A 55,804-nucleotide genomic window follows, 5' to 3' on the forward strand; every position below is an offset into this window, starting at 1 on the left:
ACAGGTTCACGGCCCGCCCGTCGCCGTTCCAGACCATCGCGGAAACCGGCTGCGGCGGCAGCGTCAGCTTCGCCTTCAGCGCCTTTTCGCGTGCCTCAAAGGCGTTTATCCGTGCGGCCGCATCCACCTCATGCCCCGTCGCCTTGCCCAGCAGCGTCACCAGCTGCTGCCAGCTTTTATCGTCATAATTGACCACCAGCACCGGCGCAATCGCCGCAAGCTGATCGACCAGTCTGATGGCTGAATCGTTGCCGGTGGCGCTGACCACAATCAGATCCGGCGCTTCGGCAGCAATCGCTTCTGCACGGGGTTCGCCAATGTAGAGACGCTTCACGCCGCGCTGTTTCGCCACCGCGCCCCACTGCCGGAAATAGCCCTGCTCATCCGCCAGGCGACTGCCGGGGGCGGTGGCCCCGCTGGCGACCACTGGCGCATTAATGGCCAGCAGCGATCCGGTCAGGGTCACGCTGGTTGAGACGATTCGGGTCGGTGCCTGCGTCAGGGTAAGATCGCCACTGGCTCCGGTAACGGTGCGCGGCCAGCCCGTCCCGGCCACCGCGCTGACACTGAGCAGGCTGCTCAGAAAAAACAGCACGATCGCCCTGCTAACCCTCTGTTTATTCATACGTTATTTTCCACACTCGTTCAGATAAGGTCGGCGGCTGTTTATGCTGATCTGACCCGGAGCAGCAGCCGAAGCGCCGCATATGGATTGACAGATCCGGCCAATCCACGTAGCTTAACGCCTAATAATACAAATGATAATCATTATTAGTTATCTTATCATTTCCGGGTGAAAAGTATGGCCGAATCACGCGCATTTGAACATCCCCTGTTACACGATTTTGCGGCACTCTGCCAGGGTTTCCTGTTTACCTCGCCCTGGCAAAGCCTCACCACACAGGGCTGCTTTACGACGCTGACCACGCCAGTCAGACAGGGTGAACAGCTGACAGGGGATTTTCAGCAGCAGCTTCAGCACCACTTTACCTCGGCCAGAAAGCAGGGCATTGCGCACCCCATCGTGGCAGGTGCCATCCCCTTTGACGTGGCGCAGCCCGCCGCGCTGTTTATCCCGGAGTCCTGGCAGCGCTTTAACCGTGACGATCTGATCGCCCGGGCCTCACTGGCAGACGCCGATCTGCCCGTGATTCGTCGCCGCACGGCGTTGCCGGATCAGGCGCGCTTTACCGACATGGTGGCGCAGGCAGTTGCCGCCACGCGTCGGGGCGACCTGAAGAAAGTGGTGCTGTCGCGGCTGATGGAGATCGTGGCTGAACAGCCGGTTGATACGGCTGCTCTGATGCAGCGCATCGTGGTGCAGAACCCCGGCAGCTATCACTTTCATCTGCCCCTGCCCGGCGGCGGCGCGCTGGTGGGAGCCAGCCCGGAACTACTGATTCGAAAACAGGGTCGCCTGTTCAGCTCCTGTCCCCTGGCCGGCTCGGCCGCACGCAGCCGCGATCCGCAACGCGATCGGGCCTCCGGCGACAGCCTGATGCAGTCGGCGAAGGATCGTCATGAACATCAGCTGGTGACAGATGCGATGCGCGCCACCCTGCAGCCGCGCAGCCGTTTGCTGTCGGTGCCTGAAACACCCTCTCTGCTGACCACGGCCACCCTCTGGCATCTCGCCACGCAGATCCGAGGCGAAGTGCTGGACGAGCGCGAAAATGCACTCTCCCTCGCCTGCCTGCTGCATCCGACGCCGGCGCTCAGCGGCTTTCCGCATCAGCGTGCGCAGGCCCTGATCCAGCGCCTTGAGCCGTTTGAGCGTCAGCTGTTTGGCGGCATCGTCGGCTGGTGTGACGACCGGGGCAATGGCGAATGGGTCGTCACCATTCGCTGCGGCACGGTGAAGGGGTCGCGGGTACGGCTGTTTGCCGGTGCGGGCATCGTGACGGACTCACAACCTGAAGCAGAGTGGCGTGAAACCGGCGTCAAACTCGACACCCTGCTTCGCGCTTTTGGATTGCAATAAAGGAACCTGCATGACGATCTCCTACAGCCGCTGGCCCGACGACCTGGCCGCCCGTTACCGTGAAAAAGGCTACTGGCTCGACCTGCCGATGACCGACATACTGAATCGCCACCGCGACAACGATAGTGTGGCGGTGATTGAGGATGACAGGCGGTTGACCTACCGCCAGCTGGCGGCACTGAGTGACAACCTGGCGGCAGCGTTACAGCGGCGTGGCCTGAAACGGGGTGATACGGCGCTGGTGCAACTGGGCAACGTGGCAGAATTTTACCTGACGCTGTTTGCCCTGTTTAAACTCGGTGTTGCGCCGGTGAATGCCCTGTTCAGCCATCAGCGCACCGAACTGACCGCCTACGCCAGCCAGATTTCGCCCCGCCTGGTGATTGCTGACCGCACGCATCCGCTGTTTGCCGATGACGCTTTTACTGCGCAGCTCCGCCGCGATCACCCTTCACTGCAGCAGGTGATCCTGCGCCATGCCTCACTGCCGGAACAGAGCCTTGAAGCGCTGCTGGCCGAACCGGCCGGTGCGTTTATGGCCACGCCGACCGCAGGCGACGAGGTAGCCTTTTTCCAGCTCTCTGGCGGCAGTACCGGCACGCCAAAACTGATTCCGCGCACCCACAACGATTACTACTACAGCATCCGTGAAAGTGACGCGATCTGTGGCGTCACCGCCGACACCCGCTATCTCATCGCCCTGCCCGCCGCCCACAACTTCCCGCTGAGTTCGCCGGGCGCGCTGGGCGTCTTTTACGCAGGGGGACAGGTTATTTTAGCCGCCGATCCCAGCGCGACAGCCTGCTTTCCCCTGATTGAGAAACATCAGGTGACCGATACCGGCCTGGTTCCGCCTGCCGCCAGCCTCTGGCTGCTGGCACTTCAGGAATCGAACAGCAAGGCGGCACTGGCCTCCCTGCAGCGCATGCAGGTGGGGGGCGCTAAGCTGGGCGAAACGCTGGCTGCACGCATACAGCATGAGATCGGCTGCACCCTGCAGCAGGTCTTTGGCATGGCCGAAGGACTGGTGAACTACACCCGGCTGGATGATGATCCGCAGACCATCCTCACCACACAGGGACGTCCGATTTCCCCAGATGATGAGGTCTGGGTTGCCGACGAGCAGGGTCATCCTCTGCCCGTGGGTGCCACCGGTCGTCTGATGACGCGCGGCCCCTACACCTTTCGCGGCTACTACAACAGTCCGGAACACAACGCCGCCAGTTTCGACGAACGAGGCTTTTACTGTTCCGGTGACCTGGTTGAGATCACCCCTGACGGCAACCTTATCGTGCAGGGTCGGGAGAAAGATCAGATCAATCGGGGTGGCGAGAAGATCGCCGCGGAAGAGATCGAAAACCTGCTGCAGCAACACGCCGATGTGATCCACGCGGCACTGGTCTCCATGAGCGATCCGCTGCTGGGTGAAAAAAGTTGCGCGTTTATCGTCACCCGTCAGCCGGTAAAACCGGCGGCGCTGCGGCGCCACCTGCGTGAACTGGGCGTCGCAGAATTTAAGCTTCCCGACCGCATTACCTGCGTAGATGCCCTGCCACTGACCCCGGTCGGCAAGGTCGATAAAAAACGTCTGCGCCAGCATCTTGCCGATCAACACGCGTAAGCCCGATCTGTCCGGAGAATTTTTATGACTATTCCACAACTGACCTCCTATCCACTGCCCGCCGCCACCGAGTTGCCGAATAACCGGGTTAAATGGGCGCTGGAGCCGGGCCGGGCCGCCCTGCTCATCCACGATATGCAGCGCTATTTTCTCAGCTTCTGGGGAGAGAACAGCCCGCTGATTGAGCAGGTCGTCGGCAATATTGCCCGCCTGCGTCGCTACTGCAAAGCGCAGGGTATTCCGGTGTTTTACACCGCCCAGCCGACGGCGCAGAGCGATGCGGATCGCGCCCTGCTCAACGATATGTGGGGACCGGGCCTGAATAAGCATCCCGACCAGCAGAGGATCGTGGCGGCGCTGGCCCCCGACGAGGACGACCAGGTGCTGACTAAGTGGCGCTACAGCGCCTTTCATCGCTCCCCGCTGGAGGCGATCCTGAAGGAGATGGGCCGCGATCAGCTGATTATCACGGGCGTCTATGCCCATATCGGCTGCCTGACCACCGCCACGGATGCCTTTATGCGTAATATCCAGCCGTTTATGGTGGCCGATGCGCTGGCTGATTTCAGCCGCGAGGAGCATATGATGGCGCTGACTTACACCGCCGGCCGCAGCGGAAAAGTGGTGATGACGGCTGATATGATGCCGTTCCCTCTCAGCAAAGCGGATCTACGCGCGCTCGTCCTGCCGCTGCTGGAGGATGATGAGGTGCCGGAGGATGATGAAAACCTGATCGATTATGGTCTGGATTCGGTGCGCGTCATGGCGCTGGCGGCACGCTGGCGTCAGGTTCACCGGGATATCGACTTTGTTACGCTGGCGAAAAATCCGAGCATCGATGGCTGGTGGGCGTTGCTGTCGCGGGAGCTCACTCAATGAGCCACACCTTCGACTTCAGCGGTCGCGTTGTCTGGGTAACCGGAGCCGGTCAGGGCATTGGTTATCAGAGTGCGCTGGCCTTTCATCGGGCAGGCGCGCAGGTGGAAGCCTTTGACCTGCAGTTTGCGCGGCAGGATTATCCGTTTCGCTGTCATCGCCTGGATGTGGCCGATCCGGATCAGGTAGAAACGATCTGTCAGCACGTGCTGGCAACGCAACCGCGCGTTGATGTGCTGGTCAACGCGGCGGGCATTTTGCGCGTCGGTGCCACCGATGCGCTCTCCTTCGCTGACTGGCAGGCGTGCCTGAACGTCAACGCGGGCGGCGCCTTTAACCTGTTTCAGCAGACGCTGCCGCGCTTTCGCCAGCAGCGCGCCGGGGCCATCGTCACCGTGGCGTCTAACGCGGCGCACGCGCCGCGAATCGGCATGTCGGCCTACGGCGCATCGAAAGCGGCACTGCGCAGCCTCTGTCTGACCGTGGGGCTGGAAATGGCCCCTTTTGGCGTTCGCTGTAACATCGTTTCACCCGGCTCCACCGACACCGCGATGCAGCGCAGCCTGTGGCAGACCCCCGGCGGCGAGCAGGAAATGATCGCCGGTTTTCCGGATCAGTTTAAACTGGGGATCCCGCTGGGCAAGATCGCGCAGCCGCAGGAAATTGCGGCCACCGTGCTGTTTCTCGCATCAGACCTGGCCAGCCATGTGACCCTGCAGGATATCGTGGTCGACGGCGGCGCAACCCTGGGAGCCTGAAAATGGCTGCGATCTGGAAACGATCCTTCGATCTTCCCACCCTGAATGCACTGGGCGAGCAGTCGCTGGTCGCCCATCTCGGGATCGTCTTTACCGTGATAGGCGAGGATTACCTGGAAGCGACGATGCCGGTGGATGCGCGCACGCACCAGCCATTTGGCCTGCTGCATGGCGGGGCCTCCGTGGTACTGGCGGAGTCGATGGGCTCTATGGCCGGGTATATGGCGGTGGAAGAAGGTAGCAGCGTGGTGGGTGTCGAAGTCAATGCCAGCCATCTGCGTGCGGTGTCAGCCGGGACAGTGCGGGGGATCTGTCGCCCCCTGCATCTGGGCAGACGCAGTCAGAGCTGGCAGATCGAGATCCGTAACGGCCGGGATCAGTTGTGCTGCAGTGCGCGACTCAGCGTGGCGGTGATGAGCAGCTGAAAAAAAAGCCCCCCTTTCGGTTGGAAAGAGGGGCTTTGCCGGTCAGCCTGTGGCCGCGTCGTGGTTAGCGCTGATAGATAATTTCGACGCCTTCGTCGTCTTCATCATCCCAGTCGTCATCCCACTCTTCATCTTCCACTTCTGTCGCATTTTCAAGGGTTTCTTTGTGGTAATCGTCCCACATGAACTCCACTTTCTCCGGCTGCTTCTCTTCGAGCTCGGCTTCTTTCGGGTTGGCGTTGATGAAGCTCATCACATCCCAGCAGAGTTCGTTGACGCCGGTACGGCTGGCGGCAGAGATCAGGTAATACTTATCTTCCCAGCCCAGCGCCTCAGCGACCGCTTTGGCACGTGCCTGCGCTTCTTCTTCACCAATCAGGTCCACTTTGTTGAAGACCAGCCAGCGCGGTTTGTTGAACAGCTTCTCGCTGTACTTTTCCAGTTCGCCAAGAATGATGCGGGCGTTTTCAACCGGATCGCTTTCATCGATCGGATCGATGTCGATCAGGTGCAGCAACACGCGGCAGCGCTCCAGGTGCTTCAGGAAGCGGATCCCGAGACCGGCACCCTCAGCGGCGCCTTCAATCAGGCCCGGAATATCGGCCACGACAAAGCTCTGCTCGCTGTCCATACGTACCACGCCCAGGCTTGGCACCAGGGTGGTAAACGGATAGTCCGCCACTTTTGGCTTGGCGGCCGACACGGCGCGAATAAAGGTGGATTTACCGGCATTCGGTAAGCCCAGCATGCCGACGTCCGCCAGCAGCATCAGCTCAAGCTGCAGGTCGCGCTTCTCACCCGGGGTTCCCATGGTTTTCTGGCGCGGGCTGCGGTTCACTGACGATTTAAAACGGGTGTTGCCCAGGCCATGCCAGCCGCCTTTACCGACCATCAGTTTCTGGCCGTGACGCGTCATGTCGCCTAAGGTCTCGCCGGTTCCCTGGTCGATAACCCGGGTGCCGACCGGAACTTTGATTTCGATATCTTTACCGCGTTTACCGGTACAGTCGCGGCTCTGGCCATTCTGCCCGCGTTCAGCGCGGAACGATTTCTCGAAACGATAATCGATAAGGGTATTGAGGTTTTCATCGGCGATCAGATAAACGTCGCCGCCGTCACCGCCATCACCCCCGTCAGGGCCGCCCTTCGGGATATATTTTTCGCGGCGGAAGCTGACGCATCCATTACCGCCATCACCCGCGACGACCAGAATTGTCGCTTCATCAACAAACTTCATTTTCAATCTCCGTCACACAATCGCCTGCAGCACTCTGCAGACGGGTCCGCCAGGGTCTTCTGCGCTGACCAGCGGCGGATAAATCAGGACTGGCTGTCGCCAGTGTGTACATAAAGTGTACAGCAAACTTCAGTGAGGCGTCGCTTTTACCGCGACAGAGCGCAGAATGTAAAAAGCCCCGCAGGAGCTGCGGGGCCTTTAATTCGTGCGTTCAGACGTTAAACGTCTGCGTCACGACAACCTTACTCAGCAACGATGCTGATGTATTTACGGTTGTTCGGACCTTTAACTTCGAATTTTACTTTGCCGTCTGCGGTAGCGAACAGGGTGTGGTCACGACCACAACCTACGTTGCTGCCTGCGTGGAATTTGGTGCCACGCTGACGAACGATGATGCTACCTGCCAGAACAGATTCACCACCAAAACGCTTAACACCCAGACGTTTTGCATTGGAGTCACGACCATTTCGAGTCGAACCACCAGCCTTTTTATGTGCCATTTGTCAGATCTCCTCTTACGCCGTGATACCAGTGATTTTCACATCAGTGAACCACTGGCGATGGCCAGCCTGCTTACGGTAGTGCTTACGACGACGAAACTTAACGATCTTAATTTTCTCGCCACGACCGTGAGCAACAACTTCTGCCTTGATCATACCGCCTGAAACCAGTGGCGCGCCGATTTTCACGTCTTCGCCATTAGCAATCATCAGAACCTGGTCAAACTCGATGGTTTCACCGGTTGCGATGTCCAGCTTTTCCAGGCGAACGGTCTGACCTTCGCTTACTCGGTGTTGTTTACCACCACTTTGGAAAACCGCGTACATATAAAACTCCGCTTCTGCGCTTGCCTTTTAGTTCATCAGGCGGCGCGCTAAATATTCACAATAGGGCGCGAATTCTACGCAAAACTCCAGAAGAAGACAAGAGCACTTTGCACACTCTTGCAGAAAAAAAACACAGGCTGAATGCAACCGTTTCTCAGGCTGAAAATTCAAGTACAATCAGTAACAGATTACCTGAACGCTGGCTGGGTAAAAGCACTTACCATGGCAGAGATAACGAGTCATAGCTGAAAAGACGAATGAACTTAGAACAGATCAACGAATTAACCGCACAGGATATGGCTGCCGTTAACCAGACCATCCTCGACCAGCTGAATTCAGATGTCTCGCTCATCAACCAGTTGGGCTACTACATCATCAGTGGTGGGGGTAAGCGTATCCGTCCCATGATTGCCGTGCTCTCCGCACGCGCCATGGGCTACAAGGGCGACCTGCACGTGACCAATGCGGCGCTGATCGAATTTATCCACACCGCCACGCTGCTGCATGACGATGTCGTGGATGAATCCGATATGCGTCGTGGCAAAGCGACCGCGAACGCGGCGTTTGGCAATGCGGCAAGCGTGCTGGTCGGGGATTTTATTTACACCCGCGCCTTCCAGATGATGACCAGCATGGGGTCGCTGCGTATCCTGGCGCTGATGTCAGAAGCGGTCAACGTGATCGCTGAGGGCGAAGTCCTGCAGCTGATGAACGTGAACGATCCTGACATCACCGAAGAGAGCTACATGCGCGTGATTTACAGCAAGACTGCGCGCCTGTTTGAAGCCGCGTCGCAGGCTTCTGCGATCCTGGCTGACGCCACGCCGGAAGAGGAGAAAGCGCTGCAGGATTATGGACGCTATCTGGGCACGGCTTTCCAGTTAATCGACGATTTGCTGGATTACAGTGCGGACGGAGAGACGCTGGGTAAAAACACCGGCGACGACCTGAGCGAAGGGAAACCGACGCTGCCGCTGCTGCATGCAATGCAGAACGGCTCACCTGAGCAGGCGAAGATGATCCGCGAAGCCATTGAGCAGGGTAATGGCCGCCATCTGCTGGAACCGGTACTGGAAGCGATGCACCAGTGTGGTTCGCTGGAGTGGACCCGCACCCGCGCCGAACAGGAAGCGGACAAGGCGATTGCCGCTCTGCGCATTCTGCCTGAATCACCCTGGCGCAGTGCGCTGGAGTCGCTGGCGCATATGTCAGTTCAGCGCGATTTCTGATTCCCTACGGAGCCTCCCTGGCTCCGTTTCTCCTCCCCGCTCTCACTTCTTTATGTTCGCTCATTGCTGTTGCATGCCTTTTGCGGGCTGTCACACAGACCCGACGCTGACGCCAAATATTACTGGAAATTAATGGAAACTATTTGCTATAAAAAACGCTTACTTTCCAGATAACAGTAAAAAGGTAAGCCAACGTCCCGGTGGACGACACAAAGACAAGGAGAACGGGTTATGCAAAAAAGGATGGAAGACTGGCACCCGGCTGACATTATCGCAGCCCTGCACAAACGCGGTACCACGCTGGCCGCACTGTCACGCTCGGCCGGCCTCAGCTCATCAACACTCGCGAATGCGCTGACGCGCCCGTGGCCAAAAGGCGAATGGCTGATCGCTGAGGCGATCGAGGTGCATCCCAGCGAGATCTGGCCCAGCCGCTACTACGATCCTGACACGCACCGCCTGCTGGATCGCAAAAAACGTATCCGGATCCCCGTCGATCTTTCCGGCACGCCCTGAGATCGACAGGCGAAAAAAAACCAGCCCCGCAAAGGGCTGGTTCTTTCAGCGCATACCTGAGATTACTCTTCGCTGACGCGCTCGATATTCGCACCCATCGCTTTCAGCTTATCTTCGATATGCTCATAGCCACGATCGATGTGATAAATGCGATCGACGAATGTCGTGCCTTCCGCGATACAGCCAGCCAGAACCAGGCTGGCAGAAGCGCGCAAATCGGTCGCCATCACCTGCGCACCGGACAGGGTTTCCACCCCGTGACAGATCGCGGTGTTGCTCTCGATCTCCGCATGGCCGCCCATACGAATCAGCTCCGGGATGTGCATGAAACGGTTTTCGAAAATGGTTTCGGTAATCACGCCGGTGCCTTCCGCCACCATATTCAGCAGGGTGAACTGCGCCTGCATATCGGTCGGGAAACCCGGATGTGGCGCGGTGCGCACATTGACCGCTTTAGGGCGTTTGCCGTGCATATCGAGGCTGATCCAGTCTTCGCCGGTTTCGATATCGGCACCGGCGTCACGCAGCTTAGAGAGAACCGCATCCATCGTATCGGGCTGAGCCTTGTGGCACATTACTTTGCCGCCTGAAATGGCGGCTGCCACCAGGAAGGTGCCGGCTTCGATACGGTCCGGCAGAACGCGGTAAACACCGCCGCCCAGACGCTCGACGCCTTCGATGGTGATCTTATCGGTGCCTGCGCCGCTGATGCGGGCACCCAGCGTGTTAAGGAAGTTGGCGGTATCGACAATTTCCGGCTCCCGCGCCGCATTCTCAATCACGGTGGTGCCGGTCGCCAGGGTTGCCGCACTCATGATAGTGACGGTTGCGCCGACGCTGATCTTGTCCATGACAATCAGCGCGCCCTTCAGGCGGCCGTGGACGGACGCCTTGACGTAGCCCTCTTCCAGCTTAATCTCGGCACCCAGCTGTTCCAGGCCGGTGATATGCAGGTCAACCGGACGCGCACCAATCGCGCAGCCGCCCGGCAGCGAAACCTGACCCTGACCAAAACGCGCCACCAGTGGGCCCAGCGCCCAGATGGAGGCGCGCATGGTTTTCACCAGATCGTAAGGCGCACAAAATACATCGACCGCGCTGGCATCGACATGCACAGAACCGTTGCGCTCCACCTTCGCACCCAGCTGGCTCAGCAGCTTCATGGTGGTATCAATGTCGCGCAGCTTTGGCACATTCTGGATCTCTACCGGCTCTTCAGCCAGCAGGGCAGCAAACAGAATAGGTAGCGCGGCGTTCTTCGCCCCGGAAATGGTTACTTCACCACTTAAGCGGGTGGGGCCTTGCACACGAAATTTGTCCATTAACACGGCTCTCAATTAACTAGCTAAAGATGGGACTCGCTTACCACGAGTGCACCACGCTGAGGGATCAGAAACCGTTGAGTTTACGGTCGCGCGCCCATTCAGCGGGAGTATAGGTTTTGATAGAGACAGCATGAATGCGGTTGTCCGCGATGTATTCCATCAGCGGCGCGTAGACAGCCTGCTGTTTTTTCACGCGGCTCAGCTCGCCAAACAGTTCGCCTACGGCGATCACCTGAAAATGGCTGCCATCGTTGCTCATCACATGCACTTCGTCTAAAGGCAGCGCTGCCATCAGCACGGCCTGAATTTCACTGTTTTCCATTGTGCTTAACTTCACTTAATAATAATAAGGCTGACATAGTAGAGGAAAGCGGCTGACTCTTAAATACGCAAAAGCCCCTGTTGAAAACAGGGGCTTAGCATAACAAGCGGAAATCAGGCGCTTTTATCCGCAGAAACAATAATCTGTTGCAGATTGTAAAGCGTAATCAGCGACTGCAGTTTGTCGCTGATACCGGCAAAGCGCGGGGTGCTCCCCTGCGCCCGTGCGATTTCCCGCAGGTGCACCAGCAGAGCGAGGCCGGAAGAGTCAACCCGGTTCAGCGCCGCGACGTCGATCGTCTCGACGCCGCGAATCAGCGTTTCACGCTGCTGCCAGAGGCCCATCAGGGTGTCGCGATCCAGCTCGCCTTTCAGTAATAGCGTGCTGGCTTCGCGCTCCCAGCGTAACGATTCGTGCATTATTGTTGTTTATCCAGCGTGATTGGCTGTGACGCAGACGATTTGAGCTGCGCCGTCAGACCATCGATACCTTTGGTCCGTAACAGATCGCTCCACTCATTCTGTTTGGTGGTGATCATGCTGACGCCTTCGGCAATCATGTCATAAGCCTGCCAGTTGCCAGTCTGGCTGTTTTTACGCCACTGAAAGTCGAGGCGAACCGGCGGACGGCCATTAGGATCGATGATAGTGACGCGAATCGCCACAATTTTGGCGTCGCCCAGCGGCTGCTCAGGCTGGATCTGGTAGCTCTGGCCGTTGTAGAGGGCCAGTGCCTGACCATAAGCCTGGGCCAGATAGTCGCCAAAAGCGCTGAAGTAAGCTTCGCGCTGGGCCGGTGTTGAGTCACGATAGTAGCGACCCAGCACTAATGCGCCCGCATATTTGATCTGCACGTAAGGCAGCAGTTCCTGACGCACAATCTGACGCAGGTAGTTGGGGTCCTGCTTGATTTTTGGCTGCTCATTTTTCAGACGGCTGAAGGTCTTTTGCGCCGCTTCGTTCATCAGCTTGTAGGGATTGCTCTGGTCGGCTGCCGTTGCCGTCAGCGGGACCGCAACCACCAGCATGGCAATCATCAGTAAACGTTTAAACATGGTATGCCCTCTTCTTTAAGGTTGAGCCGGTTCCGCAGGCGCGGCACTGCTGCCATCCTGCGCCTCCTTGCCCTCATTTTTTTGTTTGTTGTCGCCGCTCTTGTAAAGGAACTGACCGATCAGATCTTCAAGCACCATCGCCGATTTGGTGTCGCGCAGCGTATCGCCGTCTTTCAGCATCGCCGAACCGAGCTCAGGGTCGTCAAAGCCTAAATTAAGCGCCAGGAACTGCTCACCCAGCAGACCCTGGGTGCGAATCGCCAGCGAACTGGTGTCTGAAATTTTATTCGCGTACTGATCGCTGATCTCCATCGTGACGCGCGGCAGCAGGGTCTTCGGTTCAAGCTCGATATCCGTCACCCGGCCAATCACTACGCCGCCGATTTTGACCGGCGAACTGGCTTTGAGGCCGCCAATATTGTCAAAGGTCGCGTAGAGTTTCCACGTCGGCTCCGTGCCCATTGACTTCAGGTCGGCGACGCGCAGACAGAGGAACAGCGCGGCAATCAGCGCCATAATCATAAAAATGCCAACCCAGATTTCGCTTTTTTTGCTTTGCATTGCATCAATTCCCAAACATCAGTGCTGTCAGCACAAAATCCAACCCGAGTACCGCCAGAGAGGCGTGTACGACGGTACGCGTTGTCGCGCGACTGATCCCTTCGGAAGTGGGAATCGCGTCATAGCCATTAAAAAGAGCAATCCAGGTCACCGTCACGGCAAAGACGGCACTTTTGATCAGGCAGTTCACCACGTCGGTGCGGAAATCGACGGCATTCTGCATCGCCGACCAGAAGAAGCCGGGATCGATCCCCTTCCAGCTCACCCCCACCAGCGCACCGCCCGCGATCCCGACCGCCGTAAAGATGAGTGCCAGCAGCGGCATGCTGATGAAGCCCGCCCAGAAACGGGGCGACACCACCCGGCGTAACGGATCGACCGCCATCATCTCCATACTGGAGAGCTGCTCGGTGGCTTTCATCAGGCCGATTTCCGCCGTCAGCGCCGAGCCCGCCCGGCCGGCAAACAGCAGTGCGGTCACCACCGGTCCCAGCTCTCGCAGCAGCGACAGGGCCACCAGCATACCCAGACTGGTTTCGGCGCCATAGGTGGTCAGCACCAGATAGCCCTGCAGCCCGAGAACCATGCCAATGAAGAGACCCGATACCACAATAATCAGGAGCGACAGCACGCCAACGCTGTAGAGCTGTTTGATCAGTAGTGGCGTGTGTCTGCGAAACGCCGGTTTTCCTACCAGCGCGTGAAACAGCATTAATCCTGCGCGTCCAAAACTGGCGCACGTTTCAATTCCCTGACGACCAAACGACGCCAGCGCCTTCAAGACCATCTGTTTAGTTACTCCGTGAGCCGGTTAAATCAGCGAGATAATCGCCGGCAGGAAAACGGAATGGAACCGGACCATCCGCATCGCCATCAATAAACTGGCGCACGCGCGGGTCGTTATTCTCTCGCAGTTCCGGCGTGGTGCCGTGTGCGATAATTTTTTGTCCGGCCACAATATAGGCATAGTCCGCAATGCTCAGTACTTCCGGTACGTCATGCGAGACCACGATGCAGGTCAGGCCCAGCGCATGGTTCAGTTCATCAATGAGTTTGACCAGCACGCCCATGGTAATCGGATCCTGACCGACGAAGGGCTCATCAAACATGATGAGTTCCGGCTCCAGCGCAATAGCGCGCGCCAGGGCCACACGTCGCGCCATCCCGCCTGACAGCTCTGCGGGCTTCAGCTGGGCCGCGCCCCGCAGGCCCACCGCCTCCAGCTTCATCAGCACCGTGCTGTGCAGCAGCGGCTCAGGCAGTCGCGTATGTTCACGCAGCGGCCACGCAACGTTTTCATAAACTGTTAAGTCTGTAAACAACGCACCCGACTGGAACAGCATGCTCATCTTTTTACGCGCTTCATACAGTCTGGCGCGTGATAATGACGGAATGTTTTCGCCACGGAAAAAAATCTCGCCGCGGGTCGGCTGAAGTTGCCCCCCAATCAAGCGTAGCAGAGTGGTTTTTCCGATCCCCGATGGCCCCATAATCGCGGTCACTTTGCCTTTCGGCACGGTCAGCGAGATGTCATCAAAGATGGTGCGATCTCCGCGCGAAAAACTCACGCCACGAACCTCAACCAGATTCGTTTGCTGCTGGGTCATTATTACCTCTTGTAAGGATCGGGCGTAAACATGGGGTACGATGGTAGCCTGTTCAGTCCTGATTCACGATAGCTTTACAGAAACTTACCGCTAAGATTTGGCGAAAATGGTCATTAAATTTACTTTTGCCCCTGAGGCGGTCAAAATCAGCGCCTGTCTCGCCAAACAGAATTTTAAACCGGCCGGGAACGCATTGCCGGCCTGAGTTTTTACGCAAGGATTTTTCATGTTCGTAGCTTCTGCACTGTTGATTATCGGTTTGCTTTTACTGGCTTATGGTGCCGATCGTCTGGTGTTTAGCGCCTCAATATTATGCCGCTCTCTGGGCATTCCGCCGCTGATTATCGGCATGACCGTGGTCAGCATCGGCACCTCGCTGCCGGAGATGATCCTCTCCTTTTCGGCAGCGCAGCATGGCCAGATGGATCTCGCTGTGGGCACTGCCCTCGGCTCGAATATTACGAACATTTTACTGATTCTGGGTGCCGCTGCGCTTATGCACCCACTGAGTGTGCATTCTAATCTGATTCGCCGCGAACTGCCGCTGATGTTGCTGGTCACCCTGCTCAGCGGTTTTATGCTGTTTGACAATCAGCTTAGTCGACTGGATGGAATTGGCCTGATCGCGATTGCCGCGATTTATCTTCTGGTGGTGATTCGCATCGCGCGCAAGGCCGAACGGGACAATAACGATACCCTGACCCGCGAGCAACTGGCCGAGCTGCCCCGTGAAGAGAGCGGCAACACGGTGGCCTTTCTCTGGCTCGCCGTTGCGCTGATTATCCTGCCGATGTCGACCCGTATGGTGATCGACAACGCCACGGCCTTTGCCGACTACTTTGGCGTCAGTGAGCTGGTGATGGGCCTGACGCTGATCGCCGTGGGCACCAGCCTGCCTGAGCTGGCAACGGTCATCGCCGGTGCACTGAAAGGCGAAGATGATATCGCGATCGGTAATCTGGTCGGCGCCAACATTTATAATATTGCCATCGTGCTTGGCCTGCCGGCGCTGATCCACCCCGGCAGCATTGACTATCACGCTTTCGCCCGTGACTACTGGGTGATGCTCGGCGTGAGTGCGCTCTTTGCCCTGCTCTGCCTGCTACGGCGTCGCCGTGTTGGCCGGACGGCAGGCCTGATTTTACTCTGTGGTTTCTTCGTCTGGGTGACGCTGCTGTGGATGCAGCCGGCGTTCATGGACGGCTAACAAGGACAGACTCACTATGTCACATCAGCAACCAACAGCATTCGACTTCCAGCAGGTGGGAAAAACCGTCCTGCGCATTGAGCGTGAAGGGCTGGAACAGCTCGATCAATATATCAATGAGGATTTTGCCCGGGCCTGCGCCCTGATCTATGCCTGCCAGGGTAAGGTGGTGGTGATGGGCATGGGGAAGTCAGGTCACGTCGGCAAGAAAATGGCGGCGACCTTTGCCAGCACCGGCACGCCTGCCTTTTTTGTGCATCCGGGCGAAGCCAGCCACGGCGATCTGGGCATGGTGAGCAAAAATGATGTCGTCATCGCCATCTCTAACAGCGGGGAGTCGAACGAGATTCTCGCCCTGATTCCGGTGCTGAAGCGCCAGCACATTACGCTGATCTGCATGACCGGACGGCCTGACAGCGCGATGGGACGGGCTGCCGACGTGCATCTCTGCGTCCACGTTCCTCAGGAAGCCTGCCCGCTGGGTCTGGCCCCGACCAGCAGTACCACCGCCACGCTGGTGATGGGTGATGCTCTGGCGGTTTCGCTGCTGGAAGCGCGGGGATTTACAGCGGAGGATTTCGCCCTCTCCCACCCCGGCGGTGCGCTGGGCCGGAAACTGCTGCTGCATGTGGCCGATATCATGCACAGTGGTGATGCGCTGCCGCATGTCACCCGTGACGCCTCACTGCGCGATGCGCTGCTGGAGATTACCCGCAAAAACCTCGGTCTGACGGTGATCGTTGACGACCTGATGAAAATCGAAGGGATTTTTACTGATGGTGACCTGCGCCGCATCTTTGATATGGGCATCGATTTTCAGCGTGCCACCATCGGGGAAGTGATGACGCCAGGGGGCATCCGCGTCCGGCCAAACATGCTGGCGGTGGATGCCCTGAACCTGATGCAGACCAAAAACATTACGTCGATTCTGGTGGCCGATGACGACCATCTGCTCGGTGTGGTACATATGCATGACATGCTGCGCGCTGGCGTAGTCTGAACAGGAAGAGAAAATGCAACAGGCAACTCCCCCGATTGACACCTGCTACGGCCCGGTCAGTGCTGAGGTTATGGCGCGCGCCAGTCGCATTCGTCTGCTGATCTGCGACGTGGACGGCGTGATGTCCGACGGGGTGATCTACATGGGAAATAACGGCGAAGAGCTTAAGGCGTTCAACGTGCGGGATGGCTATGGCGTGCGCTGCCTGCTGACCTCAGATGTGGAAGTGGCTATTATTACCGGCCGCAATGCCCGTCTGATGGAAGATCGCTGCAAAACGCTCGGCATCCGTCATCTTTATCAGGGACAATCGGATAAGCTTTTGGCCTATCGCGAACTTCTGGATAAACTATCTCTTTCCGACGACCAGGTCGCCTATATCGGCGATGACCTGATCGACTGGCCGGTCATGGCGAAGGTGGGATTGAGCGTGGCGGTGGCGGATGCACATCCTATCCTGTTGCCGCGCGCAGACTATGTTACCCGTATCGCCGGTGGACGCGGTGCGGTTCGTGAAGTCTGCGATCTGATCTTAATGGCGCAGAACAAATTTGAGGATGCCAAAGGGCAATCAGTATGAGTAAAAGCAGGCGTTGGATAACGCTGATTCTGACCTTGATTGCACTGGTTTTGATCGGCTGGAATCTTACCAATAAGGATGACGATGGGATGCCCGTCGGGACAGACAGTCAGTCTCCGACCTACACCAGTGCGGATTCGCACACGGTGGTTTATAACCCGCAGGGCGCGCTGTCCTATAAACTGGTCTCAGACAAAGTGACCTATTTCTCGGATGACGAACTGAGCTGGTTCGAGCATCCGGTGATGACCACCTATGATGAGAACAAGATCCCGACCTGGACGTTACGCGCGGATAAGGCAAAGCTCACTAAAGATCGTATGCTTTATCTTTATGGCCATGTTGAGCTCAACACGCTGACGCAGGATTCTCAGCTGGAGCGGATCAAAACAGATAACGCGCAGATCAATCTGGTGACCCAGGATGTTACCTCGGATGACCAGGTGACATTGTATGGCCGCAGCTTTAACTCCACCGGCATGAAAATGCGCGGCAATTTACGGACAAAAAACGCCGAGTTAATCGAGAAGGTCAAAACCTCTTATGAAATTCAAAATGAACAAAAATAGCCTGAAGCTTTTACTGGCCAGCGTGCTGCTGGCGACCAGCGTTCCGGCGCTGGCCCTGACCGGTGACTCGGACAAACCCGTTAATATTGACTCGCAGAATCAGGCGCTGGATTTACAGGGCAATGTCGCGACCTTTACCGGTAACGTCATTGTGACGCAGGGCACCATCAAAATTACGGCAGATAAAGTCGTGGTCACCCGTCCGGGCGGCGACAGTAAGAAAACCATCGTCGACGCCTACGGTAATCCTGCCACCTTCTATCAGATGCAGGACAGCGGCAAACCGGTTCAGGGCCATGCCGCAAAACTGCATTACGAACTGGCCAACGATTTCGTTGAACTGACCGGCAATGCGTTTATTGAGCAGCAGGACAGCAACATCAAAGGCGATCGCATCACCTACCTGGTGAAAGAGCAGAAAATGCAGGCTTTCAGCCAGGGCCAGAACAAGCGCGTCACCACCGTACTGGTGCCGTCGCAACTTCAGGATAAAGCGTCGTCCAACAGCGAGAAGAAGAGTAACTGATAGCTATGGCCACATTAATCGCAGAAAACCTGGCGAAGGCCTACAAAGGCCGTCGCGTGGTAGAAGATGTCAGTCTGCAGGTGAAATCCGGCGAGATTGTCGGCCTGCTGGGCCCGAACGGTGCCGGTAAAACCACCACGTTTTACATGGTGGTCGGCATCGTGCCGCGTGACGCGGGCCGTATCGTGATTGACGATGAAGATATCAGCATCCTGCCGCTGCATGCGCGTGCGCGTCGTGGCATCGGCTATCTGCCGCAGGAGGCGTCCATTTTCCGTCGCCTCAGCGTTTACGATAACCTGATGGCGGTGCTGCAGATCCGTGACGATCTGACCGAAGAGCAACGCCAGGATCGCGCCCGCGAGCTGATGGAAGAGTTCCACATTGAGCACCTGCGCGACAGCATGGGCCAGGCCCTCTCCGGCGGCGAACGCCGCCGTGTTGAGATCGCGCGTGCGCTGGCCGCCAATCCGAAGTTCATTCTGCTGGATGAGCCTTTTGCCGGTGTTGACCCTATCTCCGTTATCGACATTAAGAAGATCATTGAGCATCTGCGTGACAGCGGCCTCGGCGTGCTGATTACCGACCATAACGTGCGTGAAACGTTAGCGGTCTGTGAGAGGGCCTATATCGTCAGCCAGGGCCACCTGATCGCGCACGGCACACCCAATGAAATTCTTGCGGATGAGCAGGTTAAGCGGGTTTATTTGGGTGAAGAGTTCAGACTCTGATAAGGTGTCGTTAAGACCGCTATTTACCTGGGAACTATCATCCTGTCTATGAAGCAAGGCTTACAACTCAGGTTCAGCCAACAGCTGGCAATGACTCCCCAACTGCAGCAGGCGATTCGTCTGCTGCAGCTCTCTACGCTTGAACTCCAGCAGGAGCTACAGCTGGCGCTGGAAAGTAATCCCCTGCTTGAGCAGACGGACCCGCACGACGAGATCGACTCCCGGGACGCTGCAGAAGCGGAGGCGCTGGATACCCGCGAAGCGCTTGAGCAAAAAGAGATGCCCGATGAACTGCCGCTGGATGCCACCTGGGATGAGATCTACACCGCTGGCACACCTTCCGGCACCGGGACGGACTATCAGGATGACGAGCTACCGGTCTACCAGGGTGAGACGACGCAGTCCCTGCAGGATTATCTGATGTGGCAGGTCGGCCTGACGCCGTTCAGTGATACCGATCGCGCGATTGCGACCTCTATCGTCGATGCTATCGATGACACCGGATATCTCACCGTTTCGCTTGAGGAGATCCTCGACAGTATCGGCAATGACGAGCTGGAGGTGGATGAAGTTGAAGCGGTGCTGAAACGCATCCAGCGCTTTGACCCGATTGGCGTGGGTGCGCGCGATCTGCGCGACTGCCTGCTGGTTCAGCTGTCACAATATGCGCCCGACACGCCCATGCTGACCGAAGCACGTCTGATTGTCAGTGAGCATCTCGACCTGCTGGCTAACCACGACTTCCGTAGCCTGATGCGGGTAACGCGCCTCAAAGAAGAGGTGCTGAAAGAGGCGATGCTGCTGATTCAGTCGCTGGACCCGCGTCCCGGCCAGTCGATCAACACCGGCGAACCGGAATATGTGATTCCCGATGTGCTGGTGCGCAAGGTCGGCAGCCGCTGGACGGTTGAACTCAACGCCGACAGCCTGCCCCGCCTGAAGATCAATCAGCACTATGCGGCGATGGGCGGCACCACGCGTAACGACAGCGACACGCAGTTTATTCGCAGCAACCTGCAGGAAGCACGCTGGCTGATTAAGAGTCTGGAAAGCCGCAATGATACACTGCTGAAAGTGACGCGCTGTATCGTTGAGCAGCAGCAGGCGTTTTTCGAGCAGGGGGAAGAGTTTATGCGCCCGATGGTCCTGGCTGATATTGCTCAGGCCGTTGAGATGCACGAATCAACTATCTCCCGCGTGACCACGCAGAAGTATCTGCACAGTCCGCGCGGTATTTTTGAACTGAAGTACTTTTTCTCCAGCCACGTCAACACGGAAGGGGGCGGCGAAGCCTCCTCTACCGCGATTCGTGCACTGGTGAAAAAATTAATTTCAGCGGAAAATCCAGCCAAACCCTTGAGCGACAGTAAACTGACCTCCATGTTGTCCGATCAGGGGATCATGGTGGCACGGCGTACCGTCGCAAAATATCGTGAGTCTTTATCCATCCCGCCATCGAACCAGCGTAAACAGCTGGTTTGACAGAAATGAGAAGGAAGACCTATGCAGCTGAACCTGACCGGGCAACACGTTGAAATTACGCCACCACTGCGTGAATTCGTCAGTGCTAAATTTGCCAAACTGGAACACTATTTTGAGCACATCAATCAGGTCTATATTGTCCTGAAAGTTGAGAAAGTCATGCAGGTGGCTGACGCAACACTCCACGTTAACGGTGGCGAGCTGCACGCCACGTCGGAAGCGGAAGATATGTACGCGGCGATTGACGGGCTGATCGACAAGCTCGCCCGTCAGCTGACTAAACATAAAGATAAACTGAAAAAACATTAACCTTCATGCTGGCTACGCGCGCCTGGCGCACTGAGCCGACAGGATGGGGCGGATAATCCGCCCCGTTTTGTCATCTGGCAGGCGTCATTTTCCGTCACGTCAGAAGACGCCGGCGGTGAATGGCCTGGTGAACCCGCAAGTGAAACGATAATGAACAACGATCTTACACTGGAATTGAGCACGGTGCTTTCGCCTGACTGCACACGCAGTGGCGTACACTGCCAGAGCAAAAAACGTGCGCTGGAAATCATCAGCGAACTGGCCGCTAAGCAGCTCAACCTGCCGCACCAGACGCTTTTCGAAGCGATCCTGACGCGTGAGCGTATGGGCAGTACCGGTATCGGCAACGGGATAGCGATCCCGCACGGCAAGCTGGAAGAGGATACGCTGCGCGCGGTCGGGGTCTTTATCAGCCTCGAACAGCCGATTGCGTTTGATGCCGTTGATAACCAGCCGGTCGATCTGCTGTTTGCCTTACTGGTTCCGGCTGACCAGTGCAAAACACACCTGCACACCCTTTCACTGGTGGCAAAGCGTCTGGCCGATAAAACGGTCTGCCGCCGGCTGCGCGCTGCGCAGAGTGATGAAGAGCTTTATGCCATTATTACGGAAAACCAGACAGAGCTGTAACGCGTCTTTACCGGCCGGGTGCCGGTTTTAAAACGGGAGAGAAGGTCATGGTGCTGATGATCGTTAGCGGTCGTTCAGGCTCGGGGAAGTCAGTGGCACTCCGTGCGCTGGAGGATATGGGGTTCTACTGTGTTGATAACCTGCCGGTGGTGCTGCTGCCGGAGTTAGCGAACTCACTGGCAGAGCGGAATATTTCGGCGGCGGTCAGCATCGACGTGCGCAATATGCCTGAATCCCCCGAAATTTTTGAAACCGCACTGAATAATCTGCCCGACTCCTTTTCACCTCAGCTGCTGTTTCTCGACGCCGACCGCAACACGCTGATTCGCCGCTACAGCGATACGCGTCGTCTGCACCCCCTCTCCAGCAAAAATCTGTCGCTGGAGAGCGCCATTGATGAAGAGAGCGATCTGCTGGAGCCGCTGCGTTCGCGCGCCGATCTGATCATTGATACGTCAGAGATGTCGGTGCATGAGCTGGCCGAGATGCTGCGCACCCGCCTGCTGGGCAAGCGTGAACGTGAGCTGACGATGGTATTTGAATCCTTTGGTTTCAAACATGGCATCCCTATCGACGCGGACTACGTGTTTGACGTGCGCTTTCTGCCCAATCCCCACTGGGATCCGAAACTGCGCCCGATGACCGGCCTCGATCGCCCGGTCGCGGCCTTCCTCGACCGCCACACGGAAGTGCATAATTTTATCTACCAGACACGCAGCTATCTTGAACTCTGGCTGCCGATGCTGGAGACCAACAACCGTAGCTATCTTACCGTGGCGATTGGCTGTACCGGCGGTAAACACCGCTCAGTCTATATCGCCGAGCAGCTGGCGGACTATTTCCGCTCGCGCGGTAAGAATGTACAGTCACGCCATCGCACGCTGGAAAAGCGCAAATCATGACCGTCAGACAAACTGTAGAAATCAAAAATAAGCTGGGCATGCATGCCCGTCCGGCGATGAAGTTGTTTGAGCTGGTGCAGAGCTTCGATGCCGAAGTGTTACTGCGCAACGAGGCTGGCACCGAAGCCGAGGCCAGCAGCGTGATCGCCCTGCTGATGCTCGACTCGGCAAAAGGGGGACACATTGAGATTGAAGCCAGCGGGCCGGAAGAGGTCCCGGCGCTGGCTGCGGTCATTGAGTTATTTGAAGCGGGCTTTGATGAAGAGTAAGGTCAGTTAAGCTGATTACGCTGTAAAAAGCCCTCTCCCCCCAGCTGACGCATCTGGCGCAGTATCCACTGCTGCCGCGACCTGACATAGCCTGAAGGCGCGGCGGCACGGTAACGAATCGGATTCGGCAGGACCGCCGCCAGTAAAGCAGCATCGGCCGCAGTGAGCCGGCTGGCAGGTTTGTGGAAATAGTGCTGTGATGCGGCCTCCACACCAAAGATGCCCGGCCCGAACTCCGCGATATTGAGATAGACGGTCAGAATACGCCGCTTCGTCCAGACCGTCTCAATCCCCACCGTCAGACCCGCTTCCAGCCCCTTACGGATCCAGCTGCGACCATCCCAGAGAAAGAGATTCTTCGCGGTCTGTTGTGACAGCGTGGACGCTCCGCGCATCCGGCTGTCGCTGTTATCCAGCACCGATTCAATCGCCGCCACATCAAAGCCCCAGTGCGTGGGAAACTTTTGATCTTCAGAAGCGATAACGGCCAGCCCCATCCACGGCGAGATCTCATCATGTCCGACCCAGTCTGAGTGCGCCACATAACTGAAATCACCGCGCAACCACGCCCCCACCTGTCGCTCCACCATCACTGCGGAGAAGGGCACCGGTAAAAACGAAAAGAGTAAAATGCCGGCCAGCCACACGCCCAGCCAGACCAGCAGGAGACGGCCGGCAATCCGTCTGATACGCCGTCCGGCGCTTCCTTTATGCTTGTTCATGCAATCTTCCCATACCTGTTTCAGACGTTAATCAATTACTCATGTAATCACTGCCAGAAAAATCGCCTTTTTGCGATTTTCGGTGAAAATGAACGGTGCGTTTCCAGACTTCATGCACCTATTTTGCATCAACATGCGGCAACAGATCGAAATAGTTCAAGGACTTCCGAAAAAAGGAATCGGTTCCATTCATTGCCACTGCTTAGCATCTTTCCAGATAAACACTTAATAATGGGTAATAAACGCCGCTTTAAATCATTCATCAACCTTAACTGTTATTTTTTTCTGTTGTCGTAATGGTTCAACTCTTAACCAGAACTATTCTTATAACGTCTAAATAAACAGCAGAGGTCAGCGTAAATCCTGTCATAAATGACCCGGTTTTCGATCCCTGCCCCGCAACCCGGCAGACGCAGAAAAGCGCAAAGTTTAAGATTCATTTCTGCCATTCCGAATCGTTTTGGATGATTCGGTTCATTTCAGGCTGCCGGCTTGCAATATCAGCGCGTTACGCGGACTGTCAGGGCAAATGAACCTGCCAGTTCGCTTTTACGCTGTACGGTCTTCGCGACATGGCGCAGCCGCGTTAAAAGTACGCGAAAAAGGGTAAATCTGATTAAAATAGCAGCAACATAACGCGGAAATTAATTCCTTGCTTGACTGTGTTGCCAAATTAATGTTTTCTGTGTTTAAACGCTGCTCAACATCACACATTTTAATGAATCTTGTCACATGAGAAGATGAATTTGCTAAGGTGATGACAGTGTTAACCAATACCCTGCGGCTGCATTAATTATTCAAATCATAGCGGCCGCAACATTTTCCCTGGTGTTGGCGCAGTATTCGCGCACCCCGGCCTCGGCTGGGGTCATTTTTTTCTGCCGTTTCACTTCTCCTGTCCGGCAACCCAGTCGCGCAGAACCTGCACATCGTGTCGCCACTCATGTTTCAGCTCTTCAATCCATTCAACCACGTTGTCCCACCACGCCGGCAGCTCCGGACTCTGGATCTGTTTCGCCAGCATCTGTAAACGCTGCAGCCCGACGGACCCGGCCGCGCCTTTGATTTTGTGCCCCTCTTCCGCAATTCCTTTCTGATCGCGCGCCATCAGATTCGATTCCAGCACCGCAAGATAGTCCGGCATCATCTTCTCAAACATCGTCAGGCTCTGCGTAATCAACCCCGGGCCCACCAGCTCGATATACTGTTCGAGCATTGCGACATCCAGCAGCATCCGGATTTTGTCATCGCTGACGGCGGGCGTTTCATCGTCCGTTTCTGCCTGATAGTCCCAGTATTTTTTGATCATTGCGGTCAGGGCAGGCACGGCCAGCGGTTTACTGAGCACATCATCCATCCCGGCGTCGAAATACTCTTTTTTATCTTTCAGCACGTTGGCCGTGAGCGCCACCAGCGGAGGCAGATGTGCGCCCTGATACTGCTGGCGAATCGCACGGGAGACATCCAGCCCGGTCATATCGGGCAGCTGAATATCCAGCAGCACCAGATCGAACTCCAGCGGGTCAAACATCGCCAGAGCCTCGCTGCCGGTCATGGCGACCTCCACGCTGCATCCCAGCTTCTCCAGAACGGAGCGCGCCACAATCACATTCAGTTCGATATCCTCAACCAGCAGCACATGCAGCGCAGGCAGAGGCAGGCTGTCGTCGACGCCTTCGTCAATCACTTCTTCTGCGATGCGTGGTGCTTTAATTTCGACGGTGAAGCATGAGCCCTGGCCGGGCGCACTCTGTACGCGGATATCTCCCCCCATCGCCTGGGCCAGACGACGTGAAACCGCCAGCCCGATGCCGGTTCCGGTCGCCGGTTTCCCGCCATGCTGATCTTTAACCTGATAGTACATCGCAAAGATCTTGTCCTGCTCCTCCTGCCGGATACCCATGCCGGAGTCCTGCACCTCAAAGCGCAGTGTTTCATCCTGCTCATACGCGACGCGCACCACGATCTCGCCCTGCTGGGTGAACTTCACGGCGTTACCAATCAGGTTCCAGAGAATCTGACGCAGACGCGTTCCGTCGGTGGAGATCATGTGAGGCAGCGGCAGTTGCGGCGCGAGCACAAACTTCAGCCCTTTTGGCTGCGCCAGCAGGCCGGAGAGATTCTCTAAATCGGCGAGGAAACCGGTGAAGTCGAGCGGCTGATTATCCAGCTGAACTTTACGACGCTCGATTTTGTCCACCTCAATCACATCGTTGAAGATGTTGCCCAGCGTAATGGCCGAGACGTGGATGGTTTTCAGGTATTTCAGCTGTTCCTGGTTCAGATCGGTATCCAGCAGGATGCGGCTCAGGCCGACAATGCCATTAAGCGGCGTACGCAGCTCGTGGCTGATAGTGGAAATAAAGGTGGTCTTTTCCCGGCTGGCGTTCTCTAACGCGTCCTGATAGCGCTTACGCTCGGTGATATCGCGGCCAAAGCCCATCAGCCCGCTGCGTTTGCCGACACGATCGTAATAGGGCACCTTGCGGATCTCAAAACAGGCTTTGCGCCCGTCAGGATATTGCAGCCACTGCTCATAGGTCAGGGAGACGTTATGGCGGAACACTTTTTCGTCCGTTTCCAGCACCTTGGTTGCGGCTTCATCATCGTAGATATCGCGCGGCGTCAGGCCAATCAGCTGCTTTTCGCTTTTGCCGGTCAGCAGCTCCATGGCGCGGTTGCAGCCGGAGAACTGCTTGTCGATATTGCGATAGAACACCAGGTCAGGTGACGCATCCAGGAAGGAGCGCAGGAAGGATGATTGCTGCTCCAGCTCAATCTGAGCCTGTTCGCGGCGGGTGACCTCTTCGCGCAGCTTGTCCATCACCTGTTCGCGCGCCAGCTCCGCTTTTTTACGATCGCTGATCTCCTGATTCAGCTGGGTGATGGTTTCCTTCATCTGCTGATTGAGTTCCAGGTCGCGGGTGCGCATCTCTTCCAGCTTATCCACCAGCCTTGCCAGCCGCTGCCGCGACTCCTCAAGCTGATCGACCACCACCGACAGAAAATAGACGGCCCAGGGCGTAATCAGCAGGCCAAAGAAGACCGAGCGCACCACATCGATACTCTCGACGTGCCCCCGCAATACCATCGTGACCGCCATCTGGACAATCATCGCCAGCACCACCAGCGCAGAGGCCAGCAGCAGCGAGAACCTGACCAGGCCAAGTTTGACCATTAAATCGACATAGTACTGCGCCAGCAGACGAATCTGTTTCATAACGACTCCCTGGAAAAGAAACAGCCCCATGATAGCGCAGTTAGCCTGCGGACGTCGCAGCACGTCACGCGAAGATGAGGGATTGAATGCGCTTTTATGGTGCATCCGCCCTGCCGTTCGGCGACGTTTGGTACAAACCGGTTAAATCCCTTGACTGATTGTGCCAAATGAATAATCTGTAAGGCCGCCTGTGAATCGCAGATTTCACCCGACGGCCTTTTTTCAATATCCTGGCAGCGTCCTGTTGCGCAGGCTCTCTCCTTTATATGAATACTCATTCAACTTTAATGCTGTTTTAAGCATTCGCTGCCTGATTAATTTTTCTTATAACCAACCGCTGTTTCATTCAAATAGGCCGACATAAGAAAAACAGATACATGCTATGTATCAGGGGTGCCGGACAGCATTTAATGCTGCCAGACACCCTGTCACCAGCATGGTGCAGAGATATGACGCCTGCACTACAGTGAGTCAGTTCACATTTATCGGCCGATCACCAGGTGGCAGAGTGAGACATTTTAAACCATAAAAATCAATATTTTCATATATTTATATGAGAAAAGCGCCTGATAAGCCCGCCTGGCCGCCCTATTTGACCTGATTACGCTTTCCCGATAAGTTGGAAATCCGCTGAAAGCTTTCCTGACGGGCCATTGTCTCGGCATATCTATGCAACAAGAAGACTCCCGCGTGGTTTAAGTCATCTCCTTTACGAGACCGGAAATCGAAGAGCAGCTCAATAAAGGACGTTTTACGGATGTCTGGAGAGAAATGCTCAGGGCTATGACGCGCGCTCGACAGAGCATGGCGATGAAAATGAAGCTGCGCCTCAGTTGCGCCCAGACCCTGAAACAGTGCAGGTAATGTCAAAGCAGTTTAAGGAGACCCTCAATGTCCACTAAAAAACCTCAATCCTATGGCTTGTATGATCCGACAGCAGGCAGTGACAGCTGTGGTGTAGGTTTCATTACGCGTAAGGACGGCGAGCAGACCCATGAGATTCTGCAGATGGCGCACAGCGCCCTGTGCACAGTGCCGCACCGCGGCGGTATGTCAGCAGAAGGCGTCGGCGATGGCGCAGGCGTCAACGTTGACCTTTCACTGCATTTCTTCCGCAAGATTACCGGCCAGCCACTGGAAGCGGGTCGCTTTGGCGTCGGCAACTTCTTTGTGCCGAAAGATGCTGAGCTGCGCGCGAATGCCGAACGTCTGGTGGATGAGACCCTCAGCAGTTTCGGCCTGCCGGTGATCATGAAGCGCGACATGCCGCTCGACAGCAGCGTGACGCGTCCGGCTGCCATTCAGTTTCAGTTACCGATTCTGCAGTGGATCTTCACTGCGCCTCAGGACGTGGCCGACCAGAATGACTTCGAACAACGTATCTACCGCGCCCTGTTAACTATCGAAGCACGCGCCTTTACCGAAAGCGAATTTGGCGGGCTCTATCCGCTGTCGCTGTCGTCGCGCACGCAGGTATTTAAAGCGCGCCTGAACTCCAATGAAGTGATTCCTTACTTCAAAGATCTGACCGATCCCGATCATCAGGTGCGCGGGCTCTTTTTCCACACCCGTTTCTCGACCAACACCGATCCGCATACCACTATGGCGCAACCGTTCCGCCTGATGGCGCACAACGGCGAGCTGAACACGGATCGTAAAAACCGCATCGCCGAATCGGCCCTGGCACTAGCGCGCGGCAAAAAGATCGTGCGGCCTAAAGGGCAGTCCGACAGTTCGCGTCTGGATCAGAGTATCCACAGCCGTCTGATGGAAGATAATCTCGATCTGATCACCGCCGTGGTTTCCATGATGCCGCCCGCCTGGGAAAACGACAGCTCGCTGTCAACCGAGGTGCGCGACATGCTGGAGTATTTCTCTCTGTATGAAGAGAAGAACGACGGCCCTGCCGCCCTAATCTTTGGCAATGGCGAAGTCATTGGCGCACGCCTTGACCGTCTGGGCCTGCGCCCGCTGCGCTCGGTCGAAACCGCAGACTATATCGGTGCGATGTCCGAAGCGGGCCAGATCGCCTTTCCTCCTGAAAGCGTCCTGCGTCGTGGCCGTATCGAAGCGGGCGGCATGCTCTACTTCGATCACCGTGAAAAACGCAGCTACACCACGCTGCAGGCGCTGGAAAAACTGGCCGCAGAGAAAGATTACTCCGCCCTGCTGCGTGAAGCGCGCGTCGGCCTGGACGATCTGCCGGAGATCCCGGCTGAGCAGCAGGGTTCACCGCTGCGCTATCGCGGCGATCTGAAAACCTATCAGCGCTTTGTCGCCTACTACTACAACCAGGAAAGCTTCAAGTTCATGATGGACCCGATGCTTAACACCGGCGCAGAGAAGATCTCCGCAATGGGTTACGGCAACGCCATTAACGGCTTATCCGATCATGAAGGCGGCATGGCGCACTACTTCTCTCAGCGCTTTGCGCAGGTTACCAACCCGCCGCTGGACTCTATCCGCGAAGTGGATGGCATGACGCTGCGTGTGGCGCTGGGGGCGAAACCGCACCTGGGCCGCAGCAAAGGCCGTCAGATTGTGGTGCCGACACCGATTCTCAGCCATCTCGATATGCTGCGTTTGCGTGAGCAGACCGTTGCCCCCTACGCCCGCTTCGAGATGCTCTATGAGCCGGTCATCGGCAAAGATCTGCTGAGCACGACCGCTAACGCGAACGCCCTGGAAAAAGCGATTGATGACCTGGCGCAGCAGGTGGTGGATTTTGCCCGGACGCAGGGCGGCATCGCCGTTCTGACCGACCGCCACATCTCCTCGAAGCACGCCGCGATCCCGATGCTGCTGGTGGTTTCCGCCATCAACCAGCGTCTGGTGCAGGAAGGTCTGCGCCTTGATGTGTCACTGGTGGTGGAAAGCGGTCAGAGCATCTCCTCGCACCACATTGCCGCGACGCTGGGCTTCGGCGCATCAGCAATCTATCCGCTGGGCGTACAGATGCGCGCAGAGGAGAAATTTGGCGAGGGTGAAGAAGGCAATAAAGCCTTTAAGCGCTATGCCAAAGCCGCGGAAAAAGCCCTGATGAAAACCATGGGCAAAGTGGGCCTCTGTACCGTAGAAAGCTACAGCAGCGGCGAGTTCTTTGAGCCTAACTTCCTCAACACCGATGATCCGGTGCTGAAAAAGTACTTCCCGAATATCAAAACGCCGGTGGGTGGCGCAGGCTTCGCGGCTATCGCGCAGATGGCTGTTGACTGGCATCAGAGCGCACTGAAGATTCAGGGTGAATCGGACGTACCATTGCTGGGTCTGTTTAAAGAGCGCGCAGAGGGTGCCGGTCACTCCTACGGCACGATTGCCGTACGCACCTTTATCGATATGACCGAAGAGCCGATTCGCTTTGCTGATAAAGCGCGCGAAGAGGATAACTTTATCCGTCTGATGACGCTGGCAAAACTGGATAACGCTTTTGGTATCAAGCCAGAAACCTTTAAAGACAGCAGCTTCGAGCGTATTCCGGATGAGGTGATCAACAACTTCGCAATCACGGCCGACTATCGTCAGTTCTCCAGCCTGATGTATGAGGAGCGTAAGCGTCGCCCGGCGGCCCTGCGTGACATCCTGACATTCCCGGCCGATCTGACCCATATCGACAGCGAAGCGGAGTTCCGCCGCAAACTGGGACGCTACTCACTGACCAACAACGGCTTTGCCATTCGTGGTCTGGTGTGTGAAGCGGTGGATGGCAGCCTGAATCACTTTATGCTGCGTCTGACCGATGCGATCGAAGGCCTGAAGCCAGAGAACGAGCGTCTGCAGAATCTCTCTAACGCCCTGAAGTTCCGCTTCGGCGACGATATCGAGAGCAGCGAGGTGGTGACCGGCGGTCTGAAAATAACCGCTTACGGTAAAGCGGCAGATTACCTGTCACGTATTTTCACCACTCTGCCCTCCCTGCCACTGAGCGACGTGCAGCCGGCGTGCGAAATCACCCGCACCTTTGCCTCTGGTGCGATGAGTCACGGTGCGCTGGTCGCCCCCGCGCATGAAGCGGTGGCGCACGGCACCAACATGGTCGGCGGCATGAGTAACTGCGGTGAAGGCGGCGAGCACTACTCCCGTCACGGCACCATCCGTGCCTCACGCATCAAGCAGCTGGCGTCCGGCCGTTTTGGCGTCTGGGCTGCCTATCTGGCGGACCCGATGCTGGAAGAGCTGGAAATCAAGATTGGTCAGGGTGCGAAGCCTGGCGAAGGCGGCCAGCTACCGGCGGCAAAAGTCACGGTTGAGATTGCGGCAGCGCGTGGCGGTACGCCAGGCGTCGAGCTGGTCTCGCCGCCGCCGCATCACGACACCTACTCCATCGAAGATCTGGCGCAGCTGATCCACGACTGTAAAGCCGCGCGGGTGCGCGTGATCGTCAAACTGGTCTCCTCAGAAGGGATCGGCACCATCGCGGTCGGCGTGGCCAAAGCGGGCGCAGACGTCATTAACGTGGCGGGTAACACCGGCGGTACCGGCGCTGCGTCGGTGACCAGCCTGAAATACACCGGACGCGTGGCGGAAATCGGCATCGCTGAAGTTCATCAGGCGCTCTGCGCCAACGGCCTGCGTGAGAAAGTGCAGCTGCGCTGCTCGGGCGCGCAGCAGACCGGCAGCGACGTGGTGAAATCCGCGCTGCTGGGCGGCGACAGCTTCGAATTCGGTACCACTGCGCTGATGATGCTGAAGTGCGTGATGGCGAAAAACTGTAACGTCAAATGCCCGGCGGGTCTGACGACCAACGCCGAAGCCTTTGATGGCGATCCGCGTCAGCTGGCGCAGTATTTCCTCAACGTCGCCCATGAAGTGCGTGAGATCCTGGCGCGTATGGGCCTGCGTTCCCTGCGTGAAGCGCGCGGCCGGGCTGACCTGCTGCACCTGATGGATCACCCGCTGGAAGTAGGCAAGCTCGACTTACGCGCCATGCTCACCGTGGTGCCGGAGCTGAAGATCGAGAAGCCGGTCTATCTGGAGAAAGATTTTGAGCTGGATGATGGCTGGGTTGAGCAGCTGAAATCAGCGCTGGTCGATCAGGGCAATACCGACGTCGCACTGGGCAACGGCATCGTGCTGAACAACCGCAACAAAAGTGTGGGGGGCCAGCTGGCGATCGACATTGAACGCATGCTGAACCATCAGCTGAGTGCGGCGCAGCTGCAGGCGATGCCTGCGGTTCTGAGCGATGACCGCGGTCGCCATTATCTGGCCCCTGCGACCGTAAAAATTTCAACTACCGGTTCAGCCGGTCAGTCATTTGGCGCCTTCTGCAACGATGGCATGCAGCTGACCCACTACGGCACCTGTAACGACGGCGTCGGCAAGGGACAGTGTGGCGGAGAGCTGTTTATCATGTCGCCGGGCGGCGGCGCGCAGGATGGCGATGGTAATGTGCTGATCGGTAACTTTGCGCTGTTTGGCGCGACCGGTGGACGCCTGTTCGTGCAGGGCCAGGCCGGTGACCGCTTCGCGGTGCGTAACTCCGGTGCCACAGCCGTGGTCGAAGGCGTAGGAGATTTCTGCTGCGAATATATGACCAATGGTGCCATCCTCAACCTGGGCACCTTCGGTAAAGGCTTTGGTAACGGCATGAGCGGCGGCTTCGCCTATCAGTATGACCCGTATGGAACACTCGCCAGCCATGCAGCCGGTGATTCAGTGCGCTTCGGCTCGATTGCCGATCAGGATGAGATGGCGCAGGTGCATAAGCAGGCCGTGCTGACCATGCTGAACTGGCATCTGGAGGCCACAAACTCACCGCGTGCTGCCTGGCTGCTGGAGAACTGGGAAACGGAGTGTCACCACTTTGTGTATGTGATGCCGCGCTCGCTGCTGCTCTATCAGGATGGCGGTGAGATCCTGAAAGCCAGAAGCCGTAAAGATCTGCTCGAAGAGCTGTCGACCGCGCTGGCCGGCCATCAGGTTGCGAAGTTCAAAGCGGCCTGGCGTCAGGGCAAGACCATTGCTGACGGTGCGGTACCCGCCTACGGCGCGACCGATACGCTGGAGATGTTTGTTCTGCTTAACAACTACACCGTTCTGAGCTTTGCTCAGCAGCTGGCCCTGAGTAAATTACCGAAAGGGACAGCGGTTGAAGATCCGGCGGTAGAAAAAGCCGTACGCAATCTGCTGATGACGGAAGACTTTTCGCTGATCAGCAAACTGCAGCGCCATGCCCGTTCCGCCATCGAAGCGTATAACGATGACGAACTGGCCAGTCTGATTGGTTCCAAACGCATGTCAGATTACAAAGCGGCGCTGACGCAGCGTAACATCCGCTCCATGGACAGCCTGGCCACCTATGGCTGGATCATGTATCAGGATGCCTGTAACCGGGAAGTGCTGGGCCATCTGCCTGATTTTGAAGAGCTGTTTGCACGTGCGGCCTTGCCTGAAATCGCCGCGGCGGTGGGCAAACTCTCCTGACAGTCACACTGTTCAGGCTGAACTGAATGTTATTCATTGATCATTGCCCGGAGTCGTCGTTGTACCGGACAGATGCAGAACCGCTCTCCCCAGCCGCACACCGCGGTGCGGGAAAGCGGAACCGCTTAAACCGGCCAGCGTTACTGATGACGGGGAAGAACGGGATTGAGTAAAAGTACCCATGAAAATTCCTTATATTCCAGAAGATGCACCTTTTAATGGCGATCAGAAATACTGGCTGGCTGGCTTTCTCGCGGGTCTTCACTCCCGTCTGCTGGTATTAGAAGACAAGCAGCAACCCGCTGCGGGCACAGGCGCAGCCGCGACCACGCAACTGCACATTCTCTACGGCTCACAGACCGGCAATGCCGAAGCGCTGGCGCAGACCGCCGCGAAATCGGCGCGTGCTAAAGGGCTGGTGCCGGTGGTTCAGGCGCTGGGCGATGTCGACCTCGACGTCTTTGCCACCATGCGCCATGTGCTGATCGTCACCTCAACCTACGGCGAAGGCGAGATGCCGGATAACGCGCAGCTCTTCTGGGATGCGATCTCTGCCAGTACCGCACCGCGCCTGGAGCAGATGCATTTTGCCGTGCTGGCAATCGGTGATACCGGCTATGACGGCTTCTGTCAGGCAGGCAAGTTCATCGATATGCGCCTTGAGCAGCTGGGAGCAAAACGCGTGGTGGATCGCATCGACTGCGATATCGACTATGAAGAGCCATCCAGCGAGTGGCTGAACAGCTCCATGCCTCAGTTTGCGGCCAGCGCAGGCAGCAGCGGCACCGTGCTGGAGAGCGCGCCTGAAGCACCGGTCATCCCGGGCAGCAACAAATCGAACCCTTACGCCGCGGCGCTAATCACCAACAAGCGCCTCTCTGGCGAGCAGTCTGCCAAAGATATCCGACATTTTGAGTTTGACCTGACCGACAGCGGCCTGAAGTATGAAGCGGGTGATGCGCTCGGCGTCATTCCGGTCAACGAGCCATCGCTGGTCAGCCTGCTGCTGACCCAGCTTAATGCCGACTACGAGACGCCGGTGCCCGGCTTTGACCGCAGCCTCGGCGACCTGCTGACCTACCAGTTTGAGATCTCTGAACCGTCGCGCAAGCTCATCGAATGGGTCGGGCAGAACACCACCAACCAGGAGCTGCGTCATGTGTTACAGCACGACGACAAAGATGCGCTGGGTGTCTGGCTGTGGGGCAAAGATAGCCTTGACCTGCTGCAGCTTGACCTGACGCGCACGCTGGCGGTGCCTGAGTTTGTTGCCCTGCTGCGTCCGCTGCAGCATCGCGCTTACTCGATCTCCTCAAGCTCCAAAGCCCATCCGAATCAGGTGCACCTGACCGTTGCCTCGGTGCGTTATCACAGCGGCGGCCGTAATCGTGGTGGCGTCTGCTCAACCTACCTGGCTGAGCGCGTACGTCGTGGCGAAAAGCCAGCCATCTTTATTTCGCCGAACAAAGCGTTCCGCGTCCCAGCCAATAACAGCGCTCCGCTGATCATGGTGGGACCTGGCACCGGCATCGCGCCCTTCCGGGCTTTCCTGCAGGAGCGTCAGGCAACCGGCGCGCAGGGCAAAAACTGGCTGTTCTTCGGCGATCAGCATCAGGAACATGACTTTATCTATCAGGATGAACTGCTCGCCTGGCGGGATAACGGTTTACTGACGCGGCTTGACCTGGCGTTCTCCCGCGATCAGGAGAAGAAGATCTACGTGCAGAGCCGGATGCTTGAGCAGGGTGCAGAACTCTATGCCTGGCTGCAGGAAGGCGCTTACTTCTATGTCTGTGGCGATGCATCACGCATGGCGAAGGATGTGGATAATGCGCTGTATGAAGTGGTTCGCCAGTTCGGTGGCCTCTCCAGCGAGCGCGCAGCGGACTATGTTGACCAGCTGAAGAAAGAGAAGCGTTACCTGCGCGACGTCTATTGATAGCGAAGGTGTGATAAAAAATCCGGTTTGCGCAGGCAGCCGGATTTTTTTATGGCTGACAGGCAAAAAAATACCCGCCGGAGAGGCGGGTATCTGTTTTAAGAATGCTGCGGTTATTTCACGACGCGCAGTGAAGGTCGTCCGCCCCGCGGCGGTGGATCGTCATCAGGCGGTGTCTCATCATCGCTGGCATCGTCGGGACGATCGCCATCAATCACGGACATCATGGTCTCTTCCTGACCTTCTGACGCCTCCTGAATATCCAGCTCGTAAGCCGGTTCCGGTTCAAACATCGTTCCGGCACCGTTTTCCCGGGCATAGATTGCCAGAATTGCCGCCATCGGCACGTTAACCTGACGAGGAACACCCCCAAAGCGGGCGTTAAACGACACCTGGTCATTCGCCAGATCGAGGTTACCGACAGCACGGGGCGCGATGTTCAGGACAATCTGACCATCACGCGCGTACTCCAGCGGCACCTGTACACCTGGCTGATTGATGTCGACCACCAGATGCGGCGTCAGCTGGTTGTCGAGCAACCAGTCATAGAAGGCGCGCAGCAGATAGGGACGACGTGCAGTAAGTTGCGACATTTCCATACGTTAAGCCCGTGCTTGCAGGCGCATTTCACGTTCAGCTTCAGTTAATGAAGCGAGGAAAGAGTCACGCTCAAATACGCGGTTCATGTAACCTTTCAGCTCTTTTGAACCAGAGCCGATCAAATCGATGCCCATTGAAGGCAGACGCCATAACAGCGGTGCCAGGTAGCAATCCACCAGGCTGAACTCTTCGCTCATGAAGTAAGGCGTGCGGCCAAACAGCGGCGCGATCGCCAGCAGCTCTTCACGCAGCTGTTTGCGTGCGGCTTCGGCTTCCTGACCACTGCTGTTCTCAACCTTCCTCATCAGGCTGTACCAGTCCTGCTCGATGCGGTGCATCATCAGGCGGCTGTCACCACGGGCAACCGGATAAACCGGCATCAGTGGCGGATGCGGGAAGCGCTCATCTAAATATTCCATGATGATGCGGGATTCATACAGCGTCAGCTCACGATCTACCAGTGTCGGTACCGTGCGATACGGATTGAGGTCAATCAGATCCTGCGGCAGGTTATCCATTTCGACCTGCTCGATCTCTACGCTGACACCCTTCTCCGCCAGAACGATACGTACCTGATGGCTGAAAATGTCAGTAGGACCAGAAAACAGCGTCATTACCGAACGTTTGTTGGCAGCGACAGCCATGAAAACCTCCAAGTTTGTTCACAAAAAGATACTGCGAATAGCCAACCACACGGCGACTCACTTGCTTGTCGAACTCGCACGCAACCTGGTCAGCTGCGCCGTAAAACTGACGCCCCGACAGCGGGAAGGCGCATAACGCACCGGCCTGCGGGCGCAAAGTGACACAGAGTTTACCAGATTTTAGGCTGCTTGTGGGCGTGGAATGAATCTTTGCAGGTAAATTGAGCGCGGGCTTACGGTTTTCCCCGTTATCAGACGGGAAGGCAGAAAATAAAAAACCCGCCGAAGCGGGTTTTTTGAGCCAATTGCCGCAGCCGGAGCTGCAAACAATTAACGCTTGGAGAACTGAGGACGACGACGTGCTTTACGCAGGCCGACTTTCTTACGTTCAACCTGACGCGCGTCACGCGTTACGAAGCCAGCTTTACGCAGCTCGCCACGCAGTGATTCGTCGTATTCCATCAGAGCGCGGGTGATACCGTGACGGATCGCACCAGCCTGACCAGAAATACCGCCACCTTTAACAGTGACGTACAGATCGAATTTACCAACCAGATCCAGCAGTTCCAGCGGCTGACGAACGACCATGCGGGCAGTTTCGCGACCGAAGTACTGTTCCAGAGAACGTTGGTTAATTACGATGTTACCGCTACCCGGCTTAATGAATACGCGAGCGGTAGAGCTTTTGCGGCGACCAGTGCCGTAGTTTTGAGTTTCAGCCATTGCCTTTAATCCCGATTAAATGTCAAGAACTTGCGGTTGCTGTGCCGCATGGGTGTGCTCGTTGCCTGCGTAAACTTTCAGCTTACGGTACATAGCACGACCCAGCGGGCCCTTCGGCAGCATGCCTTTAACCGCGATCTCAATCACACGCTCAGGACGGCGAGCAATCATCTCTTCAAAGGTCGCCTGTTTGATACCACCGATGTGGCCGGTGTGGTGATAGTAGATCTTGTCAGTACGCTTGTTGCCGGTAACAGCAATTTTTTCTGCGTTCAGAACGATGATGTAATCACCCGTATCAACGTGCGGAGTGTATTCCGCTTTATGCTTACCACGCAGACGGCGCGCCAGTTCAGTCGCCAGGCGACCCAAAGTTTTGCCCGTTGCGTCAACTACAAACCAGTCACGTTGGACGGTTTCTGGTTTAGCTGTAAAAGTTTTCATCGAAAAGCTTACCCAAATTAAGTTACACGTTGGTGAAATCCCAAACGCTTAAGTAAACGAATGAGGCTCACACGACCATTTTGACCAGCAAGCCACCCCTTCGGATAGAGTTACTGGAACACAGAGGATTTGGGAAAAAAATCCTTTGCTGTAACGTGGGGTCGCAAGATTATAGAGAAGTCGATTGCAAAAATCGAACCCTATTTCGGTATTTATCCTGATTATTCTCACGGCAGATGCGGCAGGCGCAGATACTCTTCGCTCTGCATCTCCTGAAGCCGCGATAAACAGCGCTGGTATTCAAACTTCAGCCGCGTCCCCTGATAGATCTCGGTCAGCGAGGTTTCTGCGGCCACGACCAGCTTCACGTGACGCTCATAAAATTCGTCAACAAGGGCCAGGAAACGGCGCGCCTGATCTTCGGTTTTATAGATCATTACCGGCACGTCATAGAGCAGCACGCTGTGAAAACGGCGGGAAAGCGCGATGTAGTCATGCTGGCTGCGCCCTTCCCCGCACAGCGTCGTGAAGTTGATGGCCAGCACGCCGTCGCTGACGCCCAGCGTCGGCATCTGGCGATGGTTGATCTCCAGCACCGGCGCCTCCTCCGGCTGGCTGCCCGACAGCGCCTTAAACATGCGCGCCATCTCCGTGTGGGTGGCCTCGTTGAGCGGATAGTTCCACAGATGCGCCGAGGTCAGTGTCCGCAGCCGGTAGTCGATGCCGGCATCCACATTCATCACATCACAGTGCCGTTTTATCTGCTCAATAGCCGGCAGAAAACGCGCGCGCTGCAGGCCGTTGCGGTAGAGGTCATCCGGCGGAATGTTCGAGGTTGCCACCAGGGCGATGCCGCGCTCAAACAGCGCTTCCATCAGCGTGCCCAGCAGCATCGCGTCGGTGATATCGGAGACAAAAAATTCATCGAAACAGAGGATGTCAGTTTCCGCTTTGAATTTGTCCGCGATAATCAGCAGCGGGTCGCTCTGCCCCTGCAGTTGCGTCAGTTCTTCATGCACCCGCAGCATGAAACGGTGGAAGTGCAGGCGCAGTTTGCGTTCGCCAGGAATAGACTGAAAAAAGAGATCCATGACCCAGGTTTTGCCGCGCCCGACGCCGCCCCACATGTAGAGTCCGCGAACAGGCTGGGGCGCCGCATTTTTCTCTTTACCGATCAATTTCGACAGGCGACCCAACAGGCCGGATGAGGCGGGCGCGGCAGCCTGTTGCCGGGCAACCAGCGCCTGCTGCAGGGCGTCTAAACGGGTAATCGCTTCACGTTGTACGTCATCGGGCCTGAATTCGCCCTGCGACAGCGCCTGCTCATAACGTGCAAGCGGAGATGAGGTTTGCATTGTTGTTTCAAAGTCCCTGAATAGTGTCTGATTCATACCACGGTTGCTGAAAAAAAGGCCGTTCTACACTAAGCCATGCTGCTCCGGAGTTCCACATCCATAAGATTAACGGGTATAGTGACTATTATTGAAATGGTGCAACGCCCTACGGAACAATGGAAAAAACACGGGAGTCATTATGACCTGGGAATACGGGCTAATTGGTTTAGTGGTAGGTATTATTGTCGGCGCAGTCGCCATGCGTTTCGGCAACAAAAAGCTGCGTGAGCAGCGCAGCATGCAGTATGAACTGGAAAAATCGAAGGCCGAGCTGGCCGATTACCGCGAAGAGCTGACTAACCACTTCGCACAGAGCGCCGAGCTGCTGGACAACATGGCGCGTGACTATCGTCAGCTTTATCAGCATATGGCGAAAGGCTCTAACGATCTGCTGCCGAATCTGCCGGGTCAGCAGAATCCTTTTGCCTATCAGCTGACTGAAGCGGAAGCTGACAACGACCAGGTGCCGGTGCAGATGCCGCGCGACTACTCTGAAGGCGCATCCGGTTTACTGCGTGGCGAGCGCCCTGCCCGCGACTAATCTTTTTGGGGCGCAGCCTGTCTGCGCCCGCTGTTTTTGCGAACCCTGACCACAAACGACTGTCACACTCATTAAATCCTCCCACTTTGCAGCGAGAGCGTTGTAGCAATGAAAAAACAAGCACGCCTGTTTAGCGCATTAGCCTTGAGTATCGGGATGAGCCTTGCCGCCGCGCCAGACGCGATGGCAACGCTGCCAGCACAAATTGCGGGCCAGCCGCTGCCGAGCCTGGCACCGATGCTGGAAAAAGTGTTGCCTGCCGTGGTCAGCGTTCACGTGGAAGGCACCGATTCCGGCGAACAGGCTCAGGATATCCCTGAGCCTCTGAAACGTTTTTTCGGTCAGATGCCTGGCGGGAATAATCAGCCACAGCCGTTTGAAGGGTTGGGCTCGGGCGTGATCATTGATGCCGCGAAAGGCTACGTGCTGACCAACAATCATGTGGTGAACGGTGCCGACAAGATCAACGTGCAGCTTGGCGATGGCAGTGAGTATGAAGCCAAACTGATCGGTCATGATGAGCAGACCGATATCGCCCTGATTCAGATCCAGGGCGCGAAAAACCTCACGCAGATTAAAGTGGCGGACTCCGACCAGCTGAAAGTGGGTGATTTTGCGGTCGCAATCGGGAACCCGTTTGGTCTGGGCCAGACGGCGACCTCCGGTATCATCTCTGCGCTGGGCCGCAGCGGCCTTAACCTGGAGGGGCTGGAAAACTTTATTCAGACCGATGCCGCGATTAACCGCGGCAACTCCGGCGGTGCGCTGGTCAACCTGAACGGCGAGCTGATTGGGATCAACACTGCCATCCTGGCCTCCAGCGGCGGCAATATCGGCATCGGCTTTGCGATCCCGAGCGATATGGCGATGAACCTCGCGCAGCAGCTGATCAAATTTGGCGAAGTGAAGCGCGGTCAGCTGGGTATTAAAGGCACCGAAATGACAGCCGACATGGCGAAGGCATTCAATGTCGACGTGCAGCGTGGCGCCTTCGTTTCGGAAGTGTTACCGCAGTCTGCCGCACAGAAGGCGGGCATCAAGTCCGGCGACATCATTACCTCTATCAACGACAAGCCGATTACCAGCTTCGCTGAGTTGAGGGTAAAAGTGGGCACGACCCCACCAGGCGAACAGGTTAAGCTTGGCCTGCTGCGCGAAGGCAAACCGGTGACGGTCACCGTTACGCTGGAGCAGAGCGCTCAGACCACCGCCAGCGCCCAGCTGATGTCTCCGGCCCTGCAGGGTGCCACCCTGAGTGATGGACAGACCAAAACCGGCGACAAAGGCGTGAAGGTCGACACTATCGAAAAAGGGACACCGGCTGAACAGGTTGGCCTGCAGAAAGATGATGTGATCATCGGCGTAAACCGCAACCGGGTTCAGACCCTGGCTGAGATGCGCAAGATACTGGAAGGCAAACCGCCGGTTCTGGCACTGAACGTGGTGCGCGGCGATGAAAGTATCTATCTGTTGTTGAGATAAACCTCGCATTATGGCGGACACAAGCGCGTGTGTGTCCGCCGCTCTCATGTTATTCTGCCCAGCGATCTCCCCTGGCGTGATTTAACACCATGTTTCTTAAACTTTTGCGTGCCGTAGTGCTGGGCCTGATTGTGGCGGGTATTTTACTCGCAGCACTGCCTGCACTGCGTATGGGCAGCGACGCCCTCTATAACCACGACGATATCAACGACGAAACGCCCTTCAGCTTCAATCAGGGGGTGCGCCGCGCCGTGCCTGCCGTTGTAAACGTTTATAACCGGAGCGCCCACGGCAACAACAACCGTGGCATTACCACCCTGGGCTCGGGGGTGATTATGAATGCCAAAGGCTACATCCTGACCAACAAGCACGTCATCAATAATGCCGATCAGATTATCGTGGCATTGCAGGATGGCCGCTTCTTTGAGGCCACGCTGGTCGGTTCCGACGGCATGACCGATCTGGCCGTGCTGAAGATCACCGCCTCCGGCCTGCCTGTCATCCCGATCAATCCCAATCGCCAGGCGCATATCGGTGATGTCGTGATGGCGATAGGCAACCCTTATAACCTGGGGCAGACGGTGACGCAGGGCATTATCAGCGCTACGGGCCGGGTTGGACTGAGTTCATCAGGCCGCCAGAACTTCCTGCAGACCGATGCGTCGATCAATCAGGGTAACTCCGGTGGCGCGCTGATTAACTCGCTTGGCGAGCTGATGGGCATCAACACCCTGACCTTTGATAAAAGTAACGATGGCGAAACGCCGGAAGGCATTGGTTTCGCCATCCCCACCGTTTTAGCCTCGAAGATCATGGATAAGCTGATTCGTGATGGTCGGGTGATCCGCGGCTATATCGGTATTACCGGTCGTGAGCTGCCGCCGCTGCATGGACAGGGCAGCAATCTGGATCGGGTTCAGGGCATTATCGTCAGCGTGGTGACGCCGGATGGACCGGCGGACAAGGCCGGAATTCAGGCCAACGATGTACTGCTCAGCGTAAACGGTAAGCCAGCCATCTCGGCGCAGGAGACCATGGATCAGGTGGCAGAGATTCGTCCCGGTTCCGTGATTGATGTGCAGGTGCTGCGCAACGATCAGAAACTGACGCTGCCGGTCACCATTCAGGAATTTCCTGATAACAGTGGTTAGCTGAAACAGGTGCCCGGTCAGGGGTGGCCCGGCTGATCGCAAAGAAGGCCGCCATCCCTGGCGGTCGGCCTCGCCATCCTGGCTCGGACGCTTTGCTCTTCATCCGGGCCACCCCTTCCCCTCTGCTCCGTCATCGTCTGTGAGCCACGGACTAGCAGCGATCAACCGGAAAGGCGATCACCTCACTCAGTGACTCTGCTTTTAACGCCAGCATAATCAGCCGATCGATACCCAGCGCGACCCCGGAACAGGCGGGCATACCGTGCGCCAGCGCATCCAGCAGATAAGTATCAATAGGATGGACCGGCAGACCGCGCGCCGCACGGCGACGGTTATCCTGCTCAAACCGCTGACGCTGCTCGCGGCTGTCGGTCAGCTCACGGAAACCGTTCGCCAGCTCAATGCCTTTGTAATAGACCTCAAAACGTTCAGCTACGCGGTGATCTTCGGTGCTGATCTCCGCCAGTGCCGCCTGACTGGCCGGGAAATGATAAACGAAGCAGGGTTTGTCCTGGCCAATCTTCGGCTCCACGCCCAGCATAAACAGCAGCATCAGCAGCGTATCGCGATCCTCTTCTGCACGCGCCAGCTCGCCTTCGCCCAGCTTCTCTGCCGCTTCACGCAGCTGCGCTTTATCTGCCGACAGCGGATCCAGATCCAGGTGGCGGATAAAGGCCTGCTGATAGGAGAGCGACTCTGCGCTGTCACACTCCAGCACCTGCTGCAGCAGATCGTCCACCTCATTCATCAGGCGGTACATGTCGTAGTGCGGCCGGTACCACTCCAGCATGGTGAATTCCGGATTATGATGACGTCCCGCCTCTTCATTGCGGAAACTGCGCCCCATCTGATAGATCGGACCACTGCCCGCTGCCAGCAGGCGTTTCATATGATATTCCGGGCTGGTCATCAGCCAGAGATCGCGCCCCTGCGACGCACCAGGCCCGACAAAACGCGTCTGGAAAGGCACCAGATGGATATCGGTAATAGTGGCCTGGCTCATCGCTGGCGTATCCACTTCCAGTACGCCACGATCGGCAAAGAAACGACGCACTTCCGCTAAAATCGCGGCGCGTTTTAACAAATTGGCGATGGATGCGCTTGGTTGCCAGCTTGCCGTTTCGCTCATGGTGATGACTCCTGATACAAATAAGGGGTGGAAGTCTACCTGCAATGCCTGCGGCAAACAATCTCATGCCGGCGATGCCAAAAACAGCGCTTCGGCTTCTATACTTAAGCAGTTAAATCACAAAGGAATCCCGCTATGTCTTTATGGAAAACCCTTGTCGCCAGCCTCAGCGCTTTTCTCTCCGTTGCCTGTAGCACCACGCCACCTAAAAACGTCACGGTTGTTGAGAACTTTGACAGCCAGCGCTATCTCGGTCAGTGGTATGAGATTGCCCGCCTCAATCATCCGTTTGAACGCGGTCTGGAGCAGGTCACGGCTAACTACAGCCCGCGTGAAGATGGCGGCCTGAAAGTGATCAATCGTGGCTATAACGTGAAAAAACAGCGCTGGCAGGAGAGCGTCGGTAAGGCCTACTTCACCGGTGAGCCGCAGCGCGCCGCCCTGAAAGTCTCGTTCTTTGGCCCCTTCTACGGCGGCTACAACGTTATCGCCCTGGATCCCGACTACCGCTATGCTCTGGTGTGTGGCCCGAATCGCCACTACCTGTGGATACTGTCGCGCACACCGCAGCTGGAGCCGGGCGTCAAAGAGAAACTGGTTGATCAGGCGCGCCGTGATGGCTTCCCGGTTGATGAGTTAATCTGGGTGAAACAGAAATAGTGCAGAGGGAATAAGCCGGTACAAAACCGTTTTCGTACCGGCTGTAATAACAGGTTACTTCGTGCTGTTCTGAATCGCCTGGCCACCCGCTTCGACGTCTTCACCCACGCCACGCGTAGTGTTGCAAGCCGTCAGCAGTGAAGAGAGCACCAGTACAGAGAAGATCGCGGCAATACTTTTCTTTAACATGACAATGTCCTTTTTGATGGATGTAAAGTACAGCGCTTTAAGCATAGCCGGATTTCCGGCGGATGCTGCCGCGGAACTTTAAAAAGGAGAAGCCGTTAAGGTCATTTTGCCGCACGCGAAATGGCACCACCTAAGTGGGAGACATCTTCGCCAAAACCGTGGAATGTGTTGCAGGCACTTAATGCAGAGGAGACCAGCAACGCGAATGCGATTAATTTTGCCAGCTTTTTCATTTTTTTCTCTCAGACAAGAAAAAGGCGCATCCGGAGATGCGCCTGCGAATCTTACTTCACGCGTGACACGTATTCGCCAGAGCGGGTGTCAACTTTCACCACTTCGCCTTCCTGAACGAACAGTGGCACTTTTACAACCGCGCCGGTAGAGAGCTTGGCAGGTTTACCGCCGGTACCGGCAGTGTCACCTTTCAGGCCTGGATCGGTTTCCACGATTTCAGCTTCGATAAAGTTCGGCGGCTGAACAGCGATAGGACGACCGTTCCACAGCGTAACGATACATTCTGCGTTGTCCTGCAGCCATTTCGCTGCTTCGCCCACAGTCTTCTCTTCAACCGGGAACTGCTCAAAGCTTTCCTGGTGCATGAAGTGGTAGAACTCACCGTCGTTGTACAGGTAGCTCAGGTTGGTATCCATTACGTCTGCGCCTTCGGCGGAGTCGGTGGATTTGAAAGTTTTCTCAACGCGAGAACCCGTCAGCAGGCGACGCATTTTAACGCGTGCGAATGCCTGACCTTTACCCGGTTTAACGAACTCACTGGATTCGATGGCATACGGCTCGCCTTCGAACATGATTTTAAGACCGGGACGGAAATCGTTGCTAGAATAAGTCGCCATGAAGGCCCTCTACGAAAATTGATACTGGTACTAAGCCAAAAAAATGGCACACATTGTAACCCTAAAAATACCTTCCAGAGAAGATTGGTTGCAGCAACTTGCTGATGTTGTCACTGAACCTGATGAATTACTGCGTATTTTAGCCCTGGAACAGCATCCTGAGCTGGCCGCTGGCGCGGATGCGCGGCGGCTTTTCGCTCTGCGCGTTCCGCATGCCTTCATCAGCCGGATGAAAAAAGGCGATGCGCACGACCCGTTGCTGCTTCAGGTTCTGACGCAGCGTCAGGAATTCATCGATACGCCTGGTTATAGCACCGATCCGCTCGATGAACAAAGTAACGCGGTGCCCGGACTGCTGCATAAATACCGCAACCGGGCGTTATTGCTGGTCAAAGGCGGCTGTGCGGTCAACTGCCGCTACTGCTTCCGCCGTCACTTCCCCTATCAGGATAATCCCGGTAATAAGCGAAGCTGGCAGGCGGCGCTGGACTATATCGCCGATCATCCGGAACTGGATGAGATTATCTTCTCCGGCGGCGATCCATTAATGGCGAAAGATCATGAACTCGCGTGGCTGATTGCCGCGCTGGAAAAGATCCCGCACCTGAAGCGGTTGCGCATCCACAGTCGTTTACCGGTAGTGATTCCGGCACGCATTACCGATCAGCTCTGTGAGATGCTTCGCGCGACCCGCCTGCAGGTGGTAATGGTGACGCACATCAACCATGCGCAGGAGATTGATGATGCGCTGCGTGAGGCGATGAGCAGCCTGAAGCGGGCCGGTGTCACCCTGCTGAATCAGAGTGTGCTGCTACGGGGCGTGAACGATAATGCGCAGACGCTGGCCACCCTGAGCAATGCCCTGTTTGATGCGGGCATTCTGCCCTACTATCTGCATGTGCTGGATAAGGTGCAGGGTGCCGCACATTTCTTTGTGTCTGACGATGAGGCGCGCCAGCTGGTGCGGGCGTTACTGTCACAGGTTTCCGGCTATCTGGTGCCGAAACTGGCGCGGGAAATTGGCGGAGAGCCGAGTAAAACGCCGCTGGATTTACAGCTGCGTCAGGAATAAAAACGGCCAGCACAAGGCTGGCCGCTGAGATTCGCTGTACTACCCATGCCACATTATGGGCACTTGTAGACCTGACCGGTCATTTTGCTGTCCAGAGGCGCAAACGCAGACAGCAGATTCTGTGTCGGGCTGGTGGCACCATAAATCACGTTGCCGCCCATCTCCGCGGCGCGATTGCGCAGGTCATTGGCTGCACCGCGCAGTGCGCTGGTTTCGCCGCCTGCACCGCTCAGCCAGTTGCTCTGTGAGCCGGTAAGGTTGCCCAGAAGCTGGCAGGAACTGGCAGGCTGCTGATCGGTAAACGTCACGCGCTCGCCTGCTGAAGAGAGTTGCGTAGAGCTGCTGCAGCCCGCCAGCAATAACACGCCAGCCGTCAGTCCGGGCAAGAGGTTAATCCGCATTGTAATCCCCATTTATTATCATCAGAGTCGGGTGGCAGCGTAGCAGAAAAAAAGCACTTTTTTCTGCACATTCATTGCCTTAATCCCGTTATATCCCCTCAATATTTCATGTTACATCTCGGCGACGCTGCCTGCCTGAAGAATGAACTGAACATCAGTGAATTCAGCCGGACAACTGCAGACAGCGTGCAGACAACGGGAAATATCAGGAGGAAAGACGTACGATTGCGCCACTACTTATACTATTTTCCTGCCCAAAAGAAAAACCCCCGGCCGTTTCCGGTCGGGGGTTCTTTTGTGACTCAGGCAGTCAACGGCAATTACATCATGCCGCCCATACCGCCCATGCCACCCATACCGCCAGCGCCTGCGCCTAAATCAGGTGCGTCGCCTTTTGGCAGGTCAGTGACCATGCACTCGGTAGTGATCATCAGACCCGCAACAGAGGCCGCGTACTGCAGCGCAGAACGGGTCACTTTGGTTGGGTCCAGGATACCGAAGTCGATCATGTTGCCGTACTCTTCAGTCTGCGCGTTGTAACCGTAGTTACCGTCGCCCGCTTTCACGTTGTTCGCCACAACAGAAGGCTCTTCACCGGCGTTAGAGACGATCTGACGCAGTGGTGCTTCCATCGCGCGCAGCGCAACTTTGATACCGACGTTCTGGTCTTCGTTCTGACCACGCAGCTCTGACAGCTGTGCTGCAACGCGAACCAGCGCCACACCACCACCTGCAACCACGCCTTCTTCGACAGCAGCACGGGTTGCGTGCAGCGCATCTTCAACGCGCGCTTTCTTCTCTTTCATTTCAACTTCAGTGGCTGCGCCCACTTTCAGAACGGCTACGCCGCCTGCCAGTTTCGCGACGCGCTCCTGCAGTTTTTCTTTGTCGTAGTCAGAGGTCGCTTCTTCGATCTGCTGACGAATCTGGGTAACACGGCCCTGAATGGTGTTCTCTTCACCCACACCGTCGATGATGGTGGTGGTGTCTTTGTTGATCACAACACGTTTTGCCTGACCCAGATCTTCCAGCGCAGCTTTTTCCAGCTCCATACCGATCTCTTCAGAGATGACGGTACCGCCGGTCAGGATAGCGATATCCTGCAGCATGGCTTTACGACGGTCGCCGAAGCCTGGTGCTTTAACCGCAGCCACTTTAACGATGCCGCGCATGGTGTTGACCACCAGCGTTGCCAGGGCTTCACCTTCAACATCTTCCGCGATGATCAGCAGAGGTTTACCGGCTTTCGCAACGGCTTCCAGCACGGGCAGCATTTCACGGATGTTAGAGATTTTCTTGTCAGCCAGCAGGATGAACGGCGATTCCAGTTCAACCGCACCGGTTTCTGGCTTGTTGATGAAGTACGGTGACAGGTAGCCGCGATCAAACTGCATACCTTCAACCACATCCAGCTCGTCCTGCAGGCCGGTGCCTTCTTCAACGGTGATCACGCCTTCTTTACCCACTTTTTCCATCGCCTGAGCAATCAGCTGGCCCACGGTTTCATCGGAGTTAGCAGAGATAGTACCTACCTGCGCAATCGCTTTAGAGTCTGAGCAAGGTACAGACAGCGCTTTCAGTTTCTCAACGGCAGACACAACGGCCTGGTCGATACCGCGCTTCAGGTCCATCGGGTTCATACCCGCGGCAACGGCTTTCAGACCTTCGGTGATGATAGCCTGCGCCAGTACGGTCGCGGTGGTGGTGCCGTCGCCTGCAGCGTCGTTCGCTTTAGAGGCCACTTCTTTCACCATCTGCGCGCCCATGTTCTCGAACTTGTCTTCCAGTTCGATTTCACGCGCAACGGACACGCCATCTTTAGTGATGGTCGGTGCACCAAAAGATTTATCCAGAACCACGTTACGGCCTTTCGGGCCCAGGGTAACTTTTACTGCATCTGCCAGTACGTTCACGCCACGCAGCATTTTTACGCGAGCGTCATTACCGAATTTTACGTCTTTAGCTGCCATTTCAATTGTCCCTTAAATTCGTTTCGTTCAGTGAGTTACGCGAAAAAATTACGCTTCGACAATCGCCAGAATGTCGCTTTCAGAGATGATCAGCACTTCTTCGTTGTCGATCTTTTCGGTTTTAGCGCCGTAACCTTCGTTGAAGATCACCACGTCGCCAACCTTCACGTCCAGCGGCTTAACGTCGCCACTCTCAAGGATGCGGCCATTGCCGACAGCCAGAACTTCACCACGGGTAGATTTACCGGCTGCAGAACCGGTCAGCACGATGCCGCCAGCTGATTTAGCTTCAACTTCTTTACGCTTGACGATGACGCGATCGTGCAATGGACGAATTTTCATGTGATAGCTCTCCTTTGAGAAGTCCAATCATTCAGTTTTGGGGTTGAACACCGGGCTGCATGGCTTCCGGCCTCGTGACCTGTGAGATAGGGCCATCCCCACCCGCTTTCAAGGGGGCTAACAACAAATTTTTTCTATGGAAGCCATAAGTGATGCTTTTTTAAACAGACGACGGCACAAATAAAAAACGCAACCCGGAGGTTGCGCTTTCAGTGGTGACAATGGCGGTTAACGATCCTGGTGATCGTCGTGATGCTCAAGGCGATCGCTGTTTTTACGCTCAAACTCGCCGTCCATCGTGTAGCCGCTGTCCGGTCCGGCTCCCGGCCCGCGCCAGACGCGCAGATGGGGCATCAGCTTCAGCGTGAGATGCTTCTGAACCGGGGGCAGCAGCAGCAGCAGGCCCAGCAAATCGGTAAAGAAGCCCGGCAGCAGCAGCAGGAAACCGGCGATGATCAGCGAGACGCTTTTGATCATCTCCGTGGCCGGGCTTTCGTTACGCGCCAGCTTCTCCTGCATCAGCATGAAGTTTTTCATGCCCTGATTTTTTACCAACGAGACCCCGATGCAGGAGGTGAACACCACCAGCAGCATGGTCAGCAGCACGCCCATGACGTGCGCGACCTGGATGAACAGTGAAATCTCAATCCAGGCCAGAACAAAAAAGACTAATAACGGTATCCAGCGCACCGTACTCTCCTGTAAGTAGAGGCTGAACGGCAGCGTGCCGGTCAGCAGAAAGCGTTCATCCTGAGGAGGATAAGAAAAGAGATGGGCACCCGCGCCGCCCTTTTCAACCGATCCTGTCAAATTTATCCTGCGGGGTTAATTTTGTAACCAACTTCACATATCGTTAACCCGGCAGCAGCATTAGCGATCTGCATGCGTGCTTTTCCCGGGCATCAGAATATGATCGCACACGCCTCTATGAAGACGGATAATATGTCGGCACGGGCACACCACGACAAAATAAACACATCCTTTGTGATGGTTAGCGGCAACAACAAGAAGGTTATCATGGCGAACAACATTCGTATCGAAGAAGACCTGTTAGGTATGCGCGAAGTTCCGGCGGATGCCTATTATGGCGTTCATACTCTGCGTGCGATTGAAAATTTTTATATCAGCAACAGCAAAATCAGTGACATACCTGAATTTGTCCGCGGTATGGTGATGGTAAAAAAAGCAGCAGCGATGGCTAACAAAGAGCTGCAGACCATCCCGCGTAACATTGCCGATACCATCATTCAGGCCTGCGACGAAGTGCTGAACAAGGGCCGCTGTATGGATCAGTTCCCCGTGGATGTCTATCAGGGCGGCGCCGGGACCTCGGTCAACATGAACACCAATGAGGTGCTGGCAAACATCGGTCTTGAGCTGATGGGCCACCAGAAAGGGGAATACCAGTATCTCAACCCCAACGACCATGTAAACAAGTGCCAGTCCACCAACGACGCCTACCCGACCGGTTTCCGCATCGCGGTTTACAGTTCGCTGCTGAAACTGCTTGATGGCATCAGCCAGTTGTCTGAAGGCTTCCAGCGCAAAGCCGATGAATTCCAGACCATCCTGAAAATGGGCCGAACCCAGCTGCAGGATGCGGTGCCGATGACTCTGGGGCAGGAGTTTCACGCCTTCAGCGTGCTGCTGAACGAAGAGACCAAAAGCATTCTGCGCACCGCCGAACTGCTGCTGGAGGTTAACCTTGGCGCGACCGCCATCGGTACCCGTCTTAACACGCCGGATGGCTATCAGCATCTGGCCGTGCAGCGTCTGGCGGAAGTCAGCAACCTGCCGGTCATTCCGGCGGAAGATCTGATTGAAGCGACCTCCGACTGCGGTGCCTATGTGATGGTTCACTCGTCGCTGAAACGCCTGGCGGTGAAGCTCTCTAAAATCTGTAACGACCTGCGCCTGCTCTCCTCGGGTCCGCGCGCCGGCCTGAATGAAATCAACCTGCCTGAGCTGCAGGCGGGCTCCTCCATCATGCCGGCCAAAGTGAACCCGGTGGTACCGGAAGTGGTTAACCAGGTCTGCTTCAAGGTGATTGGCAACGACACCACCGTGACCATGGCTTCTGAAGCGGGTCAGCTGCAGCTTAACGTCATGGAGCCGGTGATTGGCCAGGCGCTGTTTGAGTCGATCAGCATCCTGACCAACGCCTGTTACAACCTGCTGGAGAAGTGCGTCAACGGCATCACCGCCAACCGCGCGGTGTGCGAGGCCTACGTCTTCAACTCAATTGGCATCGTGACCTACCTCAACCCCTACATCGGCCACCACAACGGCGACATCGTCGGCAAAATCTGTGCCGAAACCGGGAAAAGTGTGCGTGAGGTGGTGCTGGAGCGCGGCCTGCTGACGGAGAGTGAGCTGGACGATATCTTCTCGGTGCAGAACCTGATGTATCCGGTTTATAAAGCAAAACGCTACACCGATGAAAACGAGCAGTAGGGTTTAACCCACGCGGGTTAACCAAAGGCACACCGCGATCAACATGGTGTGCCTTTTTTTTTGGTACACAGCATTCCCGGAGTTCACCGGTTAACTTTGCAGGAGTGATTCATGTTTGTGGTTGAGCTGCTTGTCGTCCTGATGGCGATCTGGCTGGGCGCACGTCTTGGCGGCATTGGTATCGGATTCGCCGGCGGGATGGGGGTACTGATCCTGACGCTGGGCTTTGGTATGGCACCCGGCGCTATCCCGTTCGACGTGATAGAGATCATCATGGCGGTGATCGCCGCCATCGCGGCGATGCAGGTGGCGGGCGGCATGGACTATCTGGTGAGCCTGGCGGAACGCCTGCTGCGCCGACATCCGCGCCACGTCACGCTGCTGGCCCCGCTGGTAACCTACCTGATGACGCTGCTGGCAGGCACCGGTCACACCGCTTTCTCGACGCTGCCGGTGATCGCGGAAGTGGCCAAAGAGCAGGGCGTGCGCCCTTCCCGTCCGCTGTCGATTGCGGTGGTGGCGTCGCAGATCGCGATTACCGCCTCTCCCATCTCCGCCGCCGTGGTCTTTTTTGCCACGCTGCTGGAACCGCGCGGCGTCAGCTACATCACGCTGCTGGCGATTGCGATCCCCGCCACGATGGTGGGCCTCTTCCTGGCCGCGCTGGTCACTAACTTCCTCGGCAAAGAGCTTAAAGATGATGAGGTTTATCAGGCGCGTCTCGCCAAAAGGGAAGTTACCCTGCGAGGTGCCAGCGTCTACCAGCCGAAGCCGGGGGCGAAACGCTCGGTGCTGCTGTTTCTGACGGGCATTATTGCCGTGGTGCTCTATGCCACCGCCACCAGCGCCAGCGTCGGGCTGATCGCCGATCCGCCGCTGCCACGCAACGAAGCGATTGTGGTGTTTATGCTGACCATCGCGACGCTGATTAGCCTGACCTGCAAACTCGACACCAGCGAAATCCTCAGCGCCAGCACCTTTAAGTCCGGCATGAGTGCCTGTATCTGTGTGATGGGTGTCGCCTGGCTGGGCGACACCTTTGTCAAAGCGCATCTGGCAGAGATTCAGACGCTGGCGGGCGACACGCTGAAAACCTATCCGTGGATGCTGGCGCTGGTGCTCTTCTTTGCCTCCATGCTGCTCTACTCACAGGCGGCGACCACCAAGGCACTGATGCCGGCCGCCCTGCTGCTGGGCGTCACCCCGCTCACCGCGATTGCTTCCTTTGCGGCGGTATCGGCACTGTTTGTGCTGCCCACTTACCCCACACTGCTGGCCGCCGTTGAGATGGACGATACCGGCTCCACCCGGATTGGTAAGTTTGTGTTCAACCACGCCTTTATCATTCCCGGCGTTATCGCTATCGCGCTGTCGGTGCTTTCCGGCTTCATCTTTGGCGGACTGCTCTTGTAGCGGTGCCATCGTGTTATGAAGGGAGCATGCTATCATCGGCGCTCTTTTCATCACACAGGAGTCACAGGATGAATGCCGTCGTTATGCTCTGTACTGCCCCCGATCAGGCCACGGCGCAACAGCTTGCGACCCTGGCGCTGGAAGCCAGGCTGGCGGCCTGCGTCACCCTGCTGCCCGGCGCGACCTCCTGCTATCGCTGGCAGGGCCGGATTGAGCAGAGCAGTGAAGTGCAGATGCTGCTGAAGTGCGACAGCGATCATCAGCAGGCACTGTGCGATCTGCTTAAAGCCGCGCACCCTTACGACGTGCCCGAACTGCTGGCACTGCCGGTTCAACATGGAGACAGTGAATACTTGTCATGGCTGCACGCATCTCTCGCTTAATAACGCTTCTGCTGACGCTGTTTGTCTGTCTGCAGGCGCACGCTTCCCTCTTTTCCAGTCCGGCGACCGGCCGCTTTGTGCCCGTCAATCAGGCCTTTACGTTTGATTTCGACCAGCAGGGTGCGCAGCTCAACCTGCACTGGAAAGTGAAGTCAGGCTATTACCTCTATCGCCAGCAGATTCACATCACGCCAAAGAATGCGACCCTCGCACCGCTGACGCTGCCTGCCGGAGAGCCGCATGAAGATGAATTTTTCGGCAAGAGTGAGATCTATCCGCAGGATCTGACGCTGCCGGTGACGCTGCAACAGGCAGGCCCGGGTGCCACGCTCAGCGTGACTTATCAGGGCTGTGCGGCTGCCGGCTTCTGCTACCCGCCGGAGACGCGATCCGTGCCGCTGAATGCGGTAGCCGCAGACAGCCCGCCAGCGTCCGCCAGCGCTAAGGCTGAGGTTCAGCCCGCCTCCGCCAGTCCGCTACCCTTTTCGCCACTGTGGGCGTTGCTGATCGGCATCGGCGTCGCCTTTACGCCCTGCGTGCTGCCGATGTACCCGCTGATCGCCGGCATTATCCTGGGCGGCCAGCGCCATTATTCGCTGGGACGCCTGTTTGCCCTGGCGATGGTCTACGTGCAGGGGATGGCGCTGACCTACACGCTGCTGGGCGTGGTGGTCGCCGCAGCCGGTCTGCGTTTCCAGGCCGCCCTGCAGCATCCCTGGGTGCTCATCACGCTCTCGCTGCTGTTTATCGTGCTGGCTCTCTCCATGTTTGGCCTGTTTACCCTGCAACTGCCCGCCAGCCTGCAAACCCGCCTGACCCTGTGGAGCAATCGCCAGCGGGGCGGATCGCTGCCCGGCGTCTTCCTTATGGGAGCGCTGGCGGGATTGATCTGCTCGCCCTGCACTACGGCTCCGCTCAGCGCCATTCTGCTCTACATCGCGCAGAGCGGAAATCTGTGGGCCGGCGCCGGTACGCTGTGGCTCTATGCCGTCGGGATGGGGCTGCCACTGATCGCCGTGACCCTGTTTGGTAACCGCCTGCTGCCGAAAAGCGGCCCGTGGATGCAGACCGTCAAGGAGGGCTTCGGGTTTGTCATCCTGGCGCTGCCGGTGTTCCTGCTGGAGCGCATCGTGGGCGAGGCCTGGGGATGGCGGCTCTGGAGTCTGCTTGGCGTGGCGTTCTTTGGCTGGGCGTTCAGCCTCAGCCTGCGTGCCAGCAGCGGAAAGTGGCGCGTCGTGCAGATTGTCATGCTGGCCGCTGCGCTGATCAGTGCGCGACCCTTGCAGGACTGGGCCTTTGGCGATCCGGCCACGCAGCAGGCGGTAACCCCCCTGCCGTTCCAGACCCTTCAGACGCCGCAGCAGCTCGACAGTGCGCTGCAGCAGGCCCGCGGTCGCATCACGATGGTCGATCTCTATGCTGACTGGTGCGTCGCCTGTAAAGAGTTTGAAAAATATACCTTCAGTGACCGCGCCGTGCGCGATAGCCTGCGTCAGGTGCAGCTAATGCAGGCCAACGTCACCGACAACAACGCCCGCGACAACGCACTGTTACAGCATCTTCAGGTACTGGGCTTACCCACAATTCTGTTCTTTGATGCGCAGGGCCGGGAAATCCCCGGTTCGCGTATCACCGGGTTTCTGGATGCCGCTGATTTCCGCGCGCATTTGCAGAAACTTACCCCGTAAACAACACTGGAGTCAGGTCATTGCCCGGTAAAACAGCCGGGCCTGCATACCAGAGGAGAGTCACTTGCAGCGTGAACAGATACTCGAGCATGCATTGAATGTGCTTGAACAGAACGGCCTCGCCGCCACCCTCTCATTGGAAAACCTGGCGGGTTCCGGATTACCTTCAGAGCAGCTCCGGCTGTTCTGGCCCGACCGCGACGCCCTGCTCTACGATGCGCTGCGCTATCACGGGCAGCAGATTGAAACCTGGCGTCGCCAGATCCTGCTGGATGCGTCGCTGTCGGCAGATCAGAAACTGATGGCACGCTATGAAGTCCTGAGTGAACAGGTCAGCAAAGGGCGTTTTCCGGGCTGCCTGTTTATCGCCGCCTGCAGCTTCTACCCGCAGCCCGATCAGCCCATTCACCAGCTGGCCGAGCAGCAGAAACGCGGCTCCTGGCAGTTTACCCATGAGATTCTGGTGGAACAGGGTCTGGATAACCCCAGCATGGTCGCCGACCAGATGGAGCTGATTCTTGAAGGCTGCCTGAGCAAGCTGCTGGTGAAGCGCAACGTGCAGGATGTCGCCACCGCTCAGCGCCTGGCGGAAGATGTTTACAACATCGCGCTGTGCCGCAAAAACGGGGCGCTGGCCTGAGGTTTTACCCCTTTTGACTGAAAAGCAGGCAATCAGACACGTTTTCCGGGGTTTTTTAGTGAAAGCCGTTGACGGCCTGCGGCCTTTACGGTTTAATGCGCCCCGTTGCCCGAATAGCTCAGTCGGTAGAGCAGGGGATTGAAAATCCCCGTGTCCCTGGTTCGATTCCGGGTTCGGGCACCATATTTAAAGAACCCAGCCTATGGCTGGGTTTTTGCTTTTCAGAGCGAACCCGTTATCGAACGTTCGATACACGCGCCACATGCCATTACGCCGCACGCATCCAGTCGCAGAGATGACCCAGCATCGCCATGCAGCGTTCAAGCTGCGCCACCGCGACAAACTCATCCGCTTTATGTCCCTGTGCCATACTGCCCGGCCCGCAAATCAGCGTGGCGATCCCCACCTCATTAAATAACCCCCCTTCCGTGCCAAAGGCCACGGTAGAGAAGGCCTCGCTGCCGCTCCAGTCAGCCAGCCAGCGGGCGAAGTCGCTCTGTGGATCGGTTAACAGACCGGGATAGGCACCCAGCGGCTCAAAAGCAATATCGCTCTCGGGTGCCTTCTCCCGCATAGCGGGCAGCAGCTGATGACGCGCAAAGGCCGCAATATCCTCCAGCACCGCCCCGGCATCGGCCGTGGGCAGCGTGCGCAGCTCAAAATCGAACTGACAATCCTGCGGCACAATATTCAGCGCCGTCCCCCCCTGAATCGTGCCGACCTGCAGCGTGCTGAACGGTGGATCGAACCGCGCATCCTGCGTCTGCTGCAGCGCCGTACCGACG

57 protein-coding genes and 1 tRNA gene (1 of these 58 cut by a window edge) are annotated in these 55,804 nt (G+C 56.8%); 31 read left to right on the forward strand and 27 right to left on the reverse strand.

All coding sequences use genetic code 11. The annotated features are described in order from the left end of the window. Nucleotides 1–625, reverse strand: a 625-nt coding sequence (gene fepB, locus CKF42_RS11655) for a Fe2+-enterobactin ABC transporter substrate-binding protein (RefSeq protein WP_111208255.1), incomplete at its 3' end; no start/stop codon positions are given. A gap of 177 nt (nucleotides 626–802) precedes the next feature. Here fepB and CKF42_RS11660 point away from each other — a divergent pair. Genes CKF42_RS11660 through CKF42_RS11680 form a run of 5 tightly spaced genes read left to right on the forward strand, consistent with a single transcriptional unit; the run spans nucleotide 803 to nucleotide 5,661 of the window. After that, nucleotides 803–1,981, forward strand: a complete 1,179-nt coding sequence (locus tag CKF42_RS11660; RefSeq protein ID WP_111208256.1) for an isochorismate synthase — start codon at nucleotides 803–805, stop codon at nucleotides 1,979–1,981. A gap of 10 nt (nucleotides 1,982–1,991) precedes the next feature. Further along, on the forward strand, nucleotides 1,992–3,602 hold the full coding sequence (locus CKF42_RS11665) for a (2,3-dihydroxybenzoyl)adenylate synthase (RefSeq protein WP_111208257.1): 1,611 nt from the start codon (nucleotides 1,992–1,994) through the stop codon (nucleotides 3,600–3,602). A gap of 24 nt (nucleotides 3,603–3,626) precedes the next feature. Further along, nucleotides 3,627–4,481 carry an isochorismatase family protein gene (locus tag CKF42_RS11670; protein WP_111208258.1) on the forward strand — a complete coding sequence of 285 codons (855 nt, stop codon included), beginning with the start codon at nucleotides 3,627–3,629 and terminating at the stop codon, nucleotides 4,479–4,481. Continuing rightward, the gene (gene dhbA, locus CKF42_RS11675) at nucleotides 4,478–5,236 is read left to right on the forward strand and encodes a 2,3-dihydro-2,3-dihydroxybenzoate dehydrogenase (protein WP_111208259.1); all 759 of its coding nucleotides are present in this window, start codon (nucleotides 4,478–4,480) and stop codon (nucleotides 5,234–5,236) included. The genes CKF42_RS11670 and dhbA overlap by 4 nt, the downstream gene beginning before the upstream one ends. Before the next feature lie 2 nt (nucleotides 5,237–5,238). Then, nucleotides 5,239–5,661, forward strand: a complete 423-nt coding sequence (locus CKF42_RS11680) for a hotdog fold thioesterase (RefSeq protein ID WP_111208260.1) — start codon at nucleotides 5,239–5,241, stop codon at nucleotides 5,659–5,661. Nucleotides 5,662–5,725: 64 nt separating this feature from the next. Here the strand turns inward: CKF42_RS11680 and cgtA are convergent, their stop codons facing one another. The 3 genes from cgtA to rplU form a co-directional block, all read right to left on the reverse strand. Beyond that, entirely contained in the window at nucleotides 5,726–6,898 is a 1,173-nt protein-coding gene (cgtA, locus tag CKF42_RS11685) for an Obg family GTPase CgtA (protein WP_009092447.1), read from the reverse strand. Between the two features lie 242 nt (nucleotides 6,899–7,140). Beyond that, a complete protein-coding gene (gene rpmA / locus CKF42_RS11690) occupies nucleotides 7,141–7,398 on the reverse strand; it encodes a 50S ribosomal protein L27 (protein ID WP_009092448.1) in 258 nt (85 codons plus the stop codon). A 15-nt stretch (nucleotides 7,399–7,413) separates the two neighbouring features. Further along, nucleotides 7,414–7,725 carry a 50S ribosomal protein L21 gene (gene rplU / locus CKF42_RS11695; RefSeq protein ID WP_008925416.1) on the reverse strand — a complete coding sequence of 104 codons (312 nt, stop codon included), beginning with the start codon at nucleotides 7,723–7,725 and terminating at the stop codon, nucleotides 7,414–7,416. Nucleotides 7,726–7,982: 257 nt separating this feature from the next. Between rplU and ispB the strand changes: the two genes are divergently transcribed. Then, nucleotides 7,983–8,954 (forward strand): octaprenyl diphosphate synthase, encoded by a 972-nt coding sequence (gene ispB / locus CKF42_RS11700; protein WP_009092450.1) that lies wholly within the window; start codon nucleotides 7,983–7,985, stop codon nucleotides 8,952–8,954. 231 nt (nucleotides 8,955–9,185) lie between these two features. After that, the gene (locus tag CKF42_RS11705) at nucleotides 9,186–9,470 is read left to right on the forward strand and encodes a helix-turn-helix transcriptional regulator (protein ID WP_111208261.1); all 285 of its coding nucleotides are present in this window, start codon (nucleotides 9,186–9,188) and stop codon (nucleotides 9,468–9,470) included. Nucleotides 9,471–9,532: 62 nt separating this feature from the next. On the opposite strand, the gene murA is transcribed toward CKF42_RS11705, so the two are convergent. The 7 genes from murA to mlaF all read right to left on the reverse strand — a co-directional run bounded on the left by murA (nucleotide 9,533) and on the right by mlaF (nucleotide 14,339). After that, complete coding sequence (gene murA, locus CKF42_RS11710; protein ID WP_111208262.1) at nucleotides 9,533–10,792, reverse strand: UDP-N-acetylglucosamine 1-carboxyvinyltransferase; 1,260 nt, start codon at nucleotides 10,790–10,792, stop codon at nucleotides 9,533–9,535. Nucleotides 10,793–10,859: 67 nt separating this feature from the next. Next, nucleotides 10,860–11,117, reverse strand: a complete 258-nt coding sequence (gene ibaG / locus CKF42_RS11715; protein ID WP_009092456.1) for a BolA family iron metabolism protein IbaG — start codon at nucleotides 11,115–11,117, stop codon at nucleotides 10,860–10,862. Nucleotides 11,118–11,230: 113 nt separating this feature from the next. After that, on the reverse strand, nucleotides 11,231–11,536 hold the full coding sequence (gene mlaB / locus CKF42_RS11720; RefSeq protein ID WP_046101075.1) for a lipid asymmetry maintenance protein MlaB: 306 nt from the start codon (nucleotides 11,534–11,536) through the stop codon (nucleotides 11,231–11,233). Beyond that, the gene (mlaC, locus tag CKF42_RS11725; RefSeq protein ID WP_009092458.1) at nucleotides 11,536–12,171 is read right to left on the reverse strand and encodes a phospholipid-binding protein MlaC; all 636 of its coding nucleotides are present in this window, start codon (nucleotides 12,169–12,171) and stop codon (nucleotides 11,536–11,538) included. Before mlaC ends, mlaB begins: the two co-directional genes overlap by 1 nt. Nucleotides 12,172–12,186: 15 nt before the next feature. Beyond that, complete coding sequence (mlaD, locus tag CKF42_RS11730) at nucleotides 12,187–12,732, reverse strand: outer membrane lipid asymmetry maintenance protein MlaD (RefSeq protein ID WP_111208263.1); 546 nt, start codon at nucleotides 12,730–12,732, stop codon at nucleotides 12,187–12,189. A 4-nt stretch (nucleotides 12,733–12,736) separates the two neighbouring features. After that, on the reverse strand, nucleotides 12,737–13,519 hold the full coding sequence (gene mlaE, locus CKF42_RS11735; RefSeq protein WP_009092460.1) for a lipid asymmetry maintenance ABC transporter permease subunit MlaE: 783 nt from the start codon (nucleotides 13,517–13,519) through the stop codon (nucleotides 12,737–12,739). A gap of 4 nt (nucleotides 13,520–13,523) precedes the next feature. After that, entirely contained in the window at nucleotides 13,524–14,339 is an 816-nt protein-coding gene (gene mlaF / locus CKF42_RS11740) for a phospholipid ABC transporter ATP-binding protein MlaF (protein ID WP_046101074.1), read from the reverse strand. A gap of 226 nt (nucleotides 14,340–14,565) precedes the next feature. Between mlaF and CKF42_RS11745 the strand changes: the two genes are divergently transcribed. From CKF42_RS11745 to npr, 11 genes are all read left to right on the forward strand, one after another. After that, nucleotides 14,566–15,546, forward strand: a complete 981-nt coding sequence (locus tag CKF42_RS11745) for a calcium/sodium antiporter (protein ID WP_009092462.1) — start codon at nucleotides 14,566–14,568, stop codon at nucleotides 15,544–15,546. A 16-nt stretch (nucleotides 15,547–15,562) separates the two neighbouring features. Next, on the forward strand, nucleotides 15,563–16,546 hold the full coding sequence (kdsD, locus tag CKF42_RS11750; protein ID WP_009092463.1) for an arabinose-5-phosphate isomerase KdsD: 984 nt from the start codon (nucleotides 15,563–15,565) through the stop codon (nucleotides 16,544–16,546). A gap of 13 nt (nucleotides 16,547–16,559) precedes the next feature. Continuing rightward, nucleotides 16,560–17,126, forward strand: a complete 567-nt coding sequence (kdsC, locus tag CKF42_RS11755; RefSeq protein ID WP_009092464.1) for a 3-deoxy-manno-octulosonate-8-phosphatase KdsC — start codon at nucleotides 16,560–16,562, stop codon at nucleotides 17,124–17,126. Next, the gene (lptC, locus tag CKF42_RS11760; RefSeq protein ID WP_009092465.1) at nucleotides 17,123–17,695 is read left to right on the forward strand and encodes an LPS export ABC transporter periplasmic protein LptC; all 573 of its coding nucleotides are present in this window, start codon (nucleotides 17,123–17,125) and stop codon (nucleotides 17,693–17,695) included. The genes kdsC and lptC overlap by 4 nt, the downstream gene beginning before the upstream one ends. Next, nucleotides 17,670–18,221, forward strand: a complete 552-nt coding sequence (gene lptA, locus CKF42_RS11765) for a lipopolysaccharide ABC transporter substrate-binding protein LptA (protein ID WP_033736432.1) — start codon at nucleotides 17,670–17,672, stop codon at nucleotides 18,219–18,221. The genes lptC and lptA overlap by 26 nt, the downstream gene beginning before the upstream one ends. A 5-nt stretch (nucleotides 18,222–18,226) precedes the next feature. Further along, a complete protein-coding gene (gene lptB / locus CKF42_RS11770) occupies nucleotides 18,227–18,952 on the forward strand; it encodes an LPS export ABC transporter ATP-binding protein (RefSeq protein ID WP_009092467.1) in 726 nt (241 codons plus the stop codon). 48 nt (nucleotides 18,953–19,000) lie between these two features. Next, a complete protein-coding gene (gene rpoN, locus CKF42_RS11775) occupies nucleotides 19,001–20,434 on the forward strand; it encodes an RNA polymerase factor sigma-54 (RefSeq protein WP_009092468.1) in 1,434 nt (477 codons plus the stop codon). 21 nt (nucleotides 20,435–20,455) lie between these two features. Further along, nucleotides 20,456–20,743 (forward strand): ribosome hibernation promoting factor, encoded by a 288-nt coding sequence (hpf, locus tag CKF42_RS11780; RefSeq protein ID WP_009092471.1) that lies wholly within the window; start codon nucleotides 20,456–20,458, stop codon nucleotides 20,741–20,743. 150 nt (nucleotides 20,744–20,893) lie between these two features. After that, the gene (gene ptsN / locus CKF42_RS11785; protein WP_009092473.1) at nucleotides 20,894–21,373 is read left to right on the forward strand and encodes a PTS IIA-like nitrogen regulatory protein PtsN; all 480 of its coding nucleotides are present in this window, start codon (nucleotides 20,894–20,896) and stop codon (nucleotides 21,371–21,373) included. Nucleotides 21,374–21,420: 47 nt separating this feature from the next. Then, complete coding sequence (rapZ, locus tag CKF42_RS11790) at nucleotides 21,421–22,275, forward strand: RNase adapter RapZ (RefSeq protein ID WP_003851114.1); 855 nt, start codon at nucleotides 21,421–21,423, stop codon at nucleotides 22,273–22,275. After that, nucleotides 22,272–22,544 (forward strand): PTS phosphocarrier protein NPr, encoded by a 273-nt coding sequence (gene npr, locus CKF42_RS11795; RefSeq protein WP_009092474.1) that lies wholly within the window; start codon nucleotides 22,272–22,274, stop codon nucleotides 22,542–22,544. The genes rapZ and npr overlap by 4 nt, the downstream gene beginning before the upstream one ends. A gap of 2 nt (nucleotides 22,545–22,546) precedes the next feature. On the opposite strand, the gene mtgA is transcribed toward npr, so the two are convergent. Further along, nucleotides 22,547–23,266, reverse strand: a complete 720-nt coding sequence (mtgA, locus tag CKF42_RS11800; protein WP_111208264.1) for a monofunctional biosynthetic peptidoglycan transglycosylase — start codon at nucleotides 23,264–23,266, stop codon at nucleotides 22,547–22,549. An 886-nt stretch (nucleotides 23,267–24,152) separates the two neighbouring features. Continuing rightward, nucleotides 24,153–26,486, reverse strand: coding sequence for an aerobic respiration two-component sensor histidine kinase ArcB (gene arcB / locus CKF42_RS11805; protein ID WP_111208265.1), 2,334 nt, complete (start codon nucleotides 26,484–26,486; stop codon nucleotides 24,153–24,155). A gap of 891 nt (nucleotides 26,487–27,377) precedes the next feature. Between arcB and CKF42_RS11815 the strand changes: the two genes are divergently transcribed. Both CKF42_RS11815 and CKF42_RS11820 read left to right on the forward strand, forming a co-directional pair. Further along, entirely contained in the window at nucleotides 27,378–32,909 is a 5,532-nt protein-coding gene (locus tag CKF42_RS11815; RefSeq protein ID WP_046101070.1) for a glutamate synthase-related protein, read from the forward strand. A gap of 181 nt (nucleotides 32,910–33,090) precedes the next feature. Beyond that, nucleotides 33,091–34,848 (forward strand): sulfite reductase subunit alpha, encoded by a 1,758-nt coding sequence (locus tag CKF42_RS11820; RefSeq protein ID WP_009092478.1) that lies wholly within the window; start codon nucleotides 33,091–33,093, stop codon nucleotides 34,846–34,848. A 113-nt stretch (nucleotides 34,849–34,961) separates the two neighbouring features. Here CKF42_RS11820 and sspB read toward each other — a convergent pair whose 3' ends face one another. The 5 genes from sspB to zapE all read right to left on the reverse strand — a co-directional run bounded on the left by sspB (nucleotide 34,962) and on the right by zapE (nucleotide 38,614). Next, nucleotides 34,962–35,447 carry a ClpXP protease specificity-enhancing factor gene (sspB, locus tag CKF42_RS11825; protein WP_009092479.1) on the reverse strand — a complete coding sequence of 162 codons (486 nt, stop codon included), beginning with the start codon at nucleotides 35,445–35,447 and terminating at the stop codon, nucleotides 34,962–34,964. A 3-nt stretch (nucleotides 35,448–35,450) separates the two neighbouring features. Continuing rightward, complete coding sequence (gene sspA / locus CKF42_RS11830; protein ID WP_009092481.1) at nucleotides 35,451–36,092, reverse strand: stringent starvation protein SspA; 642 nt, start codon at nucleotides 36,090–36,092, stop codon at nucleotides 35,451–35,453. A gap of 330 nt (nucleotides 36,093–36,422) precedes the next feature. Next, nucleotides 36,423–36,815: a 30S ribosomal protein S9 gene (rpsI, locus tag CKF42_RS11835; protein WP_008925401.1), complete on the reverse strand. Its 393-nt coding sequence runs from the start codon at nucleotides 36,813–36,815 to the stop codon at nucleotides 36,423–36,425. Between the two features lie 15 nt (nucleotides 36,816–36,830). Continuing rightward, a complete protein-coding gene (gene rplM, locus CKF42_RS11840) occupies nucleotides 36,831–37,259 on the reverse strand; it encodes a 50S ribosomal protein L13 (protein WP_009092483.1) in 429 nt (142 codons plus the stop codon). A gap of 227 nt (nucleotides 37,260–37,486) precedes the next feature. Beyond that, a complete protein-coding gene (zapE, locus tag CKF42_RS11845; protein WP_111208267.1) occupies nucleotides 37,487–38,614 on the reverse strand; it encodes a cell division protein ZapE in 1,128 nt (375 codons plus the stop codon). Between the two features lie 178 nt (nucleotides 38,615–38,792). On the opposite strand from zapE, the gene zapG reads away from it, so the two are divergent. The 3 genes from zapG to degS all read left to right on the forward strand — a co-directional run bounded on the left by zapG (nucleotide 38,793) and on the right by degS (nucleotide 41,827). After that, entirely contained in the window at nucleotides 38,793–39,194 is a 402-nt protein-coding gene (zapG, locus tag CKF42_RS11850) for a Z-ring associated protein ZapG (protein WP_009092485.1), read from the forward strand. Nucleotides 39,195–39,302: 108 nt separating this feature from the next. Beyond that, a complete protein-coding gene (degQ, locus tag CKF42_RS11855; protein ID WP_009092486.1) occupies nucleotides 39,303–40,676 on the forward strand; it encodes a serine endoprotease DegQ in 1,374 nt (457 codons plus the stop codon). Nucleotides 40,677–40,765: 89 nt separating this feature from the next. Next, the gene (gene degS / locus CKF42_RS11860) at nucleotides 40,766–41,827 is read left to right on the forward strand and encodes an outer membrane-stress sensor serine endopeptidase DegS (protein WP_046101068.1); all 1,062 of its coding nucleotides are present in this window, start codon (nucleotides 40,766–40,768) and stop codon (nucleotides 41,825–41,827) included. Nucleotides 41,828–41,978: 151 nt separating this feature from the next. Here degS and epmA read toward each other — a convergent pair whose 3' ends face one another. Beyond that, nucleotides 41,979–42,956, reverse strand: a complete 978-nt coding sequence (gene epmA / locus CKF42_RS11865; protein ID WP_009092488.1) for an elongation factor P--(R)-beta-lysine ligase — start codon at nucleotides 42,954–42,956, stop codon at nucleotides 41,979–41,981. 135 nt (nucleotides 42,957–43,091) lie between these two features. On the opposite strand from epmA, the gene CKF42_RS11870 reads away from it, so the two are divergent. Beyond that, the gene (locus tag CKF42_RS11870) at nucleotides 43,092–43,616 is read left to right on the forward strand and encodes a lipocalin family protein (protein WP_111208268.1); all 525 of its coding nucleotides are present in this window, start codon (nucleotides 43,092–43,094) and stop codon (nucleotides 43,614–43,616) included. Nucleotides 43,617–43,670: 54 nt separating this feature from the next. On the opposite strand, the gene CKF42_RS11875 is transcribed toward CKF42_RS11870, so the two are convergent. From CKF42_RS11875 to efp, 3 genes are all read right to left on the reverse strand, one after another. Then, nucleotides 43,671–43,805 carry an entericidin A/B family lipoprotein gene (locus CKF42_RS11875; protein ID WP_003848302.1) on the reverse strand — a complete coding sequence of 45 codons (135 nt, stop codon included), beginning with the start codon at nucleotides 43,803–43,805 and terminating at the stop codon, nucleotides 43,671–43,673. Nucleotides 43,806–43,906: 101 nt separating this feature from the next. After that, a complete protein-coding gene (locus CKF42_RS11880; protein WP_009092493.1) occupies nucleotides 43,907–44,038 on the reverse strand; it encodes an entericidin A/B family lipoprotein in 132 nt (43 codons plus the stop codon). Nucleotides 44,039–44,089: 51 nt separating this feature from the next. Then, nucleotides 44,090–44,656: an elongation factor P gene (gene efp, locus CKF42_RS11885; protein ID WP_009092495.1), complete on the reverse strand. Its 567-nt coding sequence runs from the start codon at nucleotides 44,654–44,656 to the stop codon at nucleotides 44,090–44,092. 43 nt (nucleotides 44,657–44,699) lie between these two features. Between efp and epmB the strand changes: the two genes are divergently transcribed. Next, on the forward strand, nucleotides 44,700–45,728 hold the full coding sequence (gene epmB / locus CKF42_RS11890; RefSeq protein WP_009092497.1) for an EF-P beta-lysylation protein EpmB: 1,029 nt from the start codon (nucleotides 44,700–44,702) through the stop codon (nucleotides 45,726–45,728). A 53-nt stretch (nucleotides 45,729–45,781) separates the two neighbouring features. On the opposite strand, the gene CKF42_RS11895 is transcribed toward epmB, so the two are convergent. From CKF42_RS11895 to CKF42_RS11910, 4 genes are all read right to left on the reverse strand, one after another. After that, a complete protein-coding gene (locus tag CKF42_RS11895) occupies nucleotides 45,782–46,129 on the reverse strand; it encodes a DUF4156 domain-containing protein (protein WP_009092500.1) in 348 nt (115 codons plus the stop codon). A gap of 320 nt (nucleotides 46,130–46,449) precedes the next feature. Beyond that, nucleotides 46,450–48,099 carry a chaperonin GroEL gene (gene groL, locus CKF42_RS11900; protein ID WP_058957038.1) on the reverse strand — a complete coding sequence of 550 codons (1,650 nt, stop codon included), beginning with the start codon at nucleotides 48,097–48,099 and terminating at the stop codon, nucleotides 46,450–46,452. Between the two features lie 48 nt (nucleotides 48,100–48,147). Next, the gene (locus tag CKF42_RS11905; RefSeq protein ID WP_009092502.1) at nucleotides 48,148–48,441 is read right to left on the reverse strand and encodes a co-chaperone GroES; all 294 of its coding nucleotides are present in this window, start codon (nucleotides 48,439–48,441) and stop codon (nucleotides 48,148–48,150) included. Nucleotides 48,442–48,669: 228 nt separating this feature from the next. After that, nucleotides 48,670–49,131: an FxsA family protein gene (locus CKF42_RS11910; protein ID WP_181161912.1), complete on the reverse strand. Its 462-nt coding sequence runs from the start codon at nucleotides 49,129–49,131 to the stop codon at nucleotides 48,670–48,672. Between the two features lie 327 nt (nucleotides 49,132–49,458). On the opposite strand from CKF42_RS11910, the gene aspA reads away from it, so the two are divergent. The 6 genes from aspA (at nucleotide 49,459) to CKF42_RS11940 (ending at nucleotide 55,202) form a co-directional block, all read left to right on the forward strand. After that, entirely contained in the window at nucleotides 49,459–50,895 is a 1,437-nt protein-coding gene (aspA, locus tag CKF42_RS11915) for an aspartate ammonia-lyase (protein WP_009092504.1), read from the forward strand. 111 nt (nucleotides 50,896–51,006) lie between these two features. After that, complete coding sequence (locus CKF42_RS11920) at nucleotides 51,007–52,308, forward strand: anaerobic C4-dicarboxylate transporter (protein WP_111208269.1); 1,302 nt, start codon at nucleotides 51,007–51,009, stop codon at nucleotides 52,306–52,308. A 68-nt stretch (nucleotides 52,309–52,376) separates the two neighbouring features. After that, nucleotides 52,377–52,691, forward strand: a complete 315-nt coding sequence (gene cutA, locus CKF42_RS11925) for a divalent cation tolerance protein CutA (protein WP_111208270.1) — start codon at nucleotides 52,377–52,379, stop codon at nucleotides 52,689–52,691. Beyond that, nucleotides 52,667–54,379, forward strand: coding sequence for a protein-disulfide reductase DsbD (locus tag CKF42_RS11930; RefSeq protein WP_111208271.1), 1,713 nt, complete (start codon nucleotides 52,667–52,669; stop codon nucleotides 54,377–54,379). The genes cutA and CKF42_RS11930 overlap by 25 nt, the downstream gene beginning before the upstream one ends. A gap of 64 nt (nucleotides 54,380–54,443) precedes the next feature. Further along, entirely contained in the window at nucleotides 54,444–55,019 is a 576-nt protein-coding gene (locus CKF42_RS11935) for a transcriptional regulator (RefSeq protein ID WP_046101062.1), read from the forward strand. Nucleotides 55,020–55,126: 107 nt separating this feature from the next. Continuing rightward, a tRNA-Phe gene (locus tag CKF42_RS11940) sits at nucleotides 55,127–55,202 on the forward strand. Nucleotides 55,203–55,287: 85 nt separating this feature from the next. Here the strand turns inward: CKF42_RS11940 and argE are convergent. After that, nucleotides 55,288–55,804, reverse strand: partial view of an acetylornithine deacetylase gene (argE, locus tag CKF42_RS11945; RefSeq protein ID WP_111208272.1) — the end only. Its footprint extends 635 nt past the window's final position; 517 of the gene's 1,152 nt are visible here — the last part of the coding sequence; the start codon falls outside the window, past its right edge; the stop codon is at nucleotides 55,288–55,290.

The organism is Pantoea sp. ARC270 (assembly GCF_003236725.1).
Lineage (GTDB): Bacteria > Pseudomonadota > Gammaproteobacteria > Enterobacterales > Enterobacteriaceae > Pantoea > Pantoea anthophila.

Excerpts from the sequence above, each read along its gene's own strand:
- CKF42_RS11660 (WP_111208256.1), top strand. The coding sequence starts at position 803 with ATGGCCGAATCACGCGCATTTGAACATCCCCTGTTACACGATTTTGCG.
- CKF42_RS11665 (WP_111208257.1), top strand. The coding sequence starts at position 1,992 with ATGACGATCTCCTACAGCCGCTGGCCCGACGACCTGGCCGCCCGTTAC.
- CKF42_RS11670 (WP_111208258.1), top strand. The coding sequence starts at position 3,627 with ATGACTATTCCACAACTGACCTCCTATCCACTGCCCGCCGCCACCGAG.
- dhbA (WP_111208259.1), top strand. The coding sequence starts at position 4,478 with ATGAGCCACACCTTCGACTTCAGCGGTCGCGTTGTCTGGGTAACCGGA.
- CKF42_RS11680 (WP_111208260.1), top strand. The coding sequence starts at position 5,239 with ATGGCTGCGATCTGGAAACGATCCTTCGATCTTCCCACCCTGAATGCA.
- cgtA (WP_009092447.1), bottom strand. The coding sequence starts at position 6,898 with ATGAAGTTTGTTGATGAAGCGACAATTCTGGTCGTCGCGGGTGATGGC.
- rpmA (WP_009092448.1), bottom strand. The coding sequence starts at position 7,398 with ATGGCACATAAAAAGGCTGGTGGTTCGACTCGAAATGGTCGTGACTCC.
- rplU (WP_008925416.1), bottom strand. The coding sequence starts at position 7,725 with ATGTACGCGGTTTTCCAAAGTGGTGGTAAACAACACCGAGTAAGCGAA.
- ispB (WP_009092450.1), top strand. The coding sequence starts at position 7,983 with ATGAACTTAGAACAGATCAACGAATTAACCGCACAGGATATGGCTGCC.
- CKF42_RS11705 (WP_111208261.1), top strand. The coding sequence starts at position 9,186 with ATGCAAAAAAGGATGGAAGACTGGCACCCGGCTGACATTATCGCAGCC.
- murA (WP_111208262.1), bottom strand. The coding sequence starts at position 10,792 with ATGGACAAATTTCGTGTGCAAGGCCCCACCCGCTTAAGTGGTGAAGTA.
- ibaG (WP_009092456.1), bottom strand. The coding sequence starts at position 11,117 with ATGGAAAACAGTGAAATTCAGGCCGTGCTGATGGCAGCGCTGCCTTTA.
- mlaB (WP_046101075.1), bottom strand. The coding sequence starts at position 11,536 with ATGCACGAATCGTTACGCTGGGAGCGCGAAGCCAGCACGCTATTACTG.
- mlaC (WP_009092458.1), bottom strand. The coding sequence starts at position 12,171 with ATGTTTAAACGTTTACTGATGATTGCCATGCTGGTGGTTGCGGTCCCG.
- mlaD (WP_111208263.1), bottom strand. The coding sequence starts at position 12,732 with ATGCAAAGCAAAAAAAGCGAAATCTGGGTTGGCATTTTTATGATTATG.
- mlaE (WP_009092460.1), bottom strand. The coding sequence starts at position 13,519 with ATGGTCTTGAAGGCGCTGGCGTCGTTTGGTCGTCAGGGAATTGAAACG.
- mlaF (WP_046101074.1), bottom strand. The coding sequence starts at position 14,339 with ATGACCCAGCAGCAAACGAATCTGGTTGAGGTTCGTGGCGTGAGTTTT.
- CKF42_RS11745 (WP_009092462.1), top strand. The coding sequence starts at position 14,566 with ATGTTCGTAGCTTCTGCACTGTTGATTATCGGTTTGCTTTTACTGGCT.
- kdsD (WP_009092463.1), top strand. The coding sequence starts at position 15,563 with ATGTCACATCAGCAACCAACAGCATTCGACTTCCAGCAGGTGGGAAAA.
- kdsC (WP_009092464.1), top strand. The coding sequence starts at position 16,560 with ATGCAACAGGCAACTCCCCCGATTGACACCTGCTACGGCCCGGTCAGT.
- lptC (WP_009092465.1), top strand. The coding sequence starts at position 17,123 with ATGAGTAAAAGCAGGCGTTGGATAACGCTGATTCTGACCTTGATTGCA.
- lptA (WP_033736432.1), top strand. The coding sequence starts at position 17,670 with ATGAAATTCAAAATGAACAAAAATAGCCTGAAGCTTTTACTGGCCAGC.
- lptB (WP_009092467.1), top strand. The coding sequence starts at position 18,227 with ATGGCCACATTAATCGCAGAAAACCTGGCGAAGGCCTACAAAGGCCGT.
- rpoN (WP_009092468.1), top strand. The coding sequence starts at position 19,001 with ATGAAGCAAGGCTTACAACTCAGGTTCAGCCAACAGCTGGCAATGACT.
- hpf (WP_009092471.1), top strand. The coding sequence starts at position 20,456 with ATGCAGCTGAACCTGACCGGGCAACACGTTGAAATTACGCCACCACTG.
- ptsN (WP_009092473.1), top strand. The coding sequence starts at position 20,894 with ATGAACAACGATCTTACACTGGAATTGAGCACGGTGCTTTCGCCTGAC.
- rapZ (WP_003851114.1), top strand. The coding sequence starts at position 21,421 with ATGGTGCTGATGATCGTTAGCGGTCGTTCAGGCTCGGGGAAGTCAGTG.
- npr (WP_009092474.1), top strand. The coding sequence starts at position 22,272 with ATGACCGTCAGACAAACTGTAGAAATCAAAAATAAGCTGGGCATGCAT.
- mtgA (WP_111208264.1), bottom strand. The coding sequence starts at position 23,266 with ATGAACAAGCATAAAGGAAGCGCCGGACGGCGTATCAGACGGATTGCC.
- arcB (WP_111208265.1), bottom strand. The coding sequence starts at position 26,486 with ATGAAACAGATTCGTCTGCTGGCGCAGTACTATGTCGATTTAATGGTC.
- CKF42_RS11815 (WP_046101070.1), top strand. The coding sequence starts at position 27,378 with ATGTCCACTAAAAAACCTCAATCCTATGGCTTGTATGATCCGACAGCA.
- CKF42_RS11820 (WP_009092478.1), top strand. The coding sequence starts at position 33,091 with ATGAAAATTCCTTATATTCCAGAAGATGCACCTTTTAATGGCGATCAG.
- sspB (WP_009092479.1), bottom strand. The coding sequence starts at position 35,447 with ATGGAAATGTCGCAACTTACTGCACGTCGTCCCTATCTGCTGCGCGCC.
- sspA (WP_009092481.1), bottom strand. The coding sequence starts at position 36,092 with ATGGCTGTCGCTGCCAACAAACGTTCGGTAATGACGCTGTTTTCTGGT.
- rpsI (WP_008925401.1), bottom strand. The coding sequence starts at position 36,815 with ATGGCTGAAACTCAAAACTACGGCACTGGTCGCCGCAAAAGCTCTACC.
- rplM (WP_009092483.1), bottom strand. The coding sequence starts at position 37,259 with ATGAAAACTTTTACAGCTAAACCAGAAACCGTCCAACGTGACTGGTTT.
- zapE (WP_111208267.1), bottom strand. The coding sequence starts at position 38,614 with ATGCAAACCTCATCTCCGCTTGCACGTTATGAGCAGGCGCTGTCGCAG.
- zapG (WP_009092485.1), top strand. The coding sequence starts at position 38,793 with ATGACCTGGGAATACGGGCTAATTGGTTTAGTGGTAGGTATTATTGTC.
- degQ (WP_009092486.1), top strand. The coding sequence starts at position 39,303 with ATGAAAAAACAAGCACGCCTGTTTAGCGCATTAGCCTTGAGTATCGGG.
- degS (WP_046101068.1), top strand. The coding sequence starts at position 40,766 with ATGTTTCTTAAACTTTTGCGTGCCGTAGTGCTGGGCCTGATTGTGGCG.
- epmA (WP_009092488.1), bottom strand. The coding sequence starts at position 42,956 with ATGAGCGAAACGGCAAGCTGGCAACCAAGCGCATCCATCGCCAATTTG.
- CKF42_RS11870 (WP_111208268.1), top strand. The coding sequence starts at position 43,092 with ATGTCTTTATGGAAAACCCTTGTCGCCAGCCTCAGCGCTTTTCTCTCC.
- CKF42_RS11875 (WP_003848302.1), bottom strand. The coding sequence starts at position 43,805 with ATGTTAAAGAAAAGTATTGCCGCGATCTTCTCTGTACTGGTGCTCTCT.
- CKF42_RS11880 (WP_009092493.1), bottom strand. The coding sequence starts at position 44,038 with ATGAAAAAGCTGGCAAAATTAATCGCATTCGCGTTGCTGGTCTCCTCT.
- efp (WP_009092495.1), bottom strand. The coding sequence starts at position 44,656 with ATGGCGACTTATTCTAGCAACGATTTCCGTCCCGGTCTTAAAATCATG.
- epmB (WP_009092497.1), top strand. The coding sequence starts at position 44,700 with ATGGCACACATTGTAACCCTAAAAATACCTTCCAGAGAAGATTGGTTG.
- CKF42_RS11895 (WP_009092500.1), bottom strand. The coding sequence starts at position 46,129 with ATGCGGATTAACCTCTTGCCCGGACTGACGGCTGGCGTGTTATTGCTG.
- groL (WP_058957038.1), bottom strand. The coding sequence starts at position 48,099 with ATGGCAGCTAAAGACGTAAAATTCGGTAATGACGCTCGCGTAAAAATG.
- CKF42_RS11905 (WP_009092502.1), bottom strand. The coding sequence starts at position 48,441 with ATGAAAATTCGTCCATTGCACGATCGCGTCATCGTCAAGCGTAAAGAA.
- aspA (WP_009092504.1), top strand. The coding sequence starts at position 49,459 with ATGGCGAACAACATTCGTATCGAAGAAGACCTGTTAGGTATGCGCGAA.
- CKF42_RS11920 (WP_111208269.1), top strand. The coding sequence starts at position 51,007 with ATGTTTGTGGTTGAGCTGCTTGTCGTCCTGATGGCGATCTGGCTGGGC.
- cutA (WP_111208270.1), top strand. The coding sequence starts at position 52,377 with ATGAATGCCGTCGTTATGCTCTGTACTGCCCCCGATCAGGCCACGGCG.
- CKF42_RS11930 (WP_111208271.1), top strand. The coding sequence starts at position 52,667 with ATGGCTGCACGCATCTCTCGCTTAATAACGCTTCTGCTGACGCTGTTT.